We start from the raw sequence: 57,671 nt of genomic DNA, 5'->3' as shown, positions 1-57,671 counted from the left end.
GATCGATGAACTGCTGCGGCGTATAGCGTGAAAGTGCCGAGCGACAAAAGTTGGGGTTGTCCCCGATGAAGTGACGCTGCGGTGCACGTACGTCGAGATCGCGGTTGGTGAAATTGGCCCTGCCACCACCGGAGATGCGGATCTTTTCTGCCACGCGTTCGCTGTGGTCCAGCAGCAAGACTTTGAGCCCGCGTTGCCCTGCGATGCCGGCACAGAAAAGACCGGCTGCGCCGGCGCCGATGACGACGACGTCGAAGCGCGAGGCGCCCGGCGAACTCGACGCGCTCACCGGGTCGTCGCCCCATCGGCGGTGATCGTCGGCGGCGGGTTGTATTTGAGGTGACCGATGTACCGCAACGGCTTGCTCGACGCCACCGAGGGCACGTCGCCTTCGCGCATATGCAGCAAGTCGGCCGGGCTGACCCAACGCGGGTCTGTCGTCGTGATCGGCAGGCCAGCCTGGTTGTAGGCCTCCAGCACGAACTGCGAACAGAAGAACTGGTCGTTGCGACTGGCGCCGAGCTGAACCGTCGCGAAGCCGCTGACGCAAAAACTGCGCACGGCACCTGGAATCAGTGGAAGCTCACACACCCGACGGTTCAGCACGAAAGGCGCGTCGAGCATCACGCCGACCGTGTTGTAGCGCGTGCCGACCTGCGAATGCGACCAGGCGCGCAGCTTGTCGACGTGCGCACCGGTGACGCCTGGCAGGCGGAAGGCGACGACCATCTGCTCGTCGTCGACCAGCGCGTCGAGGCCGCGCTCTCGTACGCCCGTGCCGACAGCTTCGGCCACGACGCCGTCACCGAGGTACAGCACCGCATGACTCACAGGGGAAAAAGTGCCGAGCCGGATACCGAACGAACTGACCGTGGCAACCGAGGTCAGGAGGATGTCGCCGGGTTGCAGCGCATCCGCCTTGATCAGCTCGCCTCCGTTGCCTGGCGCGATGGCCGAGTTCTGCATGCGCACGCGCAGGCCGGCTTCTTTGGTGGGCAGGTCGATCTGCGACGCGCAGGCGGAAAGGAGAAGAGCGGCTGCACCGACCGCAATCCATCGAGCGGGGCCCATCATCCCTTCCACACGAACGGGAACTTCAGCTGCTTGAAGAAGCCGTTCGGCACGTAGTCGCCCACCACGCCATATTGCTCCGGCCACAGCTTGGTGCTCTTCACGGCGGTACCGAAGAAGTAGTCGAGAAACGCATAGTGCGCCGCGTAGTTCTTGTCGATGGCCTCATCGTCCTGGGCGTGATGCCAGTGATGAAAATTGGGCGTGACGATGAGGTAGCGCAGTGGCCCCAGGCGCACGCTCACGTTGCAATGGTTGAACACCGCCTGGAAGCCGACGATGACGATGTATGCGTCGATCACTTCTTTTGAGAAGCCCAGCACGTAGATCGGTGCCAGCACCAGCGTGCGTGTGATCAACAACTCGAGGATGTGTTGCCGCGAGCCCGCCATCCAGTCCATGCTCTTCACGCTGTGATGCACCGCGTGCAGACGCCATAGCAGCGGCACCTCGTGATAGCTGCGGTGCGTCCAGTACTGGACCAGGTCGGCCACCAGCACGATCAGCAGCACGCCAGCCCAGAAGGGCAGGTTGGCGATCCAGCCGCGAAGGCCGTCGTTGGCAGCCCAGCCGAACAGCTTGTGCACCAGCAGGTTGGTTGCGAGCAGCACGAAGCCAACGATCATATGGTTCACCACGAAGTGGTGAAAGTCGGTCTGCCACTCTTCACGAAAGATCGGCTGGTCCTTGCGATGTGCGAATAACTTCTCGATGAAAATGAAGATCAAGGAGGAGCCGAGCAAATCGAGGATGAACCAGTCGAGCCCGATGTAGGGCGTGTGATCCGGAAAGTTGCTGTCGACCGGCACCTTGTTGCCGCCCAGCAGTGCGGCCGCGACGATCAACAAGAAGGCGCCCGACGACAGCCAGCGCGAGCGATTGAAGATGATGTTCACCAGCGCCATCCCACCTGAGATGACCATCGCCGCCAGCAGGATGAAGCGCATCACGTCGACGTTGTAGCTTTTGCGAAGCTCGGGCGTCGTGAGGTACTGCGGGAAGTGAAAAGCCAGCACGCCCAGAAAGCAAAGGATGCCCAGGCTCAGTGCAACGGTGCCTGTAACAAGGCCCCTGCCGCGCTGCAGTTGCCCGTGGCTTGCGGTGAATTCGTTCAGTTTTTCGAGCATCCCTACCCTCTTGGCATTGTTGTATGAGTGGCCGGGATTTTAGTTGGCCGACTTCTGTCTCGACGCCGGACCGACCCTGCGAACAGCCTAGTTCAGGCGGTCAGGTGCCGAATTTGTCGCGCTCCGGCAAAGCGACTGCCGCCGCTGCGATGCCTTGCAATACATTGCCGACGACGATAACCGACGGGCTCGCGAGGCCGGCGTCGGCGATACCTGTGTGCAGCCCGCTCAACGTCGTCACGATGTGCCGTTGCTGGGGCAAACTGGCGTGCTGAACGACCGCAACGGGCGTCTCGCCCGGCAGGCCTTCGAGCAATTGCCGTTGGATGTGCGCAGCGCCCGCCACGCCCATGTAGATCACCAGCGTGAGGCGCGCGTTGTGCGCCATCGCAGCCAGCGCCCGCCAGTCGGTCGGGTCGTCCGCAGCACCGGCGCCGGTCTTGGCATGGCCGGTGACGAACACCACGCCTTGCGCGTGATCGCGATGGGTCAGCGGCACGCCCAACGACGTCGCAGCTGCGAGGCCGGCGGTGATGCCGTTGACCACCGTGCATTCGATGCCCGCTTCACGGAGGTGCTGGACCTCTTCACCGCCCCGGCCGAAGATGAACGGGTCGCCACCCTTCAGGCGCACGACGGCTTCGCCTTCGCGCACCGCCGTGATCATGAGCTTTTCGATGAAGGCTTGGGGCGTGCTCTTGCAACCGCCGCGTTTGCCGACATGGACGATGCGGGCACCGGGCCGCGCATAGCTCAGGATCGCGTCGTTGACGAGGTCATCGACGAACAACACCGTCGCCGCGTGGATCGCCTTGACCGCTTTCAGCGTGAGCAAATCGGGATCGCCCGGGCCGGCGCCGACCAGGGTGCAACTGCCTCGATACGAATGGGAAAGTGAGTTCATGGGCTGTTCGCCAGTTGTTGAGCCAGTTGCTTGATGTGTTCGACCTGCCGGGCGATTGCCATGGGCAAAGGCAGCGTGCCTGCCAACACACGCCGCGTGTAGTCCGCCGTGGTGTCGATGTCGATCTCCTTCGGCAGACCTTCCACCTCGCTCAGCGTGCCAGCCTGTTGCTCCTGCATTGCGATGCGCTGGCCCCTGATGAAGCCGTCGACCTGCGCAGTGCGGCGCGGATCGGCCACGCTTTCGCCTTCGAGTCCGCGCGACAGCAGGGCGCTCGTGCCGGTCAGCTCGAAGGTCGAGGCCATCGACTGCGCATATTCCGGATGGGTGTAGCTGGCGATCACGATGCACGAGCCCGCTGTCGGCTGCATCAGCTTGACGACGCTGTGTGCCGGGTTGCGCAACCCGACGACGCGACGCACGTCGAGCAGTCGTTTGAGGCCGGTGCTCAGGAGTTCGGTCGGTGCGAATGCAATCTCTCCCTCGCCGATCTTTCCTACGACCGTGATCGGATTCGTGCCCAGCGCCGCAAGCACGTTCGATGTGAGCACGCGTGTCGATTCGGTGGCCGCACCATGCAGCAGCACCGGCAAACCTTCGCGCGCCAGCAGCAGCGCGAGCAGCGGCGTCAGCACCGGTAACTTGCGCGCGCCGTTGTAGCTGGGCAGCACGATGAGCGGCAGGTCGCTCGCGGGGAAAAGATCGAGCCGTGCATGCGTGGCGTCGAGAAAGCCGGCCATCTCGTCCGGCGTCTCGCCTTTGATGCGCATCGCGAGGCAGAAGGCGCCGACTTCGAGGTCGGTCACGGTGCCGTCCAGCACCTGTCCGAACAGATCGGTCGCCTGCTCGCGCGTGAGTGGCTTGGCGCCTCGCGCGCCGCGGCCGATTTCCTTGATGTAGTGGCTGATTCCCATGGGTGCACCCATTGTCCCGCAAGGCTTATGCCGAAACTCGAAGGGGCTTATGCGGTTATTGAGGGACTGAGCGATGGACAGGCTCACGGCACGGCTTCTGCAGTGTCGGGCGTGGTGGCACGCACCATGCGCTTCAGCTCGGGCAGGCATGAGCCGCAGTTGGTGCCGCATTGCAGCGCCCCCTGCAGCGACGCCAGTCGTTCGGCATCGGTGCCCACGCAATGCCGCAGCCTGTCGCCGATGGCAGTTTCGGTCACGCCGAAGCAGCTGCAGACGACTTTGCCACGCGACGCCACTTCGACCGGCGGGGTCGAGCCCGGCCGCAACAACTGGCGACCGAAGGCTTGCGCCGGCAACTGGTCTTGCAGCAATGTCTTGATCCAGGTCTCGGCCCGGGTGTCGCCGCCTAGCAAGAAACCTTCGAGCCTGGCCTCTTCGTCGTTGGTGCCGGTGCGCACCAGACGCACGGTGCGGCGCTGGCCATGGCGGGCGTCGGCGTAGCGCAAGGTGTCGGGGCTCGGCAATGCGAGCAAGTCTTCGATTTGCTCAAGCACCGCATCGGGCGCGGCTTTGAGGTCGGCCGCGCGGAATAGGATGCCGGTGCGCTCGGCCGTACCCGACGTCAACGCACCGCCGGCACCGAACGGCACGCAGCTCGCAAAGGCAAAGCTCGCCATCAGGTCGCGCAGCGCACGTTCGGTCTCTAGCGCGCGATCATCGGGCAGCCAGGCGATCGCGAGCAGTGTCCACGGCAGCTCGGCCTTGGCGATGCGGATGGCCGCGTGCTTGAGTTCAGGCTGCTTCGAGTCGGGGCAATAGGCCGGGCTGGTCAGCGCGTTGATGCCGGCCAATCGCTCACCGGTTGGCGATCGACCGCTAAGGTATTCCTGGCCCCAATGCATCGCCACGAACGACTGGCTCAGACCGACCTCGGCGCTGGCTTGTGCCGGCAACACGAGCGCGCCGCGCCGCGAAGTGAGCTGCACCAGATCACCGTCCTTCAGCTGACGCCGCGCCATGTCTTGCGCGTTCATCTGCACCACGGGTTCCGGCACGTGGCCGAAAAGTCGACCGAGCGTGCCGGTGCGGCTCATGCCATGCCATTGATCGCGCAGCCGCCCGGTGTTCAGCGAGAACGGAAAGCGCGCCTCGCGTTGTTCGGCTACCGGCTTGTAAGGCGTGTCGACGAAGCGCGCCTTGCCGTCGGGCGTCGGATAGATGCCGTCTTCGTACAGCCGCACGCGACCGACCGATCGGCCTTCAGGCAACGGCCATTGCTGCGGCCCTAGCGCATCGAGCATCTTCCAGTCGAGGCCGGTGATGTCGAGGTCGCGACCGCGCGTCGATTCGCGATGCTCGTTCCAGATCGCTTCGGCGCCGGCATCGTCGCCTGCCAGCGAGTGCTGCAGCGGGTAGGGGAACAGCGTGGTGGTGGAGCGCCTGGGCAGCCGCACTTCGAGCCGTTGCGCGAAGTCGACCACCGCCGACCAATCGTGACGCGCTTCGCCGGGCGCCGGCACTGCGACGCGCACGCGAGAGATGCGGCGCTCGCTGTTGGTCACCGTGCCGGTCTTCTCACCCCAGGTGGTCGCAGGCAACAGCAGGTCGGCATAAGCGCAGGTGGCGGTGGTCGCAAAGGCTTCCTGCACGACAACGAACTCGGCGCGTTCGAGCGCACGCCGGACGGTTGCCTGGTCGGGCATCGACTGGGCCGGGTTGGTACAAGAGATCCACAGCGCCTTGATCTCGCCATCGGCTGCGGCCTCGAACATTTCAATGGCGGTCTTGCCGGGCCTGGCGGGCACTTCGTTGCCCTCGCTCAGGCCCCACAGCGCAGTGACTTCAGCCCGGTGTGCTGCGTTAGCAAGATCGCGGTGCCCGCTCAGCAGATTGGCCATGCCGCCGACTTCGCGCCCGCCCATTGCATTGGGTTGTCCGGTCAACGAGAACGGCCCGGCACCGGGCCGGCCGATCTGCGCAGAAGCCAGGTGCAGGTTGATGAGCGTCGCGTTCTTCGCGGTGCCTGAAGACGATTGATTCAGCCCTTGGCAGTACAGGCTGAGGGTCGCGGTCGAGGTCGCGAAGAGGCGCGTCGCTTCGAGCAAGGCGGTCTTGTCGATGCCGCAAATTTGCGCCACCTTGTCGGGCGTGCAGTCGCGCGCGGTGGCCTTGAGCGCGTCGAAGCCGTTGGTGTGCGCAGCGATGTAGTCGGGCTTTGTCCAGCCTTCCCACAACATCAGGTGCAGCATGCCGTGGAACAACATGACGTCGGTGCCCGGCTGGATCGCCAGGTGCAGATCGGCGATCTCGCAGGTGTCGGTACGGCGCGGATCGACCACGACGATCTTCATCGCCGGGTTGGCGCGCTTGGCATCCTCGATGCGGCGGAACAGGATGGGATGCGCCCATGCCGTGTTGCTGCCGACGATGAACAAACACTGCGCGTCGTTGAAGTCGTCGTAGCAGGCGGGCGGCGCATCGGAGCCGAGCGTCTGTTTGTACCCGGCCACCGCGCTGCTCATGCAAAGGCGCGAGTTGGTGTCGATGTTGTTGGTGCCGATCAGGCCCTTGGCCAGCTTGTTGAAGACGTAGTAGTCCTCGGTCAGCAACTGGCCCGAGACATAGAAGCCCACCGCATCGGAACCCTGGTCGCGAATGACCTGGGCGAACTTGTCGGCTGCGGTGTCGAGCGCCGCCTCCCAGGTGATCGGTGTTGCAGCTTGCCCGCGCACGAGGCGTTGCATCGGCTGCAACAACCGGGTCTGGCGCGTCACTTCCGCTGTCGCAGTAAGGTGCAATGTCGAGCCCTTGGTGCACAGCCGGCCGAAGTTGGCGGGGTGGTCCGGATCGCCACGCACACCCGTGACCTGCGCGCCATCGGACTCGATGATCACGCCGCAGCCGACGCCGCAGTAGGGGCAGGTTGACCTTGTTTCTTTCATTCCTGGCTCTTGCCGCCTCTTTGCGTGTCGAGGCAACATTCAAGCGCTGTGCGGCGTCTGAACATCGAACGTCCCGTCACCGATAGCGCCGGCCGTTGCGGCCCCCGGGCCCGCACGCGGCGCAGTCAAATCCAGCGCATGCGTCGCCAACTCTTGCGCATCGAGCATCACCTGCCCGCCTTCGACCTTGCACGCGAATTTCGGCACGCATCCTTCGTCGGGCTGACGCGCACAGCCATTGTCCAGGCCGATCGTCCAGTTATGCAGTGGACACGCCACGCTGGTGCCGAACACTATGCCTTGCGACAGCGGACCGCCCTTGTGCGGACAGCGGTCGAGCAGCGCGAAGACCTCGTCCTGGCTGTTGCGAAAGACCGCGACCGCCACACCGACCGGCCGCACCACGCGACGCGATCCCAGCACAGGAATCTCGTCGACGCGGCAGATGAATTTCCATTCGCTCATGGGTTGCTCTCCTTCGGTGCGTCGGACATCAAGCGGGCTGCGCGACAGGTGCCGCAGCGCTCGCCGGCGGCGCCGTATCCGCCCCGGCGACCGGCACGAACTGCCGCACGTCGACCGCCGCCCGGCTCGACTCGAACCACGGATCGGGCTCGCCATCGAGCGCGAACTGAAGCTTTTCCCAGAGCGCCTTGCGACCGGCGACGTCTTCGAGAATCCGCTTTTTCACGCGGTCGAGCCCGACGCGGCTGATGTAGTGCACCGTGCGCTCCAGGTACCAGCCTTCCTCGCGATAGAGCTGCAGGAAGGCGCCGGTGAACTCCATCACTTCTTCGCTCGTCTTGACCTTGACCAGGAAGTGCGCGACCTCGGTCTTGATGCCGCCGTTGCCGCCGACATAGATCTCCCAGCCCGAGTCGACGCCGATCACGCCGACGTCCTTGATGCCGGCTTCGGCGCAGTTGCGCGGGCAGCCGCTCACCGCGATCTTGACCTTGTGCGGTGAATACATTGCCCACAGCGCGTGCTCGATGTCCTTGCCCATCTGCGTCGAGTCCTGCGTGCCGAAGCGGCACCATTCACTGCCCACGCAGGTCTTCACCGTGCGCAGCGATTTCGCATAGGCAAAGCCGCTCGGCATGCCGATGTCTTTCCACACGCCGGCCAGGTCTTCTTTCTTTACGCCGAGCAGATCGATGCGCTGGCCGCCCGTGACCTTGACCGTCGGGATCTTGTACTTGTCGGCTGCGTCGGCGATGCGACGCAGCTCGTCTGGCGTCGTGTGGCCACCCCACATGCGTGGGATCACCGAATAGGTTCCGTCCTTCTGGATATTCGCGTGGCTGCGCTCGTTGATGAAGCGGCTTTGCGGATCGTCCTTCGCTTCTTTCGGCCAGCTGCTGATCAGGTAGTAGTTGACGGCCGGCCGGCAGCTCGCGCAGCCGTTGGGCGTGCGCCAGCCGAGGCCTTCGTACACCTCGACATGCGACAGATATTTTTGGGCGCGGATGGCCTCGCGCACGTCCTGATGGCTGGTGTCGGTGCAACCGCACATCGCCTTTTTCTTGGGTGCAGCCGAGTAGTCGCCCCCGGCGGTGAACATCAGGATCTGTTCGACCAGTCCGGTGCACGAACCGCACGATGCGCTCGCCTTGGTGTGCTTCTTCACCTCGTCCAGCGTGAAGAGTCCCTTGTCCTTGATCGCCTTGCAGATCGCGCCCTTGCTCACGCCGTTGCAGCCGCAGACCTCGGCCTCGTCGGGCATCGCCCCGGCGCTGCTGTGGCCTTCGTGGCCGGCATCGCCGATGTTCGATTCTCCGAACATCAGCTTCTCTCGGATGTCGCTCACGCTGCGGCCGTCGCGCAGCAGTTTGAAGTACCAGCTGCCATCGACCGTGTCGCCGTAAAGGCAAGCGCCCACCAGCTTGTCGTCCTTGATGACGAGCTTCTTGTAGACACCGCCGAACGGGTCGCTCATCACGATTTCTTCGGTGCCTTCGCCGCCCATGAACGAGCCGGCGCTGAACAGGTCGATGCCCGTCACCTTGAGCTTGGTCGACGTCAGCGAGCCCATGTAGCGGCCGATGCCGAACTGCGCCAGATGGTTTGCCGCGACCTTGGCCTGCTCGAACAGCGGCGCGACCAGTCCGTAAGCGATGCCGCGGTGCGCGGCACATTCACCGACCGAATAGATGCGGGCATCGGTCACCGTCTGCATCGTGTCGTTGACGACGATGCCGCGGCTGCAGTGCAGTCGCATCGATTCTGCCAATGCGGTGTTGGGGCGGATGCCGACTGCCATGACGACCAGATCGGCCGGTACTTCGGCGCCGTCCTTGAACTTGACGGCCTTGACGCGGCCTTCTTTTCCTTCGTTCTCGTCGCCGATCAACTCCTGCGTCTGCGCGCTCAAACGAAATTGAAGGCCACGCGCTTCCAGCGACTTGCGCAGCAACCCGCCCGCCACGTCGTCCAATTGGCGCTCCATCAGCCATGCGTTCACGTGCACCACGGTCACGCTCATGCCGCGAAGCATCAGGCCATTGGCCGCTTCGAGCCCGAGCAAGCCGCCACCGATGACGACCGCATGCTTATGCGTCTTGGCCGTCTCGATCATCGTGTTGGTGTCTGCGATGTCGCGGTAAGCGATCACGCCCTTCAAGTCCTTGCCCGGCACCGGCAGGATGAACGGATTGGAGCCGGTGCACAGCAGCAGCCGGTCGTAGGGCGCCTCGATCACGCTGCCGTCGGCAGCGACCGCGCGCACGATGCGCTTCACGCGGTCGACCTCGGTCACTGTCTTGCCGGCATGCAGCGTGATGTTGTTCTCGGTGTACCACTCCCACGAGTTCAGGATGATCTGGTCGACCGTCTGTTCGCCGGCCAGCACGGGAGACAGCAGGATGCGGTTGTAGTTGGGGTGCGGCTCCGAGCCGAACACTGTGATGTCGTACAGATCGGGTGCCAACTTGATCAGCTCTTCGACCGCGCGCACGCCGGCCATGCCATTGCCGACCAGCACGAGATTCATCTTTTTCATGGGTTCATCCCTCCGGATCGAGTCGTGATCAGAAATACAGAGCCATCACCGCGGTGATGTTGCCTTCGGGCGCGACCGGGATCGCGATCATCGGCGCGGCCACCGCGGGCACACCTGTCGCAAAGGCTCGGCCGAGCGCGTTCGACGCCTCTTCGCTGGCGGCCACGATCTCGGATTCGCCGAGCATGCCTTCGGCTTCTGAGAAGCCGAAGCTCCGCAGCAGCTGCGTGCCGGTCACGTCCGGCTCCCAGATCTCGACGCGCCGCGCGATCGGCGTGGCCAACGCCGACAAAAAGGCCATCACGTAGTTGGTGCCATCGATGGTCGAGCAGGGCGTCGCAAAGCCACGGTTGATGCCGACCTTGATGGCGCCATCGGCCCGCAAAAATCCCGATGCTTTGCCCAGGTCGGGCAGGAACACCGGCGTTTGTTTGTCCCACGCCATGCCGGGCAATCCGTTTCCGCGACGAAAGCTGGTAGCGCGCGAAATGAATTCGAAGGTGTCGCCGGTGGTGCCGTAGTAACCGTCGACCAGGTCCATGTCTTTCGACTCTGCCGGATCGTTGGCCCAGAGTTCGATCGCGCCGGCATGTTCTGCGTCGTCGCCGCAGAAGATCACGACCACGGCACTCAGTTGCTGCCCCTTGAAGATCGGCAACGCGATGCCGCAGGTCAGTCCTTCGGCCTTGGCGGGCACGGCGCGACGAAAGTACGAGCCTTCGAACTCTTTCAAAACGATCGGATGACCGGCCTCCCACGCCTGGCCCGGCAAGCCTTCGCCGCGGCCGAAACACAGGTTGCGGCTGGCGGCTTCGAAGCGCGTGGCCGTACCGAACGATCCACCGCCAAATTCGAGCACGCCGCTTTCTTCGCTGGGCACCCAATACTCGATCACGCGGATGAAGGTCTTGGGCACGAGGTCTTGAGCGGATGTCATATCAGGCCGCTTTTTCGACGTGGCCTTGCCGCGTGTAGAGGAAGTCGATGACAGCCTTGCGGTACTGCACGTAGTGCCGGTCTTCCGCCAGCTCGACGCGATTGCGCGGCCGTTCGAGATTGACCTTGAGAACCTCGCCGATCGTGGCCGAAGGGCCGTTGGTCATCATGACGATCTTGTCCGACAGCAGCACCGCTTCGTCCACATCGTGCGTGACCATGACGACGGTGCTCTGCGTCTTGTGCACGATGGAGAGCAGTTCGTCCTGGAGCCGTGCGCGGGTCAGCGCGTCGAGTGCGCCGAAGGGCTCGTCCATCAGCAAGACCTTGGGCTCCATCGCCAGCGCGCGGGCGATGCCGACGCGTTGCTTCATGCCGCCGGAAATTTCGCCAGGGCGCTTGTTCGTTGCCGGCGTCAATCCAACCAGCGCCAGTGCCGCATCCGTGCGGACCTTCAACTGCGCCTTATTTTCGGTCGGCGCAAACACGCGTTCGACGCCGAGGTAGATGTTCTCGTAGCAGGTGAGCCAGGGCAGCAGCGAATGGTTCTGGAACACCACCGCGCGCTCGGGGCCGGGGCCGGCGATCTCCCGGTTGGCGCACAGCAGCGTGCCGTGCGTCGGCATGGTGAGACCCGCGATCAGGTTCAGCAGCGTCGACTTGCCGCACCCCGAGTGACCGATGAGTGCGACGAATTCGCCCTTCGCCACGGTGAGGTTGATGTCACGCAGCGCCTGGAAGCTGCCTTTGGCGGTCTTGAAGGTTTGTTCGACATCGCTGATATCGATGAACTTCTTGTCGTCGTTCATGACTTCACCTCTTCGAACGTGAAAGCGGTCGCGATCTTGATGAGCGCGTATTCGAGCAGCATGCCGACGATGCCGATCACGAAGATCGCGATGATGATGTTCATCACGTTCAGGTTGTTCCACTCGTCCCAGACCCAGAAGCCGATGCCGACGCCGCCGGTCAGCATCTCGGCGGCGACGATCACCAGCCAGGCGGTGCCGACGGCCAGGCGCACGCCGGTCAGCATGTAGGGCAGCACGGCGGGGAACAGGATCTTGGTGATGATCTTCCATTCGCTCAGGTTCAAGACCTTGGCGACGTTCATGTAGTCCTGCGGCACGCGCTGCACGCCGACGGCGGTGTTGATCACCATCGGCCAGATCGAGCAGATGAAGATGGTCCAGATGGCCGCAGGATTGGCACCCTTGAACACCAGCAGGCCGATCGGCAACCAGGCCAGCGGTGACACCGGCCGCAGCAGGCTGATCAGCGGGTTGAACATGCGCGCCAGGAACTCGAAGCGGCCGATCGCGAAGCCCGCCGGAATGCCGACCGCCGCCGCCAGGCCGAAGCCCACCGCGACACGTTGCAGCGATGCGAGAACGTTCCAGCCCACGCCCTGGTCGTTGGGTCCGTTGCTGTAGAACGGATCGCTGAAAACCTTGACCGCTTGCAGCCAGGTTTCCCACGGTGCGGGAAAGGTGCCGGCACTTCGTACGGCGATCAGTTCCCAGATCAGCACCAGGATGCCGAAGCCCGCGAGCGGCGGCAGCACGCGCATCCAGAACTTGCGCAGGTCGAGCGGCTTGCGCACGCCCGATGCCGAGCCACTGGGGGTCGCAGCGGGCGCACGCACCGGGCTTGTTGCGACGGCCGCATTCGCCGGCAGCGGGACTGCGGCGGAAGCGTCGAGCGGAGAGTGAAAGACGGCGCTGACCATGCTGTGCTCCTTAAGCGTGAACCTTGAAGCCGTCGGCGTAGGCCTTCGGGTTTTTGCCATCCCAGACGATGCCGTCCATCAACTTGCTGGTGCGCATCGTGTCTTTGGGCACCGGCGTCTTGCTGGCCGTGGCGGCCTGCTTGTAGAGGTCGATGCGGTTGATCTCCGTCGCGACCTTGAGGTAATCCGGGTGCTCTTTCAACAAACCCCAGCGCTTGTGCTGGGTCATGAACCACATGCCGTCCGACAGGTACGGAAAATTGACCGCGCCGTCGTTGTAGAACTTCATGTAGTTCGGGTCGTCCCAGCTCTTGCCCATGCCGTTGATGTAGCGGCCGAGGATGCGCTGGTTGATGGCGTCGACGCTGGTGTTGACGTAGCTCTTTTCGGCGATGGTTTCGGCCATCTTGTTTTTGTTCTGCAGACCGGTGTCGATCCAGCGGCCCGCTTCCAGAATCGCGGCCGTTACGGCGCGGCAGGTGTTGGGGTATTTTTTGGTGAACTCGGCGGTGGTGCCGAGCACCTTTTCCGGATGGTCTTTCCAGATGTCTTGCGTCGTGATAGCCGTGACGCCGATGCCGTCCATGATGGCGCGCTGGTTCCAGGGCTCGCCCACGCAGAAGCCATCCATGTTGCCGATGCGCATGTTGGCCACCATCTGCGGAGGCGGAACGACGATCGACTTGACGTCCTGGATCGGGCTGATGCCGTTGGCCGCTAGCCAGTAGTTGAGCCACATCGCATGGGTGCCCGTTGGAAAGGTTTGCGCGAAGACGTATTCGCGCTTTTCGCTGGCCATCATCTTGGCGAGCGACGGGCCGTCGACCGCGCCCTTGTCAGCCAGCTTCTTGCTCAGGGAGATGGCCTGTCCGTTGTTGTTGAGCGTCATCAACACGGCCATGTCCTTCTTGGGACCGGCGATGCCCAGGTGCACGCCGTAGACCAGACCGTAGAGCACGTGGGCGAAGTCCAGATCGCCATTGACCATCTTGTCGCGCACGCCGGCCCAGCTGGCTTCCTTGCTCGGCACGATCTTCACGCCGTACTTCTTGTCGATGCCGAGCACGGATGCCATCACGACGCTGGCGCAGTCGGTCAGCGGGATAAAGCCGATCTTGACTTCTTCTTTCTCTGGTTTGTCGGAGCCTTGCGCCCAGACGGCGGCACGCAGAGCCGGGTCGAGGCCGACCGCGCCGAGGGCGGCGGCTTGCAAGATCTTGCGGCGACTGAGCTTCGTTTTAAGCAGATCGGTCATTGAGGGGCGAACTCCGAAAAAATGAAAAGGATGAACAAGGTCAAAAGACAAAGACAAAAGGCAAAGCGAAAAACAAAAAAGGCGTCCTCACCGCGCATGTGCCGCTCGAAAGCGAGCGCATGCAGATAAGGACGCCTTTGTCCGTTGGGTCGGCGACACCCGCCATTGGATGTCGCCTGCCTGGAGACCGTCGTTGGTCTATGTGAGAGCTGAGTGCAAGCAGCGTGCCAGCATTGCGGCCACTGTGATTGCTACTCAATCGATAGCATTGAAGCTAGGCTGAGATTGGTTTCGGAGAAGATTTCATCCGAAAATGCAATTTCGCACTTCGTTTGTGCAATGCACCATTTCAGCTGCCGATTGGCAGGTAGTCGGCCATAGAAAGCACTGATTCGGCGACATCGACCACCCGCCGGTTCTGGTTCATAGCGGTTTGCCGAAGCATCTGGTGCGCCTCGGGCTCAGTCAGTCGACGATGCGCCATCAACAAGCCTTTGGCGCGCTCGACGAGCTTGCGTTCGTTCAGGGCGGTACGCACGGCGTCGAGTTCGTCGCTCATGGCCTGGAGGCGTTGCGCCTGCTCCTGCATCATCTCGAGAATCGAGCGTTCGAGCTGATGGCCGTACGGCGCTGCGGCGGAAGTGAGTCCGCCACCGGCTACTTGCGGGCCAGGCTCGGCGCCCGGTTCGTCGAAAAAAGCGGTGGCTGCTGTGTCAGGCTCTCCGGCCAGTTGCTCGAGCAGGACCTCGTACGACTCGGCTTCTCCGCGTGCCTGCAGCGTCTTGTCACGGCACAGGTCGCGCAAATCCGCGGCCAGCCGATCTTCGACATCCTTCATGGCGTCGATGCGCAGTGAGCAGCAGTCGAACCAGACCGCGCTGAGTTCGGGGTCGAGCGGCACGCCGGCGGGCGCGGCGCATGCGATTCGGCGCAAACGTTCAAGTTCGGCGAGTTCGGCGTCCGGTTCGCGCTCGCGCCAGAGCTGGCTCATTGCCGGCCCGGCAAAGTCGGCGAACACGTGAAAGCAGCGCTCCTGCGCGGCGATGAGCTGAAGCCACTGCTGCTGGCGCAGCGGATCGTTCTGTCCCGTCGCAAAAGCCGCGGCACCGCAGGCGCGCTCCTGGCCGGCGAACTCCTTGCCCTGCATGAAGTTGAACATCGCCGCCAACAGGCGCGAAATTTCTGGGTCGGTGGCGCCGTCGGCCGCCTCGAACACCACGGCCAGCAGGCCGGCAATCAGCTTCGCGAAGGCCGCTGTCGCTTCTGCAGCACTGGTTTCCAGCGCACCGATGCGGCGACGCAGCGTGGGAAGGGCGTCCAGCCCGGGCAGCACCCAGGCGATGCGGCTGAACAGGCGAGTGCCACTGCCCGCACGCCGGCCTTCGCTCTCGAGGAAGTCGAACCCGACCCGAACCTCGCGTTCGAAGCGTCCGCATTCACCGATCTGGGCGCTGCGTTGCGCCGCGAAGCGACGTCCTTGCGAGGCGAGCAGGACGTTGGAAAGCCCGCGCTCGCGCTGCAGCGCGTGAACCAGCCGGCCGATGGTGCTGACCAGTTCGCTGGTACGCGCCAGCTGCTCTAGCTCATCGATTTCGCATCGCCTGGCTGCGACCAGAAAGCTCAATCCTGAATTCATGTGTGGGGCAATAGGAACTGACGGGCATCCAGCAACATCCGTGCCCCGGTATGGGGACCACCCTAAACTCGCTGGATGCTTTTATTGGGAATCGAATCATCATGCGACGAAACCGGCGTGGCGCTGGTCGAATCGCAGGGCACGGCACTGCCGATGTTGCAGGCGCATGCGTTGCACAGCCAGATCGCCATGCACCAGGCCTACGGCGGCGTGGTCCCCGAACTGGCGAGTCGTGACCATATCCGGCGCGTGCTGCCGCTGACGCAGGGCGTCATGGCCGAGGCCGGGCGCTCGCTCGCAGAGATCGATGTCGTCGCCTACACCCGGGGGCCGGGGCTGGCCGGCGCGCTGCTGGTCGGCGCAGGCGTGGCCTGTGCGTTGGGTGCGGCGCTGGGCAAGCCGGTGCTCGGCGTCCATCACCTCGAGGGGCATTTGCTCTCACCGTTCCTGAGCGCCGATCCGCCCGAATTTCCTTTCGTTGCACTGCTCGTGTCGGGCGGTCACACGCAACTGATGCGGGTCGACGGAGTGGGTCGCTACCAACTGCTCGGCGAAACCATCGACGATGCGGCGGGCGAGGCGTTCGACAAGAGCGCCAAGCTGATGGGTTTGCCCTATCCCGGTGGCCCGTGGTTGGCCAAGCTGGCAGAGCAGGGCGATCCGATGGCGTTCAAGCTGCCGCGGCCACTGCTGCACAGTGGCGACCTCGATTTCTCTTTCGCGGGGCTGAAGACCGCCGTAATGACCCAAGCGAAAAAGCTGGGAGGCGAACTGGAAACGCGCAAGGCCGATCTCGCGGCGTCGACACAGGCTGCGATCGTCGAAGTGCTGCTGAAGAAATCAATGGCTGCACTGGAGCAAAGCGGACTCGACAGGCTGGTGGTGGCAGGTGGCGTAGGTGCCAACCACGCATTGCGCGAGCAGCTGAATGCGGCGTGCGCGAAGCGCGGCATGCGAGTGCACTACCCGGAGTTGCATCTGTGCACGGACAACGGCGCGATGATTGCCATGGCTGCGGCCATGCGGCTGCAGTCGGGGCTGGAAGAGGCGAGCGAGCGCTACGCCTTCGACGTCAAGCCGCGATGGCCAATGGCGTCGCTGACCACGTAGCGTGGGCCGGAACGCCGCGGGTTACAGGTCGAGCGCCGACGTCGGCACCGACGCTGGAAGGCAGCGGCAACACATCCAGCACCTTGCGCCAGAGTTGCGACCATTGCGGCCAGTCGTGTCCGCCTTCCGTCGTGAACACGCGGTCTTGCGGCAGCGCATCGGCCAGCAGCCGGTGGTTTGAAGCGAAGCGGTCCGCCAAGCCAAAGCCGAGGTAGAGCGGCGGCAGCTTTTCGGCAGATTTCGCGCTGGCATATTGCTGCAGCCAAGGCCAGAGTTGGCGGTCGACTTCCTCGTCGGGCGCGGGGCCTGTCGGGGCTTTCCAAGCGCGCAGACCACCGGCTTTATGAATCTCCGCACCCAGCGGGCGTCGGCCGAGGTATGGCGCCAGCGCCACGATGCCTTCGACGGCACCGGGGCGGGCCAGCTCATGAATCAACGCGCCGAAACCGCCGATCGAGATTCCGACCAGCCAGAGCGATTTGTATCCGGCAGCGCGTTGTGGCGCGAGCACGTCGGTATGCAGGCGCTCGATGAACGTCTGGTCGTAGTAGTACGAAACGTTGGCGTCGACCAACAAAACGTCCGCCGCCAGATTGCGTTCCTGGACAGCGCTGACAAACCCCTCACGCTCGAACGCGTCGGGTTGCAAAAAAGCTCCCGGCAAGAACACCAGGAGGGTGTCTGAAGGCGTATTGCCATTGACCAATTTCAAGTGCGTTTCCATCGTCATCCCGATAGTCGCAAACCGTTGCAAACCTGAAGGCCCGCTGAACGTGCTCGCGCCGATGTAAGAGAAAAGTCTGTAAAAACATCAACTTTCGTGATGTTCTTCGCACTAATTGTGAGTTCGGAAACAAAAAAGGTCGGAAACAAAAAGTCACTGACGCGTTTAGTGAGGGGCTAAGACCCCGAGATCACTTGATTTGAAGCTCTGTGACGTTGTTCACAGGCAACAATTTTCCGAGCTGTAAAAGCAGGGCGCAATTTTCCAGTTTGTCTTATTCGACGTTGACAGGGCGACGGGCACAGCTGAACAGGCGCACCGGGAGAAAAGCCACGGGTGGTGTGAACGGCGGGGGCAAGAAACGTGTGTCCCGTACACTGCGCGGCCTTTCAATTCAAGAGTGCCGCTTGCCACTTTATCCAGGCACCGCGCCACGCGTTTAAAGACAATGAACTCCCGCTTTATTTGGCGTCGCAAGGCCTTGAAATTCAGCACGCTGGCGCTGTGCGCGTCGACATTGCTGTCGGCTGTTTCGCTGGTTCGCGCGCAGTCTCCGGCACCGATTCGTATCGCATTGATCGAGAGCCTCAGCGGCCCGTTCGCAAACACCGGCGAAGCCGTCTCTCGCAACCTGCTGTGGGCTGTCGAACGCGTTAACGCACGCGGTGGCATCCCGCTGCCGGGCGGTGCGCGAATGCTCCAACTCGATCGCTACGACAGCAAGGGCCAGAACGAAGAAGCACTGTCGGCGTTGCGCGCGGCCATGGACAACGGCGCTCGCGTCGTGATGCAGGGCAACTCGTCTGCCACTGCGGCAGCGCTGGTCGATGCCATCGACAAGAACAACGAGCGCGATCCTTCGAAACGCGTGCTGTTCCTCAACTATTCGGCGGTCGATCCGGTGCTGACCAACGAGCGCTGCAGCTTCTGGCACTTTCGTTTCGATGCGCACGCCGACATGCGCGTTGCTGCCCTGATGGACGTGGTGAAAGACGATCAGGACGTCAAGCGTGTCTACTTGATCGGGCAGGACTACAGCTTTGGCCAGGCCGTGTTGCGCGAGAGCCGGCGACAACTGGGTGTCCAGCGCCCCGATGTGCAGATCGTCGGCGATGAACTGCACCCGATGGGCCGCGTGAAAGACTTCGCGCCCTATGCGGTGAAGATCAAGTCGAGTGGGGCACAAGCGGTGATTACAGGCAATTGGGGGAATGACCTCACCTTGCTGGTGAAGGCGGCGCGCGAGGTCGGCTACGAGGGCAAGTTCTACACGTTCTATGGCAACGCACTCGGTGCGCCGGCCGCCATCGGGGATGCGGGCGTCGGCCGCGTGCTCGCCGTTGCGGACTGGCTGCCGAATGTGCCGACGCCGGAGTCGGCAACGTTCTACCGTGCGTTTAGGCAGCGCTTTCCGAATCCGACCGATGACTATGTGCATATGCGGATGCAACTGATGATCGAAGCGCTGGCCAAGGCCGTCGAACAGGCCGGGAGCGTTGAGGCCATGCCGGTCGCGCAGAAACTGGAGCAGGCCAACGTCAGCCTTGCGGGTCGCAGCGGTCGCATGCGCGCGAGCGACCATCAGTTCCAGCAGTCGCTGGTCGTCGGCATTATGGACCGTCTGGGCGCGCCGGGCGTCCCGTTCGATGTCGAAGGCTCGGGCTACGGTTTTCGCGTCGTGAAGAACATCGACGCTGCGCGCGCCGAGTTGCCGACCACCTGCAAAATGCAGCGGCCTGAACGCTGAAATCAAGCGATCGATCACCGGCAGTCAACGAATCTCCACAGGGCAGGAATCAACACATGCGCAAAGCAATCCAGAACCTCGAAGCCTCCAAGATCCGCGAAGTCGCCAACGCCGGACTCGGCCGCGACGACGTGCTGGCCTTCTGGTTCGGCGAGAGCGACGAAGTCACGCCGGAGGTGATCCGTCAGGCGGCGATCGACTCAATCAACGGCGGTGAAACGTTTTATGCGCACAACCTCGGGTTGCCCGAATTGCGCGCGGCGGTTGCTCGCTACACCAGCGCGATGCACCCCGCGGTGGATGTGTCGCGCATCGCGATCACGTCCGGCGGCGTCAATGCGCTGATGCTGGCGGTGCAGGCACTCGTCGATGCAGGCGATGAGGTGGTCGCAGTGACGCCGGTCTGGCCGAATCTGACGGCGCAGCCTGCCATCCTCGGCGCCAACGTTGTCTGCGTGCCGCTGGTACCGGTGCAAGGCGAGTGGACGCTCGATCTCGACAAGCTTCGCACAGCCATCACATCGAAGACCAAGCTGCTGATCGTCAATGCGCCGAACAACCCGACCGGCTGGACCATGAGCCGTTCCGAGCAGCAGGCCGTTCTCGATCGTTGCCGCGAGACAGGCACATGGATCCTTGCCGACGAGGTGTACGAGCGCCTCTACTACGAACCGACGCCGAATGGCTGCGCCCCTAGTTTTCTCGACATCTCGGTGCCCGACGACCGACTCGTGGTGGCGCACAGTTTTTCCAAGAGCTTTCTCATGACCGGTTGGCGCCTTGGCTGGCTGGTGATGCCGCCCGAAATGGTGGACGGCATGGGCAAGCTGATCGAATTCAACACTTCGTGCGCCAGTGTCTTCACCCAGCGCGCCGGCGTCGCAGCCATCGAGCACGGCAACGACATCACGCCACGGGTGGTGGCGCACCTGAAGCTGTGCCGCGACACGCTGGTGCCGTTGCTGGCGGCGGTGCCCGGCGTCAACGTCGCCGCGGCCAAGGGCGGCATGTACGCGTTCTTCCAACTCGAAGGCTTTGGCGACTCCCTGCAAGTCGCCAAGCGCCTCGTCGTAGAAGCCGGCCTGGGCCTGGCGCCCGGCAACGCCTTTGCCCCCGAAGCCCAAGGCTGGCTCCGCTGGTGCTTTGCGTCCAAAGATCCCGCCCGCCTGGTTCAAGGGGTAGACCGACTAAAAACCTGGCTGGCCGCCCAAAAGTAGAGCAGGCATCGAAGCAGCCGTCTGGCGCCGGCCGCAGGCCTGGCGCCCGTTGGTGAAACACCGCGGAACTGGCTCCGCCAGGCCGCCGGTGTTGCCCCCGGTCAGGGGGTGGAAGCAATACACGGAGTGAGCGCGCCCTGGGGGCGAGCTATAATCCCACGGCTTTGCATGCCGCAAGGCGCACGGTGCGTGCAGTTCCAGCGCACACCGCAAGTCAAACATCCCGTGCAGGCTTTTGAGCCAGTCGGATCGGAACAAGGAAATACCAAATGATCGCAGCCTCCATCAAGGCCGAAGTCGTCAAAGACAACGCCCGCGCCGCCAATGACACCGGAAGTCCAGAAGTGCAAGTTGCGCTGCTGACCGCCCGTATCAACGAACTCACCCCTCACTTCAAGACGCACGCCAAAGACCACCACGGTCGTCGCGGTCTTCTGCGCATGGTGAGCCGCCGCCGCAAGCTGCTTGACTATTTGAAGTCGAAGGATGCCGCACGTTACACCGCGCTGATCGCCAAGCTGGGTCTGCGCAAATAAGCCGAGTCGCATGCAAAAACGCCTGAGTTAGCCCGCTAGCTCAGGCGTTTTTTACTTCGCGAATCGATTCAGGAGTGCCGAAACAGAGCGAAGCTGTGTCATTCCACTGAAGTTCGATCCGAGCTTCACTGGAATGGCATCGTGTTCTGAGAAGCGCTCCCTCCCGGCGGGCCCGTGTGGGTTCGTCAGCAAAAACAGGAGCAAAACATGAGCCTCTTCAACAAAGTCACCAAGTCGTTCCAATGGGGCGGCAAGAACGTCATTCTGGAAACCGGTGAGATCGCCCGCCAGGCCGGTGGCGCAGTCGTCGTCGATATCGAAGGCACCGTCATCCTGGCCACCGTGGTCGCTTCCAAGTCGGCCAAGCCCGGCCAGGACTTCTTCCCGCTGACCGTCGACTACATCGAGAAGACCTATGCCGCGGGCAAGATCCCCGGCAGCTTCTTCAAACGCGAAGCCAAGCCCAGCGAACACGAAACGCTGACCAGCCGCCTGATAGATCGTCCGATCCGTCCGCTGTTCCCTGAAGGCTTCTTGAACGAAGTGCACGTGGTGATCCACACGCTGTCGCTCAACCCCGAAGTCGATGCCGACATCGCGGCGATGATCGGCGTGAGCGCCGCACTGTCGATCTCCGGCATTCCGTTCAGTGGCCCGATCGGCGCTGCACGCGTGGGCTACATCAACGGCCAGTACGTGCTCAACCCGGGCCAGACCGCGCGCAAGGATTCGCTGATGGATCTGGTCGTCGCCGGCACCGAAGCCGCTGTGCTGATGGTCGAGTCGGAAGCCAAACAACTGTCCGAGGAAATCATGCTCGGTGGCGTTGTGTTTGGGCACGAGCAGGCCAACATCGCAATCAATGCGATTCACGAACTGGTGCGTGACGCCGGTAAGCCGATGTGGGACTGGACGGCACCCGCCGAGGACGAAGCCTTCGTCTCGAAGGTCAAGGGTCTGGCCGAAGAAAAACTACGCGCGGTCTATCAGATCCGTAGCAAGCAAGCGCGTACGCAAGCGCTGCGCGAAGCGAACGCCAGTGTCATGGCATCGCTGAAGGCGAGCGGCGAACCGTTCGATGCCGGCAAGGTCAACGACTTGTTGTTTTCTATCGAATCGAAGATCGTTCGCAGCCAGATCCTGTCGGGTGAACCCCGCATCGACGGTCGCGACACGCGCACCGTGCGCCCGATCGAAATTCGCAACTCAGTGCTGCCGCGCACGCACGGCTCGGCCTTGTTCACCCGTGGTGAGACGCAGGCGCTGGTCATCACGACGCTGGGCACCGAACGCGATGCACAGCGCATCGACGCGCTGGCCGGCGAGTACGAAGACCGCTTCCTGTTCCACTACAACATGCCTCCCTTTGCCACGGGCGAAACCGGCCGCATGGGTTCGACCAAGCGCCGCGAAATCGGTCACGGCCGTTTGGCCAAGCGTGCGCTCGCCGCGATGCTGCCGTCCAAGGAAGAATTTCCGTACACCATTCGCGTGGTCTCGGAAATTACGGAATCGAACGGTTCGTCGTCGATGGCTTCGGTCTGCGGCGGCTGCCTGTCGATGATGGATGCCGGCGTGCCGATGAAGGCGCACGTCGCCGGCATCGCCATGGGCCTGATCAAGGAAGACAACCGTTTCGCGGTGCTGACCGACATCCTGGGCGATGAAGATCATCTGGGCGACATGGACTTCAAGGTGGCCGGCACGACCAACGGCATTACCGCGTTGCAGATGGACATCAAGATCCAAGGCATCACCAAGGAAATCATGCAGGTTGCGCTGGCGCAAGCCAAGGAAGCGCGCATGCACATCCTCGGCAAGATGCAGGAAGCGATGGGCGAAGCCAAGACCGAAATTTCTAGCTTTGCGCCACGTCTCATGACCCTCAAGATCAACCCGGAAAAAATCCGCGATGTGATCGGCAAGGGCGGCGCTGTCATCCGCGGCCTGCAGGAAGAAACCGGCACGCAGATCAGCATCGACGAAGACGGCACCATCACGATCGCTTCGACCGATCCGGCCAAGGCCGAAGAAGCGAAGAAGCGCATCGAACAGATCACCGCGGAAGTCGAAATCGGCAAGATCTACGAAGGCCCGGTCACCAAAATTCTGGACTTCGGCGCACTCATCAACCTGCTCCCGGGCAAGGATGGCTTGCTGCACATCAGCCAGATCGCGCACGAACGCGTCGAGCGGGTGCAGGACTACTTGACCGAAGGCCAGATCGTCAAGGTCAAGGTGTTGGAGACCGACGAAAAGGGCCGCGTCAAGCTGTCGATGAAGGCATTGACGGAGCGTCCGGCTGGCATGGAGTTCCAGGAACGCGCGCCGCGTGAAGACCGTGGTGGCGAGCGCCGCGAGCGCTCCGACCGTGGTGACCGCGGTGGTGACCGTGGTGATCGTCAGCCGCGTTTCAACAACGAGCAGCGCAATGAGCCGCGTAGCGACTCGCGCAATGAACAGCCGGCGCCTGTCGCCGAGCAAGCACCTCGCGAATCGCAAGAGTGAGAAGGGTGCGGCGGTGTTGGCTCTGGAGCCACTTCCGCCGCCTTCTCACGGGAGCCCGCGCCTGTCCACGAGGCAGGCGCTGCAGCCTGGAAAGATCATGAAAGCCATTGAAATCAGTTCGTACGGCGCTCCCGAGGTGCTGCGCGTGGTGGAACGTCCGGAGCCGGTGGCCGGCGCGGGCGAACTGCTGATTCGCGTGGTCGCGAGCGGCGTCAACCGGCCCGACGTGTTGCAACGCACGGGTCACTATCCAGTGCCGCCCGGTGCGTCCGATCTGCCGGGCCTCGAATTGGCGGGGCGCATCCTCTCAGGCGATCCCGAAGCGATGGCCGAGGCAGGCTTTGCTATCGGCGATGCCGTTTGCGCACTCGTAGCGGGCGGCGGCTACGCTGAATATTGTGTGGCGCCGATAGCGCAATGCCTTCCGGTGCCCAAGGGCTGGAGCGAAGTAGACGCTGCGTCTTTGCCTGAAACCTTCTTCACCGTGTGGAGCAATGTGTTCGACCGCGGGCGGCTGCAAAAGGGCGAAACGTTGTTGATCCAGGGCGGTTCGAGCGGCATTGGCGTCACGGCGATTCAAATTGCCAAGGCGTTTGGTGCAACCGTAATCGTCACGGCTGGCAGCGATGAAAAGTGTGCTGCCTGCCGGAAGCTGGGCGCGGATCACGCCATCAACTACAAGACCGCCGATTTCGTGGCGGAGGTGAAGACGATCACGGGCGGTAAGGGCGTCGATGTCGTGCTCGACATGGTCGCCGGCAGCTACGTCGCGCGCGAGATCGAGTGCATGGCCGAAGACGGCCGTCTCGTGATGATCGCGGTACAGGGTGGCGTGAACAGCGAGTTCAATGCAGGGCTCGTGCTGCGCCGTCGGCTCACCGTGACCGGTTCGACATTGCGACCGAGGCCGATCGCCTTCAAGGGTGCCATCGCCAAGTCGCTGCGCGAAAATGTCTGGCCGTTGCTCGAATCTGGCGCGATCAAGCCTGTCATTCACAGCACTTTTGCAGCTGTTGGCGAACCGAGTGGCGCTTCGCAGGCTCATACGTTGATGGAATCGAACCAGCACATCGGCAAGATCGTGTTGACGTGGTGAATGCGATGACGAAACACGCCAAGTTGATTGCCGGTAATTGGAAGATGAACGGTGGCCTCGATGTCAACGAGACGTTGGTGCGCGCGCTTCTGCAAGGCCTTGGCAATATTGAATGCGATGTGGCGCTTTGCGCTCCGGCGCCATACTTCGCGCAAGTGCAGTCGTTGATCGCCGGCTCCAAGCTCGCTTTGGGCGCGCAAGACATCTCTGCGCATCCTCAGGGCGCTTTCACCGGTGAGCAATCGGCCGCGATGCTGAAAGAGTTCGGCGTTCGCTATGCGATCGTCGGCCACTCGGAGCGTCGGCAATACCACGGTGAAACTGACGAAGTCGTTGCCGCAAAGGCCGCGGCAGCGTTGGCCAACGGCATCACGCCGATCATCTGCGTCGGCGAAACATTGACGCAGCGCGAAGCAGGCCAAACCGAGGAAGTCGTCAAGCGGCAGCTGGCCGCAGTGATCCATGTGAACGGGCATTGCATCAGCGAAATCGTCGTAGCGTACGAGCCCGTATGGGCTATCGGTACAGGCAAGACGGCGACGCCCCAACAAGCGCAGGCGGTACATGCGGTGTTGCGTGCGCAGTTGCACCACGCGGCCAGTGAACACGCTGCCGGCATCCGCATCCTTTACGGCGGCAGCATGAACGCAGCGAACGCTGCAGAACTGCTCGCGCAAGCTGACATCGACGGCGGCCTCATTGGCGGCGCATCGCTCAAGGCCTCTGACTTTTTGCAAATCATTGCCGCAGCCGCCTGAGCGCGCTGCAACCCCTGGAGTAAAAACGAATGAACATAGTCCTCAATCTTTTGGTCGGCGTGCAGATGCTGTCGGCGCTCGTGATGATCGGCCTGATCCTGATTCAGCATGGCAAGGGCGCCGACATGGGCGCGGCGTTTGGCAGCGGCAGTGCCGGTAGCCTCTTCGGCGCCAGCGGGAGTGCGAACTTTCTTTCGCGCACCACGGCTGTGCTTGCTGCGGTCTTCTTCGTGTGCACCTTGCTGTTGGCCTATTTCAGCCACGCGCGTCCCACTGGCGGTGATAGTTTGCTGGAGCGCGCTGCGATCGGCGCACCTGCTGCACCGGCGGCGGGCGCAGCGTCGCAGATCCCGTCGAGCAGTGCGCCTGCACCAGCATCGGCACCGGCCGCACCGGCATCGGGAGCTGCGCAGATTCCGTCGAAGTAATGATGTTGCTTTCGGTGCGACGTGCCAACAGAAAACGCTGCATTTGAGGGTAAACTCTTAAGCTGTCTGGAAAGCCAAACCTTCACGGGTTCCTCATGCCATCCGGACAGAAAAAACCGCGGTCGTGGTGAAATTGGTAGACACGCTATCTTGAGGGGGTAGTGGCGAAAGCTGTGCGAGTTCGAGTCTCGCCGACCGCACCAAATCTCACCGACACGCAGCAACGACCACGTTGCGGTGTGTCGGTGGCAAGCGGTGATAAAAACATTCGATGAATCTCGATTCCTACCTTCCAGTCCTGCTGTTCATCCTGGTCGGCGTCGGCGTCGGCATCCTCCCCCAAGCTATCGGTTACGTCCTCGGTCCCAATCGCCCTGACGCCGCGAAAAACGCGCCCTACGAGTGCGGTTTTGAAGCCTTCGAGGATGCACGCATGAAATTCGATGTGCGCTATTACCTGGTCGCTATTCTCTTTATCTTGTTCGATCTGGAAATTGCCTTCCTGTTTCCATGGGCTATTGCCCTCAAGGAGATCGGGGCCGTTGGCTTCTGGGCAATGATGATCTTTCTCGCCATCCTCGTCGTGGGCTTCGCCTACGAGTGGAAAAAAGGCGCCCTGGATTGGGAATGAAAAGGAATTTGCGCAATGGCCATTGAAGGCGTCATGAAAGAAGGCTTCGTCACCACCACATACGACTCAGTGGTGAATTGGGCGAAGACCGGATCACTGTGGCCGATGACATTCGGTCTGGCCTGCTGCGCAGTTGAAATGATGCATGCAGGCGCGGCCCGCTACGACATCGACCGCTTCGGCATGTTGTTTCGGCCGAGTCCGCGTCAGTCCGATCTGATGATCGTTGCGGGCACGCTCTGCAACAAGATGGCGCCTGCCTTGCGCAAAGTCTACGACCAGATGCCCGAGCCGCGTTGGGTGCTCTCGATGGGATCGTGTGCCAATGGCGGCGGTTACTACCATTACAGCTATTCCGTCGTGCGTGGTTGCGACCGCATCGTCCCTGTCGACGTGTATGTGCCGGGCTGCCCGCCCACCGCCGAAGCACTGCTGTACGGAGTGATCCAGTTGCAGCAAAAAATTCGCCGCACCAACACCATTGCCCGCGCTTGAGGAATTGCAAACGATGACGGACTTTGCAATTTCGCCCGACGCGCTTCTGGCGAACATCACCGAGACGCTGGGCGTCAAGGCCAAGAGCATCAAGCTGGCTTTGGGTGAAGTGACTGTGGTGGTCGACGCTACCGATTACATTGAAGCGGCAGTCATGCTGCGCGATGCGCCTGGCTGCCGCTTCGAGCAGCTCATCGATTTGTGCGGGCTCGACTACTCCGAGTACCGCGACGGGGAATGGCAGGGAGAACGGTTTTGCGTCGTGACGCACCTGCTTTCGGTCAGCCTGAATCAGCGTGTGCGACTCAAGGTGTTCGCGCCCAACGAAGATTTGCCGGTCGTCGATTCTTTGCAGCCTGTATGGAGTGCCGCGACCTGGTTTGAGCGCGAGGCCTTCGACCTATACGGCATCGTGTTCGAAGGGCATGACGACTTGCGCCGCATCCTGACCGACTACGGATTCATCGGCCATCCTTTCCGCAAAGACTTCCCGGTGTCGGGCCACGTCGAAATGCGCTATGACGCCGAGCAGAAGCGAGTCGTCTATCAGCCCGTCTCGATCGAGCCGCGAGAGGTCACTCCACGCGTGATTCGCGAAGACAACTACGGCGGACTGCACTGATGGCCGAAATCAAGAATTACACGCTGAATTTCGGCCCGCAGCATCCGGCGGCGCACGGTGTGCTGCGCCTCGTGCTCGAGCTCGACGGCGAAGTCATACAGCGCGCCGATCCACACATCGGTCTGCTGCACCGCGCGACTGAAAAACTCGCCGAGTCGCGCACGTTCATTCAGTCGCTGCCCTACATGGACCGCCTCGACTACGTGTCGATGATGAGCAACGAGCACGCGTATTGCCTTGCCATCGAGAAGCTTCTTGACCTCGATGTGCCCATCCGGGCGCAGTACATCCGTGTCATGTTCGCTGAGATTACGCGGTTGCTGAACCACCTGCTGTGGCTGGGTGCGCATGGTCTGGACTGCGGTGCCATGAACGTGCTCATCTACTGCTTTCGCGAGCGTGAAGACCTTTTCGACATGTATGAAGCGGTGTCAGGCGCCCGCATGCATGCCGCTTATTTCCGTCCTGGCGGCGTGTATCGCGACTTGCCGGATGCGATGCCGCAATACAAGGTCAGCAAGATCAAGAACGCCAAGGCGATTGATCGGCTGAACGAAAATCGCCAGGGATCGTTGCTTGATTTCATCGACGATTTCAGCAAGCGCTTTCCGAAGATGGTCGACGAGTACGAAACACTTCTCACCGACAACCGCATCTGGAAACAACGCACGGTAGGTATCGGCGTCGTGACGCCGGAGCGCGCGTTGAACCTCGGCTTTACGGGTCCGATGTTGCGTGGTTCCGGCATCGAATGGGATCTGCGCAAGAAGCAGCCTTACGACGTCTACGACCAGATGGATTTCGACATTGCCATCGGCAAGACTGGCGACTGCTATGACCGCTATCTGGTTCGCATCGAAGAGATGCGCCAGGCCAATCGGATCATCCAGCAGTGCTCTGCCTGGTTGCGCACGAACGATGGCCCCGTGATAACCGCCAACCATAAGGTGGCGGCACCGGCGCGCGAATCGATGAAGGCGAACATGGAGGAGTTGATCCACCACTTCAAGCTTTTCACCGAAGGGTTTCATGTGCCCGAAGGCGAGGCTTATGCCGCTGTCGAGCACCCCAAGGGCGAGTTCGGCATCTACTTGGTGAGCGACGGTGCCAACAAGCCATACCGCCTCAAGATCCGGCCGCCTGGTTTTCCGCATTTGGCTGCGCTCGACGAGATGGCGCGTGGTCACATGATTGCCGATGCCGTCGCCGTGATCGGCACGATGGACATCGTGTTCGGCGAAATTGACAGGTGATTCAACCTATGAATTCAGACACCTTGAAGCATGCGTCGGCGCCTCTCTCGCAAGAGATGCTAGACAAGTTCGCGCGAGAAGTTGCCAAGTACCCGCCTGCAGGCAAAGACTCTGCGGTGATGGCCTGCCTGGCGTTTATCCAGCAGGAAGAAGGCTTCGTGAGCCTGCAGCGCGAGCGTGATGTGGCTGAGTACCTCAGCATGGCGCCGATTGCGGTGCATGAGGTGACGACCTTCTACAACATGTACAACCAGCATCCGGTGGGCAAGTACAAGCTCAACGTGTGCACCAACCTGCCGTGCCTGCTGCGCGATGGCGCCAAGGCGCTGGCGCATCTCGAAAAGAAGCTGGGTATCGTGATGGGCGGCACCACGGCCGACGGTTTCTTCACGCTGCAGCAAAGCGAGTGTCTGGGCGCCTGCGCAGACTCGCCGGTCATGCTGGTCAACGACCGCACGATGTGCAGCTTCATGAGCAACGAAAAGCTCGATCAACTCATTGACGGTTTGCGCGGTGCAACCACCGGAGAGGCTTCCTGATGTCGCCCGATCAAGTGCTTTCACAGTTTCAGGCAACGGGCGTTCAGACCTGTTTCCATGACCGACATATCGGCGCACAGATCTACGCCGGGCTCGATGGCACCAATTGGCGCCTGTCCGACTACGAAGCGCGCGGCGGCTACGCAGCATTGCGCAAAATCCTGGGCGAGGGCATGACCTCCGACCAGGTGATCGCCGAAGTCAAGGCATCGGGCTTGCGTGGCCGCGGCGGCGCCGGCTTTCCGACGGGGCTCAAGTGGAGCTTCATGCCGCGCCAGTTTCCGGGCCAGAAGTATCTTGTCTGCAACTCGGACGAGGGCGAGCCCGGAACCTGCAAAGACCGCGACATCCTCCAGTTCAATCCGCACATCGTGATCGAAGGCATGGCGATCGCCGCATTCGCGATGGGCATCAGCGTCGGCTACAACTACATCCACGGCGAGATCTTCACGAGCTACGACCGCTTCGAAGAAGCGCTGGAAGAAGCACGCGCTGCCGGCTACCTTGGCGACGGCATCATGGGCAGCACGTACAACTTCCAGTTGCACGCAGCGCATGGTTTTGGCGCGTATATCTGCGGTGAAGAAACCGCCTTGCTCGAATCGCTCGAAGGCAAGAAGGGTCAGCCGCGCTTCAAGCCGCCGTTCCCGGCTAGCTTCGGTCTCTACGGCAAGCCGACGACGATCAACAACACCGAGACGTTTGCAGCCGTGCCGTGGATCATCCGCAACGGCGGGCCGGCTTACCTCGAATGCGGCAAGCCGAACAACGGCGGCACCAAGATCTATTCGGTCAGCGGCGATGTCGAGTTGCCCGGCAACTATGAAGTGCCAATGGGCACGCCGTTCAGCAAGCTTCTGGAACTGGCAGGCGGCGTTCGCAAGGGCCGCACGCTCAAGGCGGTGATCCCCGGCGGTTCGTCATCACCGGTGCTGCCGGCGGCAATCATGATGGATTGCACGATGGACTACGACTCCATCGCCAAGGCCGGCTCGATGCTCGGCTCGGGCGCGGTCATCGTCATGGACGACAGCCGTTCGATGGTCGAGTCGCTACGCCGCTTGTCGTACTTCTACATGCACGAGTCGTGCGGCCAATGCACGCCGTGTCGCGAAGGCACCGGCTGGCTCTGGCGGGTGGTCGACCGCATCCACAACGGACTTGGCAAGCAGACCGACATGGACCTGCTCAACTCCGTCGCCGACAACATCCAGGGTCGCACGATTTGCGCATTGGGCGACGCTGCCGCAATGCCGGTACGCGCCATGATCAAGCACTTCCGCCACGAGTTCGAGGCACTGATTCCGGGCTATGCGCCCAATGCGGCTGCCAAAGCCTGAGGCCCGGTAAACAAAAATGGTTGAAATCGAACTCGACGGCAAGAAGGTCGAAATCATCGAGGGCAGCATGATCATGCATGCGGCCGACAAGGCGGGGACGTACATCCCGCACTTCTGCTATCACAAGAAGCTCAGCATCGCGGCCAACTGCCGCATGTGCCTGGTCGACGTCGAGAAGGCGCCCAAGCCGATGCCGGCCTGCGCCACGCCTGTGACGCAAGGCATGATCGTTCGCACCAAAAGCGACAAGGCCATCAAGGCGCAGCAGTCCGTGATGGAGTTTTTGCTCATCAACCATCCGCTCGACTGCCCGATCTGCGACCAGGGCGGCGAATGCCAGTTGCAGGACCTGGCGGTCGGCTACGGTGGATCGAGCTCGCGCTACGAAGAAGAAAAGCGCGTGGTCTTTCACAAGGACGTCGGCCCGCTGATCAGCATGGAAGAGATGAGCCGCTGCATCCATTGCACGCGCTGTGTCCGCTTCGGCCAGGAGGTGGCAGGCGTGATGGAGCTCGGCATGTCGCACCGTGGCGAGCACGCCGAGATCGAAACCTTCGTCGGTGACTCTGTCGACTCCGAACTGTCCGGCAACATGATCGACATCTGTCCGGTCGGCGCACTGACCAGCAAGCCGTTTCGGTACAGTGCCCGCACGTGGGAACTGTCGCGCCGCAAATCGGTGAGTCCGCACGACTCGACCGGTGCCAACCTGATCGTTCAGGTCAAGAACAACAAGGTGATGCGCGTCGTTCCGCTGGAGAACGAAGATGTCAACGAATGCTGGATCGCCGACCGCGACCGTTTCTCGTATGAAGCGCTCAACGGCCCTGAGCGCCTGACGCAGCCCATGCTGAAGCAGGGTGGCCAATGGCAGCAAGTCGACTGGCAAACCGCGCTCGAATACGTCGCCAACGGGTTGAAGCAGATCAAGACCGATCACGGCCCGCAAAGCATCGGTACGCTGGTCAGCCCGCACAGCACGCTCGAAGAACTGCAGCTAGCGACCCTGCTGACACGCCAACTCGGCAGCGACAACATCGACTACCGCCTGCGCAATGCAGAGTTCGGCGCGTTCGAAGGTATTCGTTGGCTCGGCACATCGATCGCATCGTTGTCGCAACTACAGCGCGTGCTGGTCATCGGTTCGAACCTGCGTAAAGAGCACCCGCTGTTTGCACAGCGCATTCGTCAATCGGTGCGCAAGGGCGGGGCGCTCAGCGTCATCACGTCGTCCACGTTGATGGCCGATGACGACGCGTGGGCTATGAAGGCGGGCAGCGTTGTGCGCGTTGGCGCCGAACAATGGTTCGCCGCATTGGCAGGCATCGCTTCCGCCATCGGGCAAAGCGCTGGCACTACCTCGCCAGTCGAAAGCAAAGACGCACCGAGCGATGTGGCGCAAGCCATTGCAAAGTCGCTGCTCAGCGGCGAGCGCAAAGCCATCCTGCTAGGCAATGCCGCCGCACACCACGCCGACGCGGGAGCGCTGCTTGCGCTGGCCCAGTGGATTGGCGCACAAACCGGCGCGAGCGTCGGTTACCTCACCGAAGCGGCCAATACCGTCGGCGCCCAACTCGTCGGCGCGATGCCGAAGAGCAATGGCCTGAACGCCGCGCAAATGATGGCGGGCGGCCTCAAGGCGGCGTTGATTCTCAACAACGAACCGGTGTTCGATTCCGCCATCGGCGCTGCGGCATCCGATGCTCTGTTCAATGCTCAGATGGTCGTGACGTTGAGCCCGTTCAAGGCCAATCTGGAATTCAGCGATGTGCTGTTGCCCATCGCGCCGTTCACAGAAACACCGGGTACGTTCGTCAACGCCGAAGGACGGCTGCAAAGTTTCCATGCGGTGGTCAAGCCGCTCGGCGAAGCGCGTCCGGCGTGGAAAGTGTTGCGCGTGCTTGCCAATTTGCTCGGTCTTCAAGGCTTCGCATTCGAGTCGACGGCAGACGTGCTTCGCAGTATTGGCGAGGGCACGCAGGTGTCGGCCGACAAGCTGAGCAATGCTACGCAAGCCGTTGCAGCAGCGTCGAACGAAGCTGCTGCGGCACCCGTGGTGGCCAGCATCTATCAGCTCGACTCCATCGTCCGGCGCGCGCCGTCGCTGCAACTCACCGCTGATGCTCGCAGCACCTACGACCGGCACCAAGCAGTCCCGGCCGCAGAGGCGCTGGCATCATGATCGACGCGATTTTTGGCTTCGGCCATGGCCTGATCGGGGCTGGCTGGTGGACCGCCGTGGTCTGGCCAATCGTCTGGACGCTCATCAAGATCGTCGTGGTGGTGCTGCCGTTGATGGGCGCCGTGGCCTACCTCACGCTGTGGGAACGCAAGGCGATCGGCTTCACGCAAATCCGTATTGGTCCAAACCGCACCGGCCCGTTCGGCTTGCTGCAGCCCATCGCGGACGCGCTCAAATTGATGACCAAGGAAATCATCATTCCGACGGTCGCCAACAAGGGCCTGTTCCTGCTCGGCCCGATCATGACGATCATGCCGGCGCTGGCGGCTTGGGCCGTGATTCCGTTTGGGCCTGAAGTCGCGTTGGCCAACATCAATGCCGGGCTGCTGTTCGTCATGGCCATCACCTCGCTGGAGGTCTATGGCGTGATCATTGCTGGTTGGGCTTCAAATTCGAAGTACGCGTTCCTTGGTGCACTTCGCGCATCGGCGCAAATGGTCAGCTACGAAATCGCGATGGGCTTCTGCTTCGTCGTCGTGCTGATGGTGTCGGCCAGTCTCAACATGACCGACATCGTGATGGGGCAGGGCAGGGGTACCTTCGCATCGATGGGCGTCGGTTTGCTGTCGTGGAACTGGTTGTCCTTGCTGCCAATCTTCGTCGTCTACTTCATCTCCGGCCTGGCAGAGACCAACCGTCACCCGTTCGACGTGGTCGAAGGTGAGTCCGAGATCGTCGCGGGCCACATGATCGAGTACTCGGGCATGAGCTTCGCCATGTTCTTTCTGGCCGAATACGCCAACATGTGGCTGGTTTCGATCCTGACCGTCATCCTGTTCCTGGGCGGCTGGTTGCCGCCGTTCGAGTTCCTCAGCTTCATTCCGGGCTGGATCTGGCTGGGCATCAAGACCTTCTGCGTGGTCACGATGTTCCTGTGGGTTCGCTCGACCTTCCCGCGCTTTCGCTATGACCAGATCATGCGGCTCGGTTGGAAGATCTTCATTCCGATCACGCTCGTGTGGCTGGTCGTGGTCGGCGCCTGGATGCAGACCCCTTTCAACATTTGGAAATAAACAGAACTGCCATGACTGCGCCCACCGCCAGCGCGATTGCGCGCTCTTCTACGATCCCGTCCGCGCCTTTCTCCTTGAAAGACTTTCTCGGCAGTTTCATGCTGTTCGAGTTGTTCAAGGGCCTGGCGATCACCGGGAAATATGCTTTCGCCCGCAAGATCACGGTCCAGTTCCCAGAAGAAAAGACGCCGCAGTCGCCGCGCTTTCGTGGGCTGCATGCACTTCGCCGCTATGAGAACGGGGAAGAGCGATGCATCGGCTGCAAGCTGTGCGAGGCCGTCTGCCCCGCGCTGGCGATCACAATCGAAACCGATGTGCGTGACGACGGCTCGCGCCGCACCACGCGCTATGACATCGACCTGACCAAGTGCATCTTTTGCGGCTTCTGCGAAGAGAGTTGCCCGGTCGATTCGATTGTCGAAACGCACATCTTCGAATACCACGGTGAGAAACGCGGCGACCTGTACTTCACCAAAGACATGTTGCTGGCCGTGGGCGATCGCTACGAAAAAGAGATCGCGGCCAACAAGGCTGCCGACGCCAAATACCGCTAACGCGGACTGGCCCGAAACTCGCAACGAACTCGCTCCATGGACGTCAAGACCGGTCTGTTTTATCTATTTGCCGCGGTGCTGCTGTTTGCATCCTTCCGCGTCATCACATCGCGCAATCCCGTGTATGCGGCGCTGTATTTGGTGCTTGCATTTTTCCAGGCGTCTGCTATCTGGCTGTTGCTGCGCGCCGAGTTTCTGGCCATCGCGCTGGTGTTGGTTTACGTCGGCGCGGTGATGGTTTTGTTTCTGTTCGTCGTGATGATGCTCGACATCAATGTCGACAGCTTGCGTGAGGGCTTTTGGAAGCACTTTCCGTTGGCGGCGGCGGTCGGCGCGATCATCGCGCTCGAGATGGCCGGCGTGTTGATGGGCGGTTTCCGCCTCAACGAGTCGCCGCATGCCATGTCTTCGGCTGCCGACAGTTCGAACACGCTCGAACTCGGCAAGCTGCTGTACAAAGAGTATCTCTATCCGCTTGAAATTGCGGCCGTCATCTTGCTGGTCGCCATCATTGCCGCTATTGCGCTGACGTTGCGCACACGCAAGGACAGCAAGCACATGAACCCGTCGGATCAGGTCCGCGTCAAGGCGCGCGACCGCGTGCGCGTCGTGCAAATGGGCGTCACGCGGCCGGCACAACCGGTCGTGCCGGTCACACCTGCTGCACCTGCCGCAGCCGCAGCACCCACGACATCTGCGACAGGGGGCACCAAGGCATGACACTTTCGCTCGGACACTTTCTATCGCTGGGTGCGATGCTCTTCGCGTTGTCTGTCATCGGTATCTTTCTGAACCGTAAGAACCTGATCGTTCTCTTGATGTGCATCGAGCTGATGCTTCTTGCGGTCAACACCAACTTCGTCGCGTTCTCGTACTACCTCGGCGACATGCATGGTCAGATTTTCGTGTTCTTCATTCTGACGGTGGCGGCGGCAGAGTCGGCCATCGGCCTGGCGCTACTGGTGCTGCTGTTCCGCAACAAGTCGAACATCAATGTCGACGAGCTCAACTCGCTCAAGGGCTAAGAGTTTCAACCATGAGCGCAACGCTTTCTGCATCCACCCTGCTGGCGGTTTCCCTGGCGCCGCTGGTCGGCTCCGTCATCGCCGGTCTTTTCGGCACGAAGTTCGGCGGCAATCACATCGGTCGCAAAGTCACGCATTGGCTGACCATCCTCGGCGTCCTGGTAGCTTTCGTCATTTCGGCCCTGACGCTTAAAAGCGTTGTCGTCGATGGCGCTCGTTTCAACGCGACGTTGTACGAATGGATGGTGGTCGGCGGCCTGAAGATGGAAGTCGGCTTTCTGGTCGACGGCCTGACCGCGATGATGATGTGCGTCGTCACCTTCGTCTCGCTCATGGTGCACATCTACACCATCGGCTACATGGAAGAAGACGAAGGCTACAACCGCTTCTTCTCGTACATCTCGCTCTTCACCTTCTCGATGCTGATGCTCGTCATGAGCAACAACATGCTGCAGTTGTTCTTCGGCTGGGAGGCCGTGGGCCTGGTGTCGTATCTGTTGATCGGCTTCTGGTTCAACAAGCCGACAGCCATCTTCGCGAATATGAAGGCGTTTCTGGTCAACCGAGTGGGCGACTTCGGCTTCATCCTGGGCATCGGACTGGTCGCGGCGTACGCTGGCACGCTGAACTACGGTGAAGCCTTCCTCAAGGCCGATAGCTTGGCCACGCTCACCTTTCCCGGTACCGACTGGATGCTGATCACCGTGATCTGCATCTGCCTGTTCATCGGCGCGATGGGCAAGAGTGCGCAGTTTCCGCTGCACGTCTGGCTGCCCGATTCGATGGAAGGCCCAACCCCGATCTCGGCACTGATCCACGCGGCAACCATGGTGACAGCCGGCATTTTCATGGTGGCGCGCATGTCGCCGCTGTTCGAGTTGAGCGACACCGCGTTGAGTTTCATCATGGTGATCGGCGCTATCACCGCGCTGTTCATGGGGTTCCTCGGAATCATCCAGAACGACATCAAGCGCGTCATCGCGTACTCGACGCTGTCGCAGCTCGGCTACATGACGGTCGCGCTCGGCGCCTCGGCCTATTCGGTCGCGGTGTTTCACCTGATGACGCACGCCTTCTTCAAGGCACTGCTGTTTCTCGGCGCCGGCTCGGTCATCATCGGCATGCACCACAACCAGGACATCCGCTGGATGGGCGGCGTGCGCAAGTACATGCCGATCACCTGGATCACCTTCCTGCTCGGCTCGCTGGCGCTGATTGGCACGCCGTTCTTCGCCGGCTTCTACTCCAAGGACAGCATCATTGAAGTGGTGCACGAGAGCCATTTGTGGGGTTCCGGCTTTGCCTACTTTGCCGTGCTGGCCGGTGTATTCATCACCGCGTTCTATTCGTTCCGGCTCTACTTTCTGGTGTTCCACGGCAAGGAGCGCTACGACCAGAATCCGGACGCGCACCATGATGCCCATGCGACGCATGACGCGCACGACGAACACGCAAGCCACGACGAGCCCAACGTGTCGCACGACGCCCACGGCCACGATCCGCACGCCAAGCCGCACGAGTCGCCCTGGGTGGTTTGGCTGCCGCTCGTGTTGCTGGCCATCCCATCCGTGGTGATCGGCTTCCTCACGATCAAGCCAATGTTGTACGGCGGCTTCTTCAAGGACGCGATCCTGATCAATGCGGAAAAGCATCCGGCGATGGAGGAATTGGCGCAAGGCTTCGAGCACGCCGGTTCAGCCGTCGGCATGGCCCTGCACGGTTTCACCGCGCTGCCGTTCTGGCTCGCGCTGGCGGGCGTCGTGTTGTCCTGGTACATGTACATGATCAATCCGGCCTTGCCGGCGGCGATCAAGCGCACGTGCGGTCCGGTCTACCGTCTGCTCGAGAACAAGTATTACCTCGACTGGATCAACGAAAACATCGTCGCGCGCGGTGCGCGGGCACTCGGCACCGGTCTGTGGAAGGGCGGCGACCAAGCCATCATCGATGGCGCCCTCGTCAATGGCTCATGGAAGCTGGTCGGTCGCATTTCCGGTGCGGTGCGCTGGCTGCAGTCTGGCTACATCTACCACTACGCTTTCGCGATGCTGTTGGGCATCTTCGTTTTGATGACGTACTTCGTCTGGTTCAACCGCTAAATTGCCGAGCGCTGGAGAAAAATAAAAATGGGTTTGTTGAGCCTTGCCATTTGGGTGCCGATTGCATTCGGCGCCGTGCTGCTGGCTTTTGGCCGTGACGAGCATGCGACGGCTGTGCGCTGGATCGCTTTGATTGGCTCCATCCTGAGCTTCATCGTCACGATTCCGCTTTTCACGCGCTTCCAGAACGGCAGCGCCGCGATGCAGTTCGTCGAAAAAGAGGGCTGGATCGATCGCTTCCACGTCAATTACCACCTGGGCATCGATGGCATCTCGATGTGGCTGGTGCTGCTGACGTCGTTCATCACCGTCGTCGTGGTGATCTCTGCTTGGGAGGTGATCACCGAGCGGGTGAACCAGTACATGGGTGCGTTCCTGATCTTGTCGGGCTTCATGATCGGCGTGTTCTCCGCGCTGGACGGGCTGCTTTTCTACGTCTTCTTCGAAGCCACGCTGATTCCGATGTACCTCATCATCGGAATCTGGGGCGGGCCGAACAAGATCTACGCTGCCTTCAAGTTCTTCCTGTACACGCTGCTCGGCTCGCTGCTGATGCTTGTCGCGCTGATTTTTCTGTACAACAAGTCCGGCGGCAGTTTCGACATCCTGACGTGGCACCAGTTGCCTCTGACGGGCAGCGTGCAGACCTTCCTGTTCTTCGCCTTCTTCGCTGCATTCGCTGTCAAGGTGCCGATGTGGCCGGTCCACACGTGGTTGCCCGACGTGCACGTCGAGGCGCCCACCGGCGGCTCTGCCGTGCTGGCGGCCATCATGCTGAAGCTCGGCGCCTACGGCTTCCTGCGTTTCTCGATGCCGATCGCTCCCGACGCCTCGCACGAGTGGGCGTGGTTGATGATCACGCTGTCTCTGATCGCAGTGATCTATGTCGGCCTGGTCGCCCTTGTGCAGCAGGACATGAAGAAGCTGGTGGCGTATTCGTCGGTGGCGCACATGGGCTTCGTCACGCTGGGCTTCTTTATCTTCAGCGAACTCGGCGTGTCGGGCGGGATCGTTCAGATGATCGCGCACGGCTTTGTTTCAGGCGCCATGTTCCTCGGCATCGGCGTGTTGTACGACCGGGTGCATTCGCGCCAGATCGCCGACTACGGTGGCGTCGTCAACACCATGCCCAAATTTGCCGCCTTCGCGCTGTTGTTCGCCATGGCCAATTGCGGTCTGCCGGGCACGGCCGGTTTCGTCGGCGAATGGATGGTCATTTTGGGCGCAGTCAAATACAACTTCTGGATCGGCTTCGGTGCCGCAACGGCGTTGATCTTCGGTGCTGCCTACACACTCTGGATGTACAAGCGCGTCTACCTCGGCCCGGTCGGCAACCACCACGTCAAGGAGCTGAAGGACATCAATGCACGCGAGTTCGTGATGCTGTCGCTGCTCGCCATCGCCGTGCTGTGGATGGGCCTGTATCCCAAGCCGTTCACCGACGCGATGAACGCGTCGGTCGACGGTTTGCTTAAGCACGTCGCCGTGTCCAAGATTCCCCGCTGAAGAAGAGAACGAGATGATTGACAAACTCAGCTGGATCACGATTTACCCAGAGGTCGTCCTCCTGGTCATGGCCTGCATCATTGCGCTCGTCGACCTGTCGGGCGAGCCCGGCGCACGCCGCACGCGCACCTATGTACTGACGCTTGCCACGCTGGCGGTGGTCGCAGTGCTGACTGGCCTGAACGCGGCTGACGGCAAGACGATCTACGGCTTCGGCGGCATGGTCGTGAGTGACCCGATGGGCAACTGGCTCAAGTGCTTCGCGACGATCGCCTTGATGGTGACGCTGATCTATGGCCGGCCTTATGCGGCGGATCGCGACATGCTCCGCGGTGGCGAGATGTTCACGATCAGCATGTTCGCGCTGCTCGGCATCTTCGTCATGATGTCCGGCAGCAATTTTCTGTTGATCTACCTCGGGCTGGAGCTGCTCACCTTGTCGAGCTATGCGCTGGTCGCGCTGCGACGCGACAACGCGGTTGCCAGCGAAGCCGCCATGAAGTACTTCGTGCTCGGCGCGATGGCGAGTGGCTTCTTGCTCTATGGCTTGTCGATGATGTACGGCGCGACCGGCTCACTCGACGTCAACGAAGTCTTCAAGGCGATATCGACGCACAAGGTCAATCACCAGGTGCTGGTGTTCGGTCTGGTCTTCATCGTGGCCGGTCTCGGCTTCAAGGTCGGTGCCGCACCGTTCCATATGTGGGTACCCGACGTGTACCAGGGTGCGCCGACCGCCGTCACTTTGCTGATCGGTGCCGCGCCTGAACTTGCGGCTTTCGCCATCATCATTCGCTTGCTGGTCGAAGGCTTGTTGCCACTCGCGATCGACTGGCAACAAATGCTCGCCTTGTTGGCCATCGCGTCCCTGCTGGTCGGTAATCTGGCGGCCATCGCGCAGACCAACCTGAAGCGGATGCTGGCGTACTCGACCATCTCGCAGATGGGCTTCATGCTGCTGGGCCTGGTCGCAGGCGTGGTCAACGGCAATACGTACAACGCACAGTTTGCCTACAGCGCGTCGATGTTCTACATCGTGACCTACGTGCTTACGACTCTCGCGAGCTTCGGCATCATCCTGCTGCTCGCGCGCGAAGGTTTCGAGAGCGAAGAGATCGTCGATCTGGCGGGCCTCAACCAACGCAGCCCGCTGTATGCCGGCGTCATGGCGGTCGCGATGTTCTCGCTGGCCGGCTTGCCGCCGCTGGTCGGCTTCTATGCCAAGCTGGCGGTACTGCAGGCCCTCATCGCCTCGGGGCAGGCCATCTACATCGGGCTCGCGGTCTTTGCCGTGATCATGTCGCTCGTCGGCGCTTTCTATTACCTGCGTATCGTCAAGGTGATGTACTTCGACAAGCCGGTCACTGCCAGCACAGTCTCCGCCAGCATCGACGTGCGCCTCGTGCTGACGCTCAACGGCGCGTTGATCCTGATCCTCGGCATCGTGCCGGGCGGCTTGATGACGCTGTGTGCCAAGGCGATCATCGCCACGCTGACGAGCTGAGCGCGCCGGGTGTCGCAGAGCGCTTCGGTCTGGCTGGTGCTCATCGTGGCGCTGATTGCGGCCAACCTGCCGTTCGCCAACGAGCGCCTGCTGGCACTGGTGCCGCTCTGGAAGCGCGCCAGCAAACCGCTCGCCGCACGATTCGGTGAACTGGTGCTGCTGTATTTCTTGGTGGGCGGTGTCGGTTTGCTCTTCGAGCGCCGACTCGGCCAGATCTCGCCGCAAGGCTGGGAGTTCTACGCGGTGACCGGCGCGCTCTTTATCGTGCTGGCTTTCCCGGGATTCACCTGGCGCTATTTGCTAAAACACCGCAAACACCGGGCTGGCTGATGACCGACGCGCACCTTAGAGAAGAAGCCATCGGCAGTGAAGTGCTGCTCGACGGCAACTTCCTGCACGCAAGGCGCGACACCGTGCGGTTGCCTGACGGTGCAAGTGCCACGCGTGAGTACGTCGTTCATCCCGGCGCCGTGGTGGTGATTCCGATGCTCGACGACGGCCGCATCGTGCTCGAGCGGCAATATCGCTACCCGATCGGGCAGGTGATGATCGAGTTTCCTGCCGGCAAGCTCGATGCCGGTGAAGCGCCGCTGGTATGCGGACAGCGAGAACTGCTGGAAGAAACCGGTTACACGGCCATCGAGTGGGCCCATGCGGGTGCGATGCACCTTGCCGTGGCCTATTCGACCGAAATCATTCACATCTACTTTGCGCGGGGCTTGTCTTTGGGGGAGCGTCAGCTGGACCATGGCGAGTTTCTCGATGTTTTCACCGCCACTCCCGCTGAGCTGCTCTCATGGTGCCGCGACGGTACCCTGACCGATGCCAAGACGTTGACTTGTGCGCTGTGGCTGCAAAATGTCCTCTCCGGTGCCTGGACGCTCGATTGGCAGATGGCCACCCACGCAGCCGCCAACCGATAATCGGTCGCATGAAGGTCCTCAACCTCCAATGCGCACAGGGCCACGGCTTCGAGGGGTGGTTCGCGTCGAACGAAGCCTTCGACATGCAACATGCTGGTGGTCTGGTCGAATGCCCGATGTGCGGCGACACTGGCATCGTCAAGCTCCTGACGGCGCCTCGTCTGAATCTCGGCAACTCCAGAGCGCCAGAATCCGAGCCGTCTTCATCGCGCGAAGTCTCGGCACCGACCACACCGGAGGCGCGTTGGATGCGTGCTGTCCGCGAGGTCATGGCCAACACTGAAAACGTCGGCGATCGTTTTGCCGACGAGGCACGCAAGATGCACTATGGCGAAGCCGAAGAGCGCAGCATTCGCGGTCAGGCGACGCGCGAGCAAGCCGAAGCGTTACTCGACGAAGGCATCGCGGTGATGCCATTGCCGTTGCCGCCGGCGCTCAAAGAGACGCTGCAGTAATCGACTGCCTCGTCGGCACCTGTGCCCGCCGATCAGCGCACTTGTTGCGCTGCACCCGAACCGAGTCTCAGGCCCGGCCTCAAGCTGTGAACTGCAATGCTGCGAGCCGCGCGTAGATGCCGCCTTGCGCCACCAGCGCCGCATGCGTGCCCTGTTCGACAATGGCGCCATGATCGAGCACGATGATGCGATCTGCCTTTTGCACGGTCGCCAATCGGTGCGCGATCACGATCGTCGTTCGGCCCGCCATCGCGGTTTCAAGAGCTGCCTGCACCATGCGTTCGCTTTCGGCATCCAGCGCGCTGGTCGCTTCATCCAGCAACAACAGAGGAGGGTTCTTCAGCATGGCGCGCGCGATGGCGATGCGTTGCCGCTGGCCGCCTGACAGCCGCACGCCGCGCTCGCCGAGAAAGGTTTCGTAGCCCTCAGGTAGCGCAGTCAAAAAGTCGTGCGCAAAGGCGGCGCGTGCGGCGGCATGAACCTCATCCGCGCTGGCTTCGGGCCGACCGTAGCGGATGTTCTCGAATGCGCTGGTCGAAAAGATCACCGCATCCTGGGGCACCAAACCAATGCGATGACGCAAATGATCGAGTGACAAATCAGCCAGCGGTACGCCGTCCAGCAACAGCTGACCCGACTGCGGGTCGTAGTAGCGCAGCAGCAACTGGAACACCGTGCTCTTGCCGGCACCACTGGAGCCGACCAGCGCCACAGTTTCGCCCGGCGCGACGGCGAGGCTGAAATCGCGCAGCGCCGCGGTGCCGGGGCGCGAAGGGTAGTGAAAGGTCACCGCATCGAAGCTCACCGCGCTGCCGGAGGGCGGCACCGGCGCAGCGACCGGCCGCACGGGCGACACGATGGCGGGCACCGCGTGGAGCAATTCCATCAAACGCTCGGTGGCGCCGGCTGCACGCAGCAAGTCACCGTAGACCTCGCCGAGCACCGCGGCCGCGCTGGCCAGAATGATCACGTACACGACCGTCTGGCCCAGGTGGCCGGCGGTGATCTCGCCGTGCAACACGGCTTGCGTGCCTTGGTAAAGGCCCCAGAGCAGCGCCGCCGATGTGGCGATGATGATGAATGCCACGAGCACCGATCGCGCTTTGGTTCGACGTATGGCAGTGTTGAAGGCCGCGTTGGTCGATGCGTCGAAGCGCTCGGCCTCCCGCTTCTCTGCGGTGTAGCTCTGCACCACGGGAATGGCGTTGAGCACCTCCGCAGCAATGGCGCTCGAATCGGCGACACGGTCCTGGCTGGCCCGCGACAGCTTCCGCACGCGCCGACCGAACCACATGCTCGGGAGCACCACCAGCACGAGGATGAGCAGCACTTGCGTCATCACGTACGGATTCGTCCACACCAGCATCGCCAGCGCGCCGATGCCCATCACCGCATTGCGCAGGCCCATGCTGAGCGACGAGCCGACCACCGTTTGCACCAGCGTCGTATCGGCGGTAAGGCGTGACAGCACCTCGCCGGTCTGAGTCGATTCGAAGAACACGGGGCTCTGGCGCAACACGTGCGCGTACACCGCGTTGCGCAAGTCGGCCGTGACGCGCTCGCCGAGCCAACTCACCGTATAGAAGCGCAACGCCGAGAAGAGGCCCAGCGCCACGGCGACGCCAAACAGTTCCAGAAAATGGTCGCGCAGGGCCATCGTCTGCGCGCCTTTGTCGGTCGAGACGAGCCCGCCATCGATCAAGCTGCGTAACGCCAACGGAAATACCAGCGTCGTCACGGCGGCCAGGACCAGAAACAGCGCTGCCATGCCGATCTGGACCCTGTAGGGCCGGAGGAAGGGCCGCAACCCAGACAGTGACTTGGGCTCGCCTTTGGCGCCAGCGGAGGTACCGGAAGGGGCGGTAGACGACACAGGGGAAGACGCAGCAGGGGGTGCGGCGGAAGGTGCAGACGGCACAGCAGGAACAGGCATCGGATGATTCTAACGAATGCTGTCGTTACAAAGGTCGCCTTGACAGTAATTGCCGCGGCAGCTAATATTTATTCATCATGAACGAGTCAAAAAGCCAAGAAACAGCGTCTTCGCTAGGGGAAACCCCAGTCGAATCGGTGCCTGCTTTCTATAAAGCGGAGACTTATCGCGCTGAGGAGAGCGTGGGCTATCTGATGCGGCGGATCATGACCGCGGTGGGCCAATCGGTGGAATCCAAGATGTGCGGCCCCGGCAATCCGACTTATCCGCAGTGGATTCCGCTGCACAAATTGCAGATGGGCAAGGCAACCACAGTGGCCGAATTGGCGCGCGAATGCGAGCTCGATACCGGCGCCATGACACGCCTGCTCGACCGTCTTGAGAGTAAAGGACTTTGCAAGCGCGTGCGTTCACTGACCGATCGCCGCGTCGTCAACATCGAGCTGACCGATGAAGGCCGCTCTGCCGCAGAACAAGTACCGCACGTGTTGAGTCGTGTGCAAAACGAACATCTCGCCGGTTTCAGCCATGAAGAGTGGGAACAGCTCAAAGGCTACCTGCGCCGCATCCTCGACAACGCACAAGCCCTGTCGGCTCGTGGAGAAAAAAATGAAAACACTTCGTCGTCCTCTTGAGTCTTCCGCTTCCGGCGCCTTCGCATTAGGTGCGCTGGCGCTCGCATCTGCACTGATGTTGGCCGGTTGCGCCGATATGGCCGGCATCGGCGCGCACGCCAAGCTGCGCGATGCCGATTCGCTTGGTTTTACTGCTGCGGTACCTTCAAACGGCACTGTAACCCTCAACCCATCGGAAGGTGTCGATCCGCGCTGGTGGACCGCTTTCGGCGACGCGCAACTCAATACGCTGATCGATCAAGCGGTCGAGGGCAATCCGAACCTGCAAGTGGCCCGCGCCCGGCTGGCTCGCGCGCAGGCTTCGGTCGATGTCATCGGCGCCGCCGACAAGCCGCAGCTCAATGGCCAGTTCGATGCCAACCGCACCAAGTTCAGCAAGAACTACATCTACCCGTCGCCGCTGGGTGGATCGATTCAGGAGATCGGCACTCTGCAGCTCAATGGCAGCTGGGAACTCGACTTCTTCGGCAAGAACCGCACTGCGCTCGACGCCTCCATCGGTTCGGCCAATGCTGCCGCTGCCGATGAGCAAGCGTCGCGCGTCATGCTCTCGGCCAATGTGGCGCGTGGATACTTTCAGTGGGCACGCCTGACCGGCCAGCTCGCGGTTGCACAACGCACCTTGTCGCAGCGCGACGAAACCTTGAAGCTGGTGCGCGACCGGGTGTCCGCCGGCCTCGATACGCGCCTCGAGCTGCGCCAGAGCGAAGGCGGTCTGCCAGAAGCGCGCCAGCAGATCGAATCGATCAACGAGCAGATCGCCCTTGCACAGCACGCGCTCGATGCGCTCGTCGCCAAGCCGAATGTCACGCAAAGCCTGGTGCCACCTGCGCTGGACTCGGTCAAGGCGATCGCGTTGCGGTCAAACATTCCGGTCGACCTGCTGGGCCGCCGCGCCGACATCGCGGCAGCGCGATGGCGCGTCGAAGCGGCCACGAGCGACGTCGCCAACGCGCGCACGCAGTTCTATCCGAACATCAATCTGACCGCGTTTGCGGGCTTCCAGTCGATCGGCTTCAGCAACCTCGTAAAGAGTGGAAGCCAGCAGTGGGGCGTGGGCCCCGCCATCCGCTTGCCTATCTTCGAAGGTGGCCGTCTGCGCGCCAACCTGCGCGGCAAGGCATCGGACCTCGACGCTGCGATCGAAACCTACAACGCCACCGTGATCGACGCGGTACGCGACGTGGCCGACCAGGTCGCCAGCGCACAGTCGATCACGCGGCAGCAAACAGAACAACGCAATGCAGAAGTCGCTGCCGAAGGCGCCTATGACATTGCGGTGCAGCGTTACCGCGCCGGCCTTGGCAACTACCTGCAGGTGCTGACGGCCGAAACGACTGTGCTGGCGCAGCGCCGGCTCGCGGTCGACCTGGCGGCGCGCGCACTCGACACGCAGGTGTCGTTGGCGCGTGCCCTCGGCGGCGGCTACCAGCCGCCGGTGAACACTGCCTCGGCACAGATCAACTGACGAACTGTCGACTCCAATACTTCGCTGAATTTATCGATCAAGAAGACGCATCACCATGAACGACAACAACACTCCGCCAACGGCAGCTCCTGCAGCCTCCGTCTCTTCTGAAGCGCCTGCGGCCAGCAACGGCAAGCGCCGTCGCGCACTGACCGCTCTGGCAGCGGTCGTCATCGTCGTGGGTGGCGGTTGGGGCGTCTACGAATGGCTGGTTGCAAGCCACTACGAAGACACCGACAACGCTTACGTGCAAGGCAACGTCATCCAGATCACACCGCAGATCAGCGGCACCGTCATGTCCATCATGGCCGACGACACCGACTTCGTGAAAGCCGGCCAGCCGCTGGTGCAGCTCGATCCGGCGGACGCCAAGGTCGCGCTCGACCAGTCCGAAGCCGCTCTGGCGCAAGCCGTGCGCCAGGTGCGCACGCTGTATGCCAACAACGGCTCGCTGGCGGCACAGGTCACGCTGCGCCAGTCGGACATCGTCAGGGCACAGAGCGACATCGCGCGGGCGCAAGACGATCTGCAACGTCGCCAGGCGCTGTCCGGCAATGGCGCTGTGTCGAAAGAAGAACTGAGCCATTCCGAAACCGCGCTTGCCAATGCCAAGAGCGCGCTGGCGGCTGCTCAGGCAGGCGTTGTCACTGCACGTGAACAGCTGTTGAGCAACCAGTCGTTGACCGATGGCACCAGCGTCGCAGACCACCCGAGCGTGCTGTCCGCCGCGGCCAAGGTGCGCGAGGCCTACCTCGCCACGCAGCGCGTCGCGATGCCCGCACCGGTCGACGGCTACGTTGCCAAGCGCACGGTGCAGCTTGGCCAGCGCGTCGCTGCCGGCACGCCGATGATGTCGATCGTGCCGCTCAACCAAGTGTGGGTCGATGCCAATTTCAAGGAAGTGCAGCTGCGCAACATCCGTCTCGGTCAGCCCGTAAAACTCACCGCCGACCTGTATGGCAAAAAGATCGAATACAACGGCAAGGTCGCGGGCTTGGGCGTGGGTACCGGTGCAGCCTTTGCGCTCTTGCCTGCACAAAACGCGACCGGCAACTGGATCAAGGTGGTGCAGCGTGTGCCGGTGCGCATCACGCTCGACCCGGAGCAATTGAAGACCAGCCCGCTGCGCGTCGGTTTGTCGATGGACGCGGAGATTGATGTCAGCGCTAAGGACGGAAAGATGCTGGCCGACGCGCCCCGCGCTTCAGCGTTGTCGCAGACCCAGGTCTACAGCTCGGAAGACAACGGCTCCGACGCGGTCGTGCAACGCATTATCGCGGCCAATCTCGCCGGTGCGGTGCCTGCGCTGGCGAGCGGCGCGAAGGGCACGGCTGCGCCCGCGGCCAAGGCGACAGCACCCGGCGCTGCCGTGTCGGCCGTGCCGCCGCAGGCCAGCGTCGCGCGGCCCGCGGCCGTCGCCATGTCGGGCAACCACGGCTAGTCGCCGGCCCCGATCCGCACGCTCCCCCGTTCTCTTTTACACGCACAGCCGCATACGCACGCGATGGCCACTGCTCCCGCATCCGCTCACATTGTCCACGCGCCGCTCGAAGGCGCTGCGCGCGTCTGGGGCACGATCGCGCTCTCGGCTGCGACCTTCATGAACGTGCTCGATTCGTCGATCGCGAACGTGTCGCTCCCCGCAATTTCCGGCGACCTCGGCGTCAGTTCGACGCAGGGCACCTGGGTCATCACCAGCTTCGCGGTGGCCAACGCCATCGCGGTGCCTCTCACCGGCTGGCTTTCGCAGCGGTTCGGTCAGGTCAGGCTCTTCATGGCCAGCGTGATCCTGTTCATGTTCGCCTCGTTCTTGTGCGGTATCGCGCCGAACATGACCACGCTGATTCTGTTCCGCGCGCTGCAGGGCTTTTGCGCCGGGCCGATGATTCCGCTGTCGCAGACCTTGCTTCTCGCCAGCTATCCGCGGGCGCTCGCCGGCCTCGCGATGGCTATGTGGGCGATGACGACGCTGGTCGCGCCGGTGATGGGCCCGCTGCTCGGCGGTTGGATTACCGACAACATCTCGTGGCCGTGGATTTTCTATATCAACATCCCGGTGGGCGTGCTCGCGGCGTCGATTACCTGGGTGCTCTACCGCAAGCGTGATTCGACCATCGTGAAGGCGCCGATCGATTCGGTGGGGTTGACGCTGCTGGTGCTGTGGGTGGGCTCGATGCAGCTAATGCTCGACAAGGGCAAGGAGCTCGATTGGTTTCATTCGCCTGAGGTGGTGACGATGGCCGTTGTGGCCGTCGTGGGGTTCGCCTTCTTCATCATCTGGGAGCTGACTGAAGAGCATCCGGTCGTCGACCTTTCACTGTTCAAACGCCGCAACTTCTGGTCGGGTGCCCTGGCCACCGCCGTGGGGTATGGGCTGTTCTTTGGCAACGTCGTGTTGCTGCCGCTCTGGCTGCAGCAGTACATGGGCTACACCGCGACGCAGGCCGGCATGGTGCTGGCGCCCGTCGGCGCATTGGCCATCGTGCTGTCCCCGCTGGTCGGGCTCACCGTGGCCAAAGTCGATCCGCGGCGCTACGTCACCTTCTCGTTCCTGGTGTTCGCGCTCGTGCTGTGGATGCGTTCGCGCTTCAACACGTCGGCCGACATCGCCACCATCATGGTGCCGACGATCATCCAGGGCGTGGCGATGGCGTTCTTCTTTATCCCGTTGGTAACCATCACACTGTCGGGCCTGACGCCCGATCGAATTCCTGCAGCTTCGGGCCTGTCGAATTTTTTACGGATCACCGCGGGCGCCATGGGCACCTCGATCGTCACGACCGTTTGGGACAACCGCGCGACGACGCACCACGCGCAACTGGCCGAGTCGATCAACCAGGGCAACTCTGCAGCAACCGGCATGATCTCCGGATTGCAAAGCAACGGCTTCAGTGCCGATCAGGTACTGGCGCAGATCAACCGGCTGATCGACCAGCAATCCTTCATGCTGGCGGCCAACGATGTTTTCTACGCGTCGGCTGTCTTGTTCATTTTCCTGATTCCGCTGGTCTGGCTTGCCAAACCGGCCAAGGGCGGCGCGGGTTCCGATGCCGCGGCGGGTGCGCACTGAATCCTGCGCGGCCGGACGCGCTTCCGGCCGCGTAGGAGAGCGCCGGGTTGCAGTGCAGCATAGGCATTTGCCCCAGTAGAAAGCGCCGAACCGCGAGATAACATGCGTCCGCGCAGCCATGGTGGCGCGCTCGAATGGACCGCATGATCGAAATTTCCTTCCAGCAACCGGGCGACCGCGCGAGATGAGCGACGTCATTCTCGAAACACGTCAGCTCACCAAGGAATTCAAAGGTTTCACCGCGGTCAGCAAGGTCGATCTGGCAGTCAAGCGCGGATCGATCCACGCCCTGATCGGCCCCAACGGCGCCGGCAAGACGACCTGCTTCAACCTCCTGACCAAATTCCTCGAGCCGACGTCCGGCACGATCCTCTTCAACGGCCATGACATCACGAACGAGCGGCCTGCGCAAATCGCGCGCCGCGGCATCATTCGCTCGTTCCAGATTTCCGCAGTGTTCCCTCACCTCACGTTGCTCGAAAACGTGCGCCTCGGATTGCAGCGTTCACTCGGCACCTCTTACCACTTCTGGAAAAGCGAAAATTCGTTGAAGCCGCTCGACGATCGCGCTCGCGCTTTGCTGGCCGAGGTCGGGCTGGAGGACCTGGCTGAGGAGCAGACGGTAAACCTGCCCTACGGCAGCAAGCGCGCCCTCGAGATCGCCACCACGCTGGCGATGGAGCCCGAGCTGATGTTGCTCGACGAGCCGACGCAGGGCATGGGCCACGAAGACGTGCACCGCGTGGCCGAACTGATCAAACGCGTGGCCGCAGGCCGCACCATCCTGATGGTCGAGCACAACATGAGCGTGGTGTCGACCATCGCCGACACCATCACCGTGCTGCAGCGCGGCGCCGTGCTGGCCGAGGGGCCGTACGCTGAAGTCTCGAAGAACCCGCTGGTGATGGAGGCCTACATGGGCACCACCGACGGACAGCTCGCCGGCGCTCATTCATGACCGCCGCACTGGAGATCAAGGGCCTGGAAGCCTGGTACGGCGAGTCGCACGTGTTGCACGGCGTCGACATGGTCGTGCAGCCCGGCGAAGTCGTCACGCTCCTCGGCCGCAACGGGGCCGGGCGCACGACCACGCTGCGCGCCATCATGGGGCTGACGGGTGCGCGCAAAGGCAGCATCCAGGTCAACGGCGTCGAAACCATTTCGATGGCGACCTACCGCATCGCGCACCACGGCATCGGCTATTGCCCGGAAGAGCGCGGCATTTTCGCCAGCCTCTCGTGCGAAGAAAACCTGATGCTGCCGCCGCAACTTAAAGGCGCTGGCCCGGGCATGTCGGTCGAAGAAATCTACGACATGTTCCCCAACCTGGCCGAGCGCCGCCACAGCCAGGGTACGCGTCTCTCGGGCGGTGAGCAGCAGATGCTGGCGGTCGCGCGCATCTTGCGCACGGGAGCCAAGCTGCTGCTTCTCGACGAGATATCCGAAGGGCTCGCGCCCGTCATTGTTCAAGCCCTCGCACGCATGATTCACATGCTGCGTCGCAAGGGCTACACCGTGGTCATGGTCGAGCAGAACTTCCGCTTTGCCGCACCGCTGGCCGATCGCTTCTACGTGATGGAGCACGGACGCATCGTCGAGAAGTTCGGCGCTGCCGAACTCGAAGCCAAGATGCCGGTCCTCCACGAACTGCTCGGCGTTTGACTGCTCTTAAATTTCATCTTTCTTTCGGAGAAATCTTCATGAACAAGAAACTTACCGCACTCGCAATCGCCATGGGTGCTCTCACTCTTGCCACCGCCGCTCAGGCGCAAGAGAAAGTCAAGATCGGCTTCATCACCGACATGTCCAGCCTTTACTCGGACGTCGAAGGCAAGGGCGGCGTGACGGCCATCCAGATGGCGATCGACGACTTCGGCGGCAAGGTGCTGGGCCAGCCGATCGAGCTGATGTCGGCAGACCACCAGAACAAGCCCGACATCGCCGCATCGAAGGCGCGCGAGTGGATCGATACGCAAGGCATCACGCTGCTGTTCGGCGGCACCAACTCCGGCACCGCGCTGGCGATGGCCAAGGTGGCGCAAGAAAAGAAGCGTGTCTACATCAACAACGGCGCCGGCACCTCTGCGCTCACTAACGATCAGTGCAGCCCGTACACCATCCACTATGCGTACGACACGGTGGCGCTGGCCAAGGGCACGGGTGGCGCGGTGGTCGACCAAGGCGGCAAGAGCTGGTTCTTTTTGACGGCCGACTACGCATTCGGCCAGGCGCTAGAAGCCGACACCACCGCCATCGTCAAAGCCAAGGGTGGGACGGTGCTGGGCGCGGTTCGTCACCCACTCAACGCGTCCGACTTCTCGTCGTTCCTGCTGCAGGCACAAAACTCCAAGGCGCAGATTCTCGGTCTGGCGAACGCTGGCGGTGACACCATCAACTCGATCAAGGCCGCGAAAGAGTTCGGCATCAACAAGACCATGAAGATCGCCGGTCTGCTGGTGTTCCTTTCGGACGTCCACAGCTTGGGTCTGAAGAACACCGAAGGCCTGTTGCACACCACCAGTTTCTACTGGGACCTGAACGACAAGACACGCGCCTGGTCGAAAAAGTTCTTCGACAAGACCAAGCGCATGCCGACCGACGTGCAGGCCGCCGATTACTCGTTCACCACGAACTACCTGAAGGCCATCGAAGCCGCGAAGACGACCGATGCCGACAAGGTCATGGCGCAGCTCAAGAGCATGAAGATCGACGACTTCTACGGCAAGGGCCAGATTCGCGCGGACGGCCAGTACATCCACGACATGTTGCTGGTGCAGGCCAAGTCGCCGGCGGAGTCGAAGCAGCCTTGGGACTACCTGAAAGTCATCAAGGTGATGCCGGGTGAGCAGGTCTTCACGACCAAGGCCGAAACGAAATGCGCGACTTGGAAGTGATGGCGTCGACCATGAACAAGGCATTTGCCCTCTCGGTCTTTTCGGCCGCCATGGCGTTTGGCGTCGGCGCAGCGCATGCCCAAGCCACCGACAAAGTACGCATCGGTTTCATCACCGACATGTCCAGCTTGTATTCGGACGTCGACGGCAAGGGCGGCGTGACTGCCATCCAGATGGCGATCGACGATTTCGGCGGCAAGGTCAACGGCATGCCGATCGAGCTGCTCACCGCCGACCACCAGAACAAGGCCGACATCGCCGCATCGAAGGCGCGCGAGTGGATGGACACGCAGGGCCTGTCGATGCTGATAGGGGGTACCAACTCTGGTACCGGTCTCGCCATGGCAAAGGTGGCGCTGGAGAAAAAGCGGCCCTTCATCGCGATCGGTGCCGGCTCCTCGGCGCTTACCAACGAACAGTGCAGCCCCTATACGGTTCACTACGCCTATGACACGGTGGCGCTGGCCAAGGGCACGGGCGGCGCGGTGGTCGATCAGGGCGGCAAGAGCTGGTTCTTTCTGACGGCCGACTACGCCTTCGGACAGGCGCTCGAAACCGATACTGCCAATGTCGTCAAGGCAAAGGGCGGCACCGTGGTGGGCGCGGTGCGCCATCCACTCAATGTGCCGGACTTCTCATCGTTCCTGCTGCAGGCACAAAACTCCAAGGCGCAGATCCTCGGTCTGGCGAACGCGGGCGGCGACACCGTCAACGCCATCAAGGCGGCGCGTGAGTTCGGCATCACCAAGACGATGAAGATGGCGGGCCTGCTCGTCTTCATCAGCGACATCCACAGCCTTGGTCTGAAGAACACCGAGGGCCTGTTGCTCACCACCAGCTGGGACTGGAATCTCAACGACGAATCGCGCAAGTTCGGCAACCGCTACTTCGAGAAGATGAAGCGCATGCCGACCGACATCCAGGCCGCCGACTACTCGGCCACGACGACTTACCTGAAAGCCGTGCAGGCGCTCAAATCAACCGATTCCGACAAGGTCATGGCGCACTTGAAGAGCACGCCCATCAAGGACTTCTATGCCCAGGGCACGGTGCGCCCCGATGGTCGCTTCGTGCACGACATGTATCTGATGCAGGTTAAATCGCAGGCCGAGTCCAAGCAGCCTTGGGACTACTACAAGGTCGTCTCCAAATTGCCCGGCGACCAGGTGTTCACCACCAAGGCAGAGAGCAAGTGCGCTCTCTGGAAGTAACGCCCTCTACACCGTGACGCCTCGAACGTTTTCATGACCATCTCATTGCCCGGCCTTCTGAGCCAGCTCCTTCTGGGGCTGGTCAACGGCTCGTTTTATGCCATGTTGAGTCTTGGCTTGGCCGTGATCTTCGGCCTGCTCAACGTCATCAACTTCGCGCACGGCGCCTTGTTCATGATGGGTGCGCTGCTGACATGGATGGCCCTGAACTACCTCGGGCTGGGCTACTGGCCCATGCTCTTCATCGCGCCTGTGGTGGTCGGCATTTTCGGGGTGCTTATCGAGCGCCTGTTGCTGCGCTGGATCTACAAGCTCGATCATTTGTACGGCCTGCTGCTCACGCTTGGGCTCACCTTGCTCATCGAGGGCGCTTTTCGCTCGGTCTACGGGGTATCGGGCCTCGGCTACGACGCACCGGAGCTGCTCGACGGCGCGACCAACCTCGGATTCATGGTGCTGCCCAACTACCGGGCCTGGGTCGTTGTCGTGTCGCTGGTCGTGTGTTTCGCAACGTGGTTCGTCATCGAGCGGACCAAGCTCGGCGCGTACCTGCGGGCCGGCACCGAGAACCCGCGGCTGGTCGAAGCGTTCGGCGTCAACGTGCCGTTGATGGTGACGCTGACTTACGCCTTCGGCGCCGCGCTGGCGGCCTTCGCGGGCGTGCTGGCGGCACCCGTGATTCAGGTCACGCCGCTGATGGGGCAAAACCTCATCATCGTGGTGTTCGCGGTGGTGGTCATTGGCGGCATGGGTTCGATCATGGGATCGATCCTCACCGGCCTCGGGCTCGGCATCGTCGAAGGCTTTACCAAAGTGTTCTACCCGGAGGCATCGTCCACCGTCGTTTTCCTGATCATGGTCATCGTGCTGTTGATTCGCCCCGCCGGCCTGTTCGGCAAAGAAAAGTAAGGCGACCGGCATGAACATGAAAAAGATATCCACGATCGTCTACGGACTGTTGTTCATCGCATTGCTGTTCGCGCCGTTCTTCGGTGCCTATCCGGTGTTCGTGATGAAGCTGATGTGCTTCGCGCTGTTCGCCGCGGCCTTCAACTTGCTGTTGGGCTACACCGGCTTGCTGTCGTTCGGCCACGCTGCGTTTCTGGGCGGCTCGGCTTACGTTGCCGGCTACTCGATGAAGGCCTGGGGCCTGACGCCTGAGCTGGGGCTTCTTCTTGGCACCGTCACCGGTGGACTGCTCGGCTGGTTGTTCGGGGTGTTGGCGATTCGTCGTCAGGGCATCTACTTTGCGATGATCACGCTGGCGCTGGCGCAGATGATGTTCTTCGTTGCGCTGCAGGCCAAATTCACCGGCGGCGAAGACGGCCTGCAAGGCGTGCCGCGTGGCAAGCTGTTTGGCCTGCTCGATTTGTCGAGCGACCTCACGATGTACTACGTCGCGCTCGCGGTGGTGGTGGCGGGATTCCTGCTGATCGCGCGAACCATCCATTCGCCGTTTGGCCAGGTGCTGAAAGGCATCAAGGAAAACGAGCCGCGTGCGCTCTCGCTGGGTTACGACGTCGCGCGATTCAAGCTGCTGGCGTTCGTGATCTCTGCCGCATTGTCGGGTCTGGCCGGCTCGCTCAAGACCTTGGTGCTCGGCTTCGCGACATTGAGCGACGTGCACTGGACCGCATCGGGTCAGGTCGTTTTGATGACACTGGTCGGTGGTCTCGGTACGCTGTCGGGCCCGATCGTCGGCGCGGCCGTGGTCGAGCTGCTCGAGAACAAGATCGGCGAGTTCGGCAACCTGCTGGCCCGCCTCACGTCCATCGAGTGGTTCAACACGCTGGGCGAGTCGGTGACGATGGTCACCGGCTTGATCTTCGTGATCTGCGTGCTGGCATTCCGACGCGGGATCATGGGCGAGATCATCGCGCTGATCAAGCGCAAGTAGCGCAGCGAATCAGCGGGTCAAAGCTGGAGCGGCGCGGCGTAGCCCGTCATCTCCAGGTAGCCCCTGCCCACGCGCTTGCCCTGCGCGTCGAGCAGTTCGCTCAGGCCTTCCCAGTACACGCCGCCGGTCGCACCGCTACCGTCCAGTTCCTGATCGTCGAGCAAGGCGCGCACGGTAAACGTGCCAGCAGAAGTCTGCACGCGCCAGCGCGTCGGGTAGATCGCCTTTGTGCGCGGGCTGGTCCATGTGCTTTCGGCTTGGAACCGAACCTCGTTCTCGCTGAACGAACGCGACGCGCCGCCCTTTTGGCGCATCGAGCCGCCGGCCCACAACGCACTGCCGTCGCGACGCCGCAGATGAAAGGCGGTGAGGGCGCTGCCATCGTCCAGGTTCATGCCGATCCAGTCCCAACCCACCGCGTCCGGATGCAGCAGCGCTTCGCTGACCTCGTGGTCGAGCCAGGCCGTTCCGGTGACATCGAAGGCGCGGCCTTGCAGCGTCAGCCGGCCTTGCGCGGCGAGCTGAGGCTCGCTGTAGTAGTAGCTGGCCTGATCGGGCGAGGGCCCCTTGCGCGAGAGGCCGGCATCGCCCTGCAACAGCACCGGCTGCGTCGGCGCAAAGTGCAGGTCGATGGCGAATCCTTCAGCTGCGACATGCGCTTCGTAGGTGCCTTGCGAGTCAGGTCGACGCACCAGGGACCAGTCGCGCAGCTTGACGTCGGTGTCGCTCTGACTGGCCGAAGCGACGCCGAACCCCTCGCGCGCAATGCGCTGGTCGTGCCAGAGCTTCTTGCCCTCCAGATCGGTGATGGCGGCATGCGCGAACACGATCTGCTTGGCGGCGAAGGCCGAATTCAACGGCTTTGCAGCATCGATCCGCGAGCGAAAAAACGTGACCTGGTAGCCGAACTCGCGCCCGTCCTGCGCGCGTGCATGGCCGGTGATGTACCACCACTCTGTCGCGAGATCGGGATGGCTGCCGAAGTCGCGTGGGAACTGCAGGGTGCGGGGCGGCAACGCCCAGAGAGGCATCGCGAAAGGAACAGCGAGCGCGGCCACTGCAGTTCGCAGCAGCGTTCGACGCGAGGGGCTCGATGCGCCTGATTGCGCTGCCGAACTTGCCGGCCTCAGAGGACTTTCCCGTCGTGTCGCCATCACCAATCCTCCTTCACCGCCAACACCGCATCCCGCCCGGCCGCCGCACGCCCTGCGAGCCAGGCGGTCACAGTGCCGGCGGCGACCACTGCCGCACACAACGCGATCAAGCGCAGCCATGGCAGCAGCAGATCCATGGTCCAGTGAAAGCTTTGCGGGTTCACCACTTTCACCAGCACCACCGATACCGCCAGCCCGAGCACCAGGCCGGCCACCGCGCCGATGCCGGTCCACGCCGCGCCTTCGCCGGCGACGATCGCCAGCACCTGTCGTCGCGTGAAGCCGAGGTGCGCGAGCAAGCCGAATTCCTTGCGGCGCGCCAGCACCTGCGCGCTGAAGCTCGCGGCAATGCCGAACAGCCCGATGGCGATCGCAACTGCTTGCAGCCAGTAGGTGACGGCAAAGCTGCGGTCGAAGATGCGCAACGAGGTCGCGCGAATCTGACTGACCGACGAGATCTCGATCGGCTCGCCGCCCGCCCCACCGGCCGCGATGCTGCGCGCTGCCGATGCACGCACTGCTGCCTGCACCGATGCTTCTTCCGCGCCGGGCGCGAGCCACAGCGCGATGTCGCTGACGTTGCGGTCGCCCGTCAGCTTCTCAAAATCGCGCGCGCCCAATGTGATGGCGCCGAACTGCCGCACGTAGTCCCGCCAGATGCCGGCGACGAAGAAGATCGGTGGCATTGCCTGTGACGCGTTCGCGGCACTCCCAGCACCCGGCGCATTCGTCGTGCTCGTGCCAAACGCCTTTGACAGCGGCGCGAAGACATCTCCGGGCCTCGCCCCGTACAACTCGACCATCGCCTCGCTGACGTAGATGCCGATCTGCCCCGCCGGCACCGGCAATGCCGCCGTCATCAGCGGTAGCGAGCGAGACACGTCGTCGTCGAGGTCGCGTGCAATCAGCGTCACGGCGGGCCGCGTGGCATCGAGCAGCAAAGGTCGGGTGCGCAGCGTGCCGGTGCGCGCCACGCCCGGCACTTGCGCCAGCGACTGCACGAAGCTGGGCATGAAAGGCGCGAGATCGCCAATGCCGGAATTGCCAGCCGACGCACTTCGCACATAGAGATCGGCCGGCAGCACGACGTCGAGCCAGCGCGTGACCGAGTCGCGAAAGCTCGCCACCATCACCGTCAGCGCGACGGCAAGACTCAGGCTGGCGACCACGCCGCTCACCGCGACCGCGGCAGTGCCGCGCATGCGTCGAGCGCGCTCGATGGCGAGCATCGGCAGCACGTGTTGCGCGAACAGCGGTGCGATGCGGTCGTACAACAGCGCGATCAACCAGGGCAGCGCGGTGATGCCGCCGACCAGCAGGCACGCGACCGAAAGGTACGCGGCGATCGGGATGCCGAAGATGGCGGGCGCGGTGGCCAAGGCGATGCCGAGCGCGACGAGCGCGATCGCCAGCCAGTGGCCGTTGCCAGCCGCCGGCGCTGCACCGAGCCCCTTCAGCGTCTGCGCTTCCGGCAACAACATGGCAGCCCGTGCCGGCCACCAGCCGCCGACCAGTGCAGCGATCACGCCGAGGCCGCCGTAGAGCAGCGCAGAAGGCGTGCTCCAGTGC

Annotated in this window: 52 protein-coding genes and 1 tRNA gene (1 of these 53 running past the window's edge); 36 read left to right on the top strand and 17 right to left on the bottom strand. The window is 62.3% G+C overall.

Annotated elements, in window-relative coordinates; genetic code table 11:
* The 13 genes from QN397_RS14660 to QN397_RS14600 all read right to left on the bottom strand — a co-directional run.
* Positions 1-289: the beginning of an NAD(P)/FAD-dependent oxidoreductase gene (locus tag QN397_RS14660; protein WP_323501259.1), read on the bottom strand. 968 nt of this gene lie to the left of the window's left edge; only the first 289 of its 1,257 coding nucleotides appear in the window; its start codon is at positions 287-289; its stop codon lies beyond the left edge, outside the window.
* A complete protein-coding gene (locus QN397_RS14655) occupies positions 286-1,071 on the bottom strand; it encodes a YaeF family permuted papain-like enzyme (RefSeq protein ID WP_323501258.1) in 786 nt (261 codons plus the stop codon). Before QN397_RS14655 ends, QN397_RS14660 begins: the two co-directional genes overlap by 4 nt.
* Positions 1,071-2,198, bottom strand: coding sequence for a sterol desaturase family protein (locus QN397_RS14650; protein ID WP_187051324.1), 1,128 nt, complete (start codon positions 2,196-2,198; stop codon positions 1,071-1,073). The genes QN397_RS14655 and QN397_RS14650 overlap by 1 nt, the downstream gene beginning before the upstream one ends.
* A gap of 100 nt (positions 2,199-2,298) precedes the next feature.
* Complete coding sequence (cobA, locus tag QN397_RS14645) at positions 2,299-3,102, bottom strand: uroporphyrinogen-III C-methyltransferase (protein WP_323496224.1); 804 nt, start codon at positions 3,100-3,102, stop codon at positions 2,299-2,301.
* Positions 3,099-4,016, bottom strand: coding sequence for a DNA-binding protein YbiB (ybiB, locus tag QN397_RS14640; protein WP_323501257.1), 918 nt, complete (start codon positions 4,014-4,016; stop codon positions 3,099-3,101). Before ybiB ends, cobA begins: the two co-directional genes overlap by 4 nt.
* Before the next feature lie 83 nt (positions 4,017-4,099).
* Positions 4,100-6,958: a molybdopterin-dependent oxidoreductase gene (locus QN397_RS14635; RefSeq protein WP_323501256.1), complete on the bottom strand. Its 2,859-nt coding sequence runs from the start codon at positions 6,956-6,958 to the stop codon at positions 4,100-4,102.
* A gap of 39 nt (positions 6,959-6,997) precedes the next feature.
* Positions 6,998-7,423 carry a nitrite reductase small subunit NirD gene (gene nirD / locus QN397_RS14630; RefSeq protein ID WP_323501255.1) on the bottom strand — a complete coding sequence of 142 codons (426 nt, stop codon included), beginning with the start codon at positions 7,421-7,423 and terminating at the stop codon, positions 6,998-7,000.
* A 28-nt stretch (positions 7,424-7,451) separates the two neighbouring features.
* Positions 7,452-9,959 (bottom strand): nitrite reductase large subunit NirB, encoded by a 2,508-nt coding sequence (gene nirB / locus QN397_RS14625; RefSeq protein ID WP_323501254.1) that lies wholly within the window; start codon positions 9,957-9,959, stop codon positions 7,452-7,454.
* 28 nt (positions 9,960-9,987) lie between these two features.
* A complete protein-coding gene (locus tag QN397_RS14620; RefSeq protein ID WP_323501253.1) occupies positions 9,988-10,896 on the bottom strand; it encodes a GAF domain-containing protein in 909 nt (302 codons plus the stop codon).
* Between the two features lies 1 nt (position 10,897).
* Complete coding sequence (locus QN397_RS14615; protein WP_323496218.1) at positions 10,898-11,704, bottom strand: ABC transporter ATP-binding protein; 807 nt, start codon at positions 11,702-11,704, stop codon at positions 10,898-10,900.
* Positions 11,701-12,624: a nitrate ABC transporter permease gene (gene ntrB / locus QN397_RS14610; RefSeq protein WP_323496217.1), complete on the bottom strand. Its 924-nt coding sequence runs from the start codon at positions 12,622-12,624 to the stop codon at positions 11,701-11,703. The genes QN397_RS14615 and ntrB overlap by 4 nt, the downstream gene beginning before the upstream one ends.
* Before the next feature lie 10 nt (positions 12,625-12,634).
* On the bottom strand, positions 12,635-13,879 hold the full coding sequence (locus QN397_RS14605) for a CmpA/NrtA family ABC transporter substrate-binding protein (RefSeq protein WP_323501252.1): 1,245 nt from the start codon (positions 13,877-13,879) through the stop codon (positions 12,635-12,637).
* 349 nt (positions 13,880-14,228) lie between these two features.
* Entirely contained in the window at positions 14,229-15,515 is a 1,287-nt protein-coding gene (locus QN397_RS14600) for a nitrate- and nitrite sensing domain-containing protein (RefSeq protein ID WP_323501251.1), read from the bottom strand.
* Positions 15,516-15,590: 75 nt separating this feature from the next.
* On the opposite strand from QN397_RS14600, the gene tsaD reads away from it, so the two are divergent.
* Positions 15,591-16,625 (top strand): tRNA (adenosine(37)-N6)-threonylcarbamoyltransferase complex transferase subunit TsaD, encoded by a 1,035-nt coding sequence (gene tsaD / locus QN397_RS14595; protein ID WP_323501250.1) that lies wholly within the window; start codon positions 15,591-15,593, stop codon positions 16,623-16,625.
* Here the strand turns inward: tsaD and QN397_RS14590 are convergent.
* Positions 16,588-17,349, bottom strand: coding sequence for an alpha/beta hydrolase (locus tag QN397_RS14590; RefSeq protein ID WP_323501249.1), 762 nt, complete (start codon positions 17,347-17,349; stop codon positions 16,588-16,590). The two genes, tsaD and QN397_RS14590, sit on opposite strands and share 38 nt — an antisense overlap.
* 448 nt (positions 17,350-17,797) lie before the next feature.
* Between QN397_RS14590 and QN397_RS14585 the strand changes: the two genes are divergently transcribed.
* The 25 genes from QN397_RS14585 (at position 17,798) to QN397_RS14465 (ending at position 41,840) form a co-directional block, all read left to right on the top strand.
* Entirely contained in the window at positions 17,798-19,096 is a 1,299-nt protein-coding gene (locus tag QN397_RS14585) for a branched-chain amino acid ABC transporter substrate-binding protein (protein ID WP_323501248.1), read from the top strand.
* Positions 19,093-20,313 carry a pyridoxal phosphate-dependent aminotransferase gene (locus tag QN397_RS14580; protein WP_323501266.1) on the top strand — a complete coding sequence of 407 codons (1,221 nt, stop codon included), beginning with the start codon at positions 19,093-19,095 and terminating at the stop codon, positions 20,311-20,313. Before QN397_RS14585 ends, QN397_RS14580 begins: the two co-directional genes overlap by 4 nt.
* 269 nt (positions 20,314-20,582) lie before the next feature.
* Positions 20,583-20,849 (top strand): 30S ribosomal protein S15, encoded by a 267-nt coding sequence (rpsO, locus tag QN397_RS14575; RefSeq protein ID WP_187051337.1) that lies wholly within the window; start codon positions 20,583-20,585, stop codon positions 20,847-20,849.
* Positions 20,850-21,056: 207 nt separating this feature from the next.
* Positions 21,057-23,357 carry a polyribonucleotide nucleotidyltransferase gene (pnp, locus tag QN397_RS14570; RefSeq protein ID WP_323501247.1) on the top strand — a complete coding sequence of 767 codons (2,301 nt, stop codon included), beginning with the start codon at positions 21,057-21,059 and terminating at the stop codon, positions 23,355-23,357.
* Positions 23,358-23,454: 97 nt separating this feature from the next.
* Positions 23,455-24,453, top strand: a complete 999-nt coding sequence (locus QN397_RS14565; protein WP_323501246.1) for an NAD(P)H-quinone oxidoreductase — start codon at positions 23,455-23,457, stop codon at positions 24,451-24,453.
* A 5-nt stretch (positions 24,454-24,458) separates the two neighbouring features.
* Positions 24,459-25,211: a triose-phosphate isomerase gene (gene tpiA / locus QN397_RS14560; RefSeq protein WP_323501245.1), complete on the top strand. Its 753-nt coding sequence runs from the start codon at positions 24,459-24,461 to the stop codon at positions 25,209-25,211.
* Positions 25,212-25,240: 29 nt separating this feature from the next.
* Positions 25,241-25,639 carry a preprotein translocase subunit SecG gene (secG, locus tag QN397_RS14555; RefSeq protein WP_187051341.1) on the top strand — a complete coding sequence of 133 codons (399 nt, stop codon included), beginning with the start codon at positions 25,241-25,243 and terminating at the stop codon, positions 25,637-25,639.
* Positions 25,640-25,757: 118 nt separating this feature from the next.
* Positions 25,758-25,842 (top strand) — tRNA-Leu (locus QN397_RS14550).
* Positions 25,843-25,910: 68 nt separating this feature from the next.
* Positions 25,911-26,270: an NADH-quinone oxidoreductase subunit A gene (locus QN397_RS14545; protein ID WP_187051342.1), complete on the top strand. Its 360-nt coding sequence runs from the start codon at positions 25,911-25,913 to the stop codon at positions 26,268-26,270.
* Positions 26,271-26,285: 15 nt separating this feature from the next.
* Positions 26,286-26,765 (top strand): NuoB/complex I 20 kDa subunit family protein, encoded by a 480-nt coding sequence (locus QN397_RS14540; protein WP_012748606.1) that lies wholly within the window; start codon positions 26,286-26,288, stop codon positions 26,763-26,765.
* A 13-nt stretch (positions 26,766-26,778) separates the two neighbouring features.
* The gene (locus tag QN397_RS14535; RefSeq protein ID WP_323501244.1) at positions 26,779-27,387 is read left to right on the top strand and encodes an NADH-quinone oxidoreductase subunit C; all 609 of its coding nucleotides are present in this window, start codon (positions 26,779-26,781) and stop codon (positions 27,385-27,387) included.
* Positions 27,387-28,640, top strand: coding sequence for an NADH-quinone oxidoreductase subunit D (locus QN397_RS14530; RefSeq protein WP_323496207.1), 1,254 nt, complete (start codon positions 27,387-27,389; stop codon positions 28,638-28,640). Before QN397_RS14535 ends, QN397_RS14530 begins: the two co-directional genes overlap by 1 nt.
* 8 nt (positions 28,641-28,648) lie before the next feature.
* Positions 28,649-29,179 (top strand): NAD(P)H-dependent oxidoreductase subunit E, encoded by a 531-nt coding sequence (gene nuoE, locus QN397_RS14525; RefSeq protein WP_323501243.1) that lies wholly within the window; start codon positions 28,649-28,651, stop codon positions 29,177-29,179.
* Complete coding sequence (gene nuoF / locus QN397_RS14520; protein ID WP_323501242.1) at positions 29,179-30,519, top strand: NADH-quinone oxidoreductase subunit NuoF; 1,341 nt, start codon at positions 29,179-29,181, stop codon at positions 30,517-30,519. Before nuoE ends, nuoF begins: the two co-directional genes overlap by 1 nt.
* A gap of 16 nt (positions 30,520-30,535) precedes the next feature.
* Positions 30,536-32,701 (top strand): NADH-quinone oxidoreductase subunit NuoG, encoded by a 2,166-nt coding sequence (gene nuoG / locus QN397_RS14515; protein ID WP_323501241.1) that lies wholly within the window; start codon positions 30,536-30,538, stop codon positions 32,699-32,701.
* Positions 32,698-33,774: an NADH-quinone oxidoreductase subunit NuoH gene (gene nuoH, locus QN397_RS14510; RefSeq protein WP_323496202.1), complete on the top strand. Its 1,077-nt coding sequence runs from the start codon at positions 32,698-32,700 to the stop codon at positions 33,772-33,774. The genes nuoG and nuoH overlap by 4 nt, the downstream gene beginning before the upstream one ends.
* An 11-nt stretch (positions 33,775-33,785) precedes the next feature.
* Positions 33,786-34,328 carry an NADH-quinone oxidoreductase subunit NuoI gene (gene nuoI, locus QN397_RS14505; RefSeq protein WP_187051349.1) on the top strand — a complete coding sequence of 181 codons (543 nt, stop codon included), beginning with the start codon at positions 33,786-33,788 and terminating at the stop codon, positions 34,326-34,328.
* 36 nt (positions 34,329-34,364) lie between these two features.
* A complete protein-coding gene (locus QN397_RS14500; RefSeq protein WP_323501240.1) occupies positions 34,365-35,048 on the top strand; it encodes an NADH-quinone oxidoreductase subunit J in 684 nt (227 codons plus the stop codon).
* Entirely contained in the window at positions 35,045-35,353 is a 309-nt protein-coding gene (gene nuoK / locus QN397_RS14495) for an NADH-quinone oxidoreductase subunit NuoK (RefSeq protein WP_323501239.1), read from the top strand. Before QN397_RS14500 ends, nuoK begins: the two co-directional genes overlap by 4 nt.
* A gap of 11 nt (positions 35,354-35,364) precedes the next feature.
* The gene (gene nuoL, locus QN397_RS14490; protein WP_323501238.1) at positions 35,365-37,452 is read left to right on the top strand and encodes an NADH-quinone oxidoreductase subunit L; all 2,088 of its coding nucleotides are present in this window, start codon (positions 35,365-35,367) and stop codon (positions 37,450-37,452) included.
* Positions 37,453-37,479: 27 nt separating this feature from the next.
* Positions 37,480-38,958: an NADH-quinone oxidoreductase subunit M gene (locus tag QN397_RS14485; RefSeq protein WP_323496199.1), complete on the top strand. Its 1,479-nt coding sequence runs from the start codon at positions 37,480-37,482 to the stop codon at positions 38,956-38,958.
* Positions 38,959-38,971: 13 nt separating this feature from the next.
* A complete protein-coding gene (gene nuoN, locus QN397_RS14480; RefSeq protein ID WP_323501237.1) occupies positions 38,972-40,462 on the top strand; it encodes an NADH-quinone oxidoreductase subunit NuoN in 1,491 nt (496 codons plus the stop codon).
* A gap of 9 nt (positions 40,463-40,471) precedes the next feature.
* Positions 40,472-40,792, top strand: a complete 321-nt coding sequence (locus QN397_RS14475) for a DUF2818 family protein (RefSeq protein WP_187051355.1) — start codon at positions 40,472-40,474, stop codon at positions 40,790-40,792.
* A complete protein-coding gene (locus QN397_RS14470; protein WP_323496197.1) occupies positions 40,792-41,385 on the top strand; it encodes an NUDIX hydrolase in 594 nt (197 codons plus the stop codon). The genes QN397_RS14475 and QN397_RS14470 overlap by 1 nt, the downstream gene beginning before the upstream one ends.
* A gap of 8 nt (positions 41,386-41,393) precedes the next feature.
* Complete coding sequence (locus tag QN397_RS14465) at positions 41,394-41,840, top strand: DUF1178 family protein (protein ID WP_323496196.1); 447 nt, start codon at positions 41,394-41,396, stop codon at positions 41,838-41,840.
* A gap of 79 nt (positions 41,841-41,919) precedes the next feature.
* Here the strand turns inward: QN397_RS14465 and QN397_RS14460 are convergent, their stop codons facing one another.
* Complete coding sequence (locus tag QN397_RS14460) at positions 41,920-43,773, bottom strand: ABC transporter transmembrane domain-containing protein (RefSeq protein ID WP_416352332.1); 1,854 nt, start codon at positions 43,771-43,773, stop codon at positions 41,920-41,922.
* Between the two features lie 77 nt (positions 43,774-43,850).
* Between QN397_RS14460 and QN397_RS14455 the strand changes: the two genes are divergently transcribed.
* The 10 genes from QN397_RS14455 (at position 43,851) to QN397_RS14410 (ending at position 54,948) form a co-directional block, all read left to right on the top strand.
* The gene (locus QN397_RS14455) at positions 43,851-44,408 is read left to right on the top strand and encodes a MarR family transcriptional regulator (protein WP_323501235.1); all 558 of its coding nucleotides are present in this window, start codon (positions 43,851-43,853) and stop codon (positions 44,406-44,408) included.
* The gene (locus QN397_RS14450) at positions 44,383-45,876 is read left to right on the top strand and encodes an efflux transporter outer membrane subunit (protein ID WP_416352331.1); all 1,494 of its coding nucleotides are present in this window, start codon (positions 44,383-44,385) and stop codon (positions 45,874-45,876) included. Before QN397_RS14455 ends, QN397_RS14450 begins: the two co-directional genes overlap by 26 nt.
* Positions 45,877-45,931: 55 nt before the next feature.
* The gene (locus tag QN397_RS14445; protein WP_323501234.1) at positions 45,932-47,317 is read left to right on the top strand and encodes an efflux RND transporter periplasmic adaptor subunit; all 1,386 of its coding nucleotides are present in this window, start codon (positions 45,932-45,934) and stop codon (positions 47,315-47,317) included.
* Between the two features lie 63 nt (positions 47,318-47,380).
* Positions 47,381-48,946: a DHA2 family efflux MFS transporter permease subunit gene (locus QN397_RS14440; protein ID WP_323501233.1), complete on the top strand. Its 1,566-nt coding sequence runs from the start codon at positions 47,381-47,383 to the stop codon at positions 48,944-48,946.
* A 184-nt stretch (positions 48,947-49,130) separates the two neighbouring features.
* Entirely contained in the window at positions 49,131-49,904 is a 774-nt protein-coding gene (locus QN397_RS14435; protein ID WP_323501232.1) for an ABC transporter ATP-binding protein, read from the top strand.
* Entirely contained in the window at positions 49,901-50,608 is a 708-nt protein-coding gene (locus QN397_RS14430; protein WP_323501231.1) for an ABC transporter ATP-binding protein, read from the top strand. Before QN397_RS14435 ends, QN397_RS14430 begins: the two co-directional genes overlap by 4 nt.
* A gap of 38 nt (positions 50,609-50,646) precedes the next feature.
* A complete protein-coding gene (locus QN397_RS14425; RefSeq protein ID WP_323501230.1) occupies positions 50,647-51,840 on the top strand; it encodes an ABC transporter substrate-binding protein in 1,194 nt (397 codons plus the stop codon).
* Between the two features lie 50 nt (positions 51,841-51,890).
* Positions 51,891-53,051 (top strand): ABC transporter substrate-binding protein, encoded by a 1,161-nt coding sequence (locus QN397_RS14420; RefSeq protein ID WP_323501264.1) that lies wholly within the window; start codon positions 51,891-51,893, stop codon positions 53,049-53,051.
* Positions 53,052-53,084: 33 nt separating this feature from the next.
* Positions 53,085-53,960 carry a branched-chain amino acid ABC transporter permease gene (locus tag QN397_RS14415; RefSeq protein ID WP_323496188.1) on the top strand — a complete coding sequence of 292 codons (876 nt, stop codon included), beginning with the start codon at positions 53,085-53,087 and terminating at the stop codon, positions 53,958-53,960.
* A gap of 10 nt (positions 53,961-53,970) precedes the next feature.
* Entirely contained in the window at positions 53,971-54,948 is a 978-nt protein-coding gene (locus QN397_RS14410) for a branched-chain amino acid ABC transporter permease (RefSeq protein WP_187051367.1), read from the top strand.
* A gap of 17 nt (positions 54,949-54,965) precedes the next feature.
* Here QN397_RS14410 and QN397_RS14405 read toward each other — a convergent pair whose 3' ends face one another.
* Together QN397_RS14405 and QN397_RS14400 are read right to left on the bottom strand one after the other, a co-directional pair.
* Positions 54,966-55,979 carry a carotenoid 1,2-hydratase gene (locus QN397_RS14405; RefSeq protein WP_323501229.1) on the bottom strand — a complete coding sequence of 338 codons (1,014 nt, stop codon included), beginning with the start codon at positions 55,977-55,979 and terminating at the stop codon, positions 54,966-54,968.
* A 122-nt stretch (positions 55,980-56,101) separates the two neighbouring features.
* Positions 56,102-57,671, bottom strand: a 1,570-nt coding sequence (locus tag QN397_RS14400) for an ABC transporter permease (RefSeq protein WP_323501228.1), incomplete at its 5' end; no start/stop codon positions are given.

The organism is Variovorax sp. RTB1 (genome assembly GCF_035018765.1).
Classification (GTDB): domain Bacteria; phylum Pseudomonadota; class Gammaproteobacteria; order Burkholderiales; family Burkholderiaceae_C; genus Variovorax.
Note: the sequence above shows the minus strand (reverse complement) of the source record. Positions and strands in the feature narration are given on the sequence as shown.

Coding starts and splice junctions, on each gene's coding strand:
- QN397_RS14655 (WP_323501258.1), bottom strand. CDS start 1,071: ATGGGCCCCGCTCGATGGATTGCGGTCGGTGCAGCCGCTCTTCTCCTT.
- QN397_RS14650 (WP_187051324.1), bottom strand. CDS start 2,198: ATGCTCGAAAAACTGAACGAATTCACCGCAAGCCACGGGCAACTGCAG.
- cobA (WP_323496224.1), bottom strand. CDS start 3,102: ATGAACTCACTTTCCCATTCGTATCGAGGCAGTTGCACCCTGGTCGGC.
- ybiB (WP_323501257.1), bottom strand. CDS start 4,016: ATGGGAATCAGCCACTACATCAAGGAAATCGGCCGCGGCGCGCGAGGC.
- QN397_RS14635 (WP_323501256.1), bottom strand. CDS start 6,958: ATGAAAGAAACAAGGTCAACCTGCCCCTACTGCGGCGTCGGCTGCGGC.
- nirD (WP_323501255.1), bottom strand. CDS start 7,423: ATGAGCGAATGGAAATTCATCTGCCGCGTCGACGAGATTCCTGTGCTG.
- nirB (WP_323501254.1), bottom strand. CDS start 9,959: ATGAAAAAGATGAATCTCGTGCTGGTCGGCAATGGCATGGCCGGCGTG.
- QN397_RS14620 (WP_323501253.1), bottom strand. CDS start 10,896: ATGACATCCGCTCAAGACCTCGTGCCCAAGACCTTCATCCGCGTGATC.
- QN397_RS14615 (WP_323496218.1), bottom strand. CDS start 11,704: ATGAACGACGACAAGAAGTTCATCGATATCAGCGATGTCGAACAAACC.
- ntrB (WP_323496217.1), bottom strand. CDS start 12,624: ATGGTCAGCGCCGTCTTTCACTCTCCGCTCGACGCTTCCGCCGCAGTC.
- QN397_RS14605 (WP_323501252.1), bottom strand. CDS start 13,879: ATGACCGATCTGCTTAAAACGAAGCTCAGTCGCCGCAAGATCTTGCAA.
- QN397_RS14600 (WP_323501251.1), bottom strand. CDS start 15,515: ATGAATTCAGGATTGAGCTTTCTGGTCGCAGCCAGGCGATGCGAAATC.
- tsaD (WP_323501250.1), top strand. CDS start 15,591: ATGCTTTTATTGGGAATCGAATCATCATGCGACGAAACCGGCGTGGCG.
- QN397_RS14590 (WP_323501249.1), bottom strand. CDS start 17,349: ATGGAAACGCACTTGAAATTGGTCAATGGCAATACGCCTTCAGACACC.
- QN397_RS14585 (WP_323501248.1), top strand. CDS start 17,798: ATGAACTCCCGCTTTATTTGGCGTCGCAAGGCCTTGAAATTCAGCACG.
- rpsO (WP_187051337.1), top strand. CDS start 20,583: ATGATCGCAGCCTCCATCAAGGCCGAAGTCGTCAAAGACAACGCCCGC.
- pnp (WP_323501247.1), top strand. CDS start 21,057: ATGAGCCTCTTCAACAAAGTCACCAAGTCGTTCCAATGGGGCGGCAAG.
- QN397_RS14565 (WP_323501246.1), top strand. CDS start 23,455: ATGAAAGCCATTGAAATCAGTTCGTACGGCGCTCCCGAGGTGCTGCGC.
- tpiA (WP_323501245.1), top strand. CDS start 24,459: ATGACGAAACACGCCAAGTTGATTGCCGGTAATTGGAAGATGAACGGT.
- secG (WP_187051341.1), top strand. CDS start 25,241: ATGAACATAGTCCTCAATCTTTTGGTCGGCGTGCAGATGCTGTCGGCG.
- QN397_RS14545 (WP_187051342.1), top strand. CDS start 25,911: ATGAATCTCGATTCCTACCTTCCAGTCCTGCTGTTCATCCTGGTCGGC.
- QN397_RS14540 (WP_012748606.1), top strand. CDS start 26,286: ATGGCCATTGAAGGCGTCATGAAAGAAGGCTTCGTCACCACCACATAC.
- QN397_RS14535 (WP_323501244.1), top strand. CDS start 26,779: ATGACGGACTTTGCAATTTCGCCCGACGCGCTTCTGGCGAACATCACC.
- QN397_RS14530 (WP_323496207.1), top strand. CDS start 27,387: ATGGCCGAAATCAAGAATTACACGCTGAATTTCGGCCCGCAGCATCCG.
- nuoE (WP_323501243.1), top strand. CDS start 28,649: ATGAATTCAGACACCTTGAAGCATGCGTCGGCGCCTCTCTCGCAAGAG.
- nuoF (WP_323501242.1), top strand. CDS start 29,179: ATGTCGCCCGATCAAGTGCTTTCACAGTTTCAGGCAACGGGCGTTCAG.
- nuoG (WP_323501241.1), top strand. CDS start 30,536: ATGGTTGAAATCGAACTCGACGGCAAGAAGGTCGAAATCATCGAGGGC.
- nuoH (WP_323496202.1), top strand. CDS start 32,698: ATGATCGACGCGATTTTTGGCTTCGGCCATGGCCTGATCGGGGCTGGC.
- nuoI (WP_187051349.1), top strand. CDS start 33,786: ATGACTGCGCCCACCGCCAGCGCGATTGCGCGCTCTTCTACGATCCCG.
- QN397_RS14500 (WP_323501240.1), top strand. CDS start 34,365: ATGGACGTCAAGACCGGTCTGTTTTATCTATTTGCCGCGGTGCTGCTG.
- nuoK (WP_323501239.1), top strand. CDS start 35,045: ATGACACTTTCGCTCGGACACTTTCTATCGCTGGGTGCGATGCTCTTC.
- nuoL (WP_323501238.1), top strand. CDS start 35,365: ATGAGCGCAACGCTTTCTGCATCCACCCTGCTGGCGGTTTCCCTGGCG.
- QN397_RS14485 (WP_323496199.1), top strand. CDS start 37,480: ATGGGTTTGTTGAGCCTTGCCATTTGGGTGCCGATTGCATTCGGCGCC.
- nuoN (WP_323501237.1), top strand. CDS start 38,972: ATGATTGACAAACTCAGCTGGATCACGATTTACCCAGAGGTCGTCCTC.
- QN397_RS14470 (WP_323496197.1), top strand. CDS start 40,792: ATGACCGACGCGCACCTTAGAGAAGAAGCCATCGGCAGTGAAGTGCTG.
- QN397_RS14465 (WP_323496196.1), top strand. CDS start 41,394: ATGAAGGTCCTCAACCTCCAATGCGCACAGGGCCACGGCTTCGAGGGG.
- QN397_RS14460 (WP_416352332.1), bottom strand. CDS start 43,773: ATGCCTGTTCCTGCTGTGCCGTCTGCACCTTCCGCCGCACCCCCTGCT.
- QN397_RS14455 (WP_323501235.1), top strand. CDS start 43,851: ATGAACGAGTCAAAAAGCCAAGAAACAGCGTCTTCGCTAGGGGAAACC.
- QN397_RS14450 (WP_416352331.1), top strand. CDS start 44,383: ATGAAAACACTTCGTCGTCCTCTTGAGTCTTCCGCTTCCGGCGCCTTC.
- QN397_RS14445 (WP_323501234.1), top strand. CDS start 45,932: ATGAACGACAACAACACTCCGCCAACGGCAGCTCCTGCAGCCTCCGTC.
- QN397_RS14440 (WP_323501233.1), top strand. CDS start 47,381: ATGGCCACTGCTCCCGCATCCGCTCACATTGTCCACGCGCCGCTCGAA.
- QN397_RS14435 (WP_323501232.1), top strand. CDS start 49,131: ATGAGCGACGTCATTCTCGAAACACGTCAGCTCACCAAGGAATTCAAA.
- QN397_RS14430 (WP_323501231.1), top strand. CDS start 49,901: ATGACCGCCGCACTGGAGATCAAGGGCCTGGAAGCCTGGTACGGCGAG.
- QN397_RS14425 (WP_323501230.1), top strand. CDS start 50,647: ATGAACAAGAAACTTACCGCACTCGCAATCGCCATGGGTGCTCTCACT.
- QN397_RS14420 (WP_323501264.1), top strand. CDS start 51,891: ATGGCGTTTGGCGTCGGCGCAGCGCATGCCCAAGCCACCGACAAAGTA.
- QN397_RS14415 (WP_323496188.1), top strand. CDS start 53,085: ATGACCATCTCATTGCCCGGCCTTCTGAGCCAGCTCCTTCTGGGGCTG.
- QN397_RS14410 (WP_187051367.1), top strand. CDS start 53,971: ATGAACATGAAAAAGATATCCACGATCGTCTACGGACTGTTGTTCATC.
- QN397_RS14405 (WP_323501229.1), bottom strand. CDS start 55,979: ATGCCTCTCTGGGCGTTGCCGCCCCGCACCCTGCAGTTCCCACGCGAC.